Here is a 57,671-nt window from a genome sequence, read left to right on the forward strand (position 1 = left end):
CAATCTGGGATTCCGTAAACTTGATTCTTTTCATATTGCCAATTAAAATTAATAGTTTTTCTAATAGCCTCGCTGCGCTCGGTCTAGAATTCTACTTTTAAATGGTCTGAATTTTGGGAAGTGCACATCAACACCACGTCATTGCGAGGCACGAAGCAATCTCTAAGCTATCTTTAACGAAATTCAATAATGGGATTGCTTCGTGCCTCGCAATGACGAATGAGCAAGCAAAGGAAAAACAAAAAGGGCAATTTCTGATAAAGAAACTGCCCTTTTTCGTAATCATAATTATCCTGTCTACCAGAATTTTACATATATCAATGTAATCAACAATAAAGTAATTACAATTAATACCAATGTAGATGGTTCAACTTTAAACATCGATTTATCCAATTCAAAAGCTTTAGGATTTACTTTCGGACCTAATAAACTTAAGCTAACCATAACAATCATGGTAAACAAGAAAGATAAACCCATGCATATTAAAAATGGAATCTCATAAATGCCGTCTTTGTTTATATATGCGGTATACAAGAAATTCCCGTGTCCGAACCAGCTTGGTGCGTAGTTGTTAAATACTACAGAAAGCAAAAATCCGGTAACTAAACCTGCAATTGCCGCTGTACCTGTTGTACGTTTCCAAAACATACCCAAAATAAACATGGCAAAAACACCCGGACTAATAAAGCCGGTATATTTCTGGATAAAAGTGAAACCACCTTCACCACCAATGCCAAGCAAATCATCCCATGTGAGCGCAACAGATAATAATATTGCAAAGAAAATACTTAATCTACCAACTACAACTAATTTTTTATCGTCAGCATTTTTGTTAATATATTTTTTATAAATATCTAAAGTCCAGATAGTTGAAATACTATTTGCCTTACCGGCTAAAGATGCAACAATTGCTGCGGTTAATGCTGCTAATGATAAACCTTTTAATCCGTTAGGCAAGAAAGTTAATACAGCAGAATACGCATTATCTGCAATTACTTTACCATCTGGAGCCATTTCATGTTGTAGAGCCCCATTTCTGTGTAAAACATAAGCTGCAATACCCGGTAACATTACAATAATCGGCATTCCTAATTTTAAGAAACCTGCAAATAAAATACCTGTTCTGGCTGTTTTTAAATCTGCACCCAATGCTCTCTGTGTAATGTATTGATTACAACCCCAATAGTTAAGGTTAACAATCCACTGACCTGCAAAATACATAGCGATACCAGGTAAAGCCAGGTATTTATTAACGTATTCCTGAGATGAATTAGCTGTTGGCTTATCTAAAATCATTTTAAAATGATCAGGAGAATCCTTCATCAACATTTTAAAACCTGCAATTGCATCTTTACCTAAACCAAAGTGGTCACTCACCATGGTAAGCGCAATATATGTGGTAACTAAACCTCCGGCAATTAGTACAACTACTTGAATTACATCTGTAAAGCCAATTACCTTCATTCCGCCTAAAGTAATAATTAACGAAAAGGCAGCTAAACCAACTACGATGTATTTAAAATACATTGGATCTACCATGCTACTAATAGCAATAGAACCTAAATATAATATAGAAGTTAGGTTTACAAAAATGTACAAGAACAACCAGAAAATGGCCATTATTAAACTTACCGTTTCATTATACCTCGTTTGCAGAAACTGAGGCATGGTATAAATTTTATTCTTCAGATATACCGGAATAAACCAAACGGCCACAATAATTAAGGCAATTGCAGCTACCCATTCGTACGCAGCTACAGCCATTCCCACCTGGAAACCTTGCCCGCTCATTCCAATAAATTGCTCTGCAGAAATGTTTGATGCAATAAGCGAGGCGCCAATTGCCCACCATGTTAACGAACCCTCAGCAAGAAAGAAGTCGTGACTCCCTGATGTAGCTTTATTTTTCTTACTACTGTAAATCCAATAGCCATAGGCAGAAATTAGGATGAAGTAGAAGATAAAAACGGTGTAATCAACCGTCGAAAATCTGTTCATAATTTAGTTTATTTTGGTTATTTGGTTTATTTATAAAAAACTTCGTTCCACTGAAGCTCGTTTCTGAATTGGTTTATTTTGGTTTCTGCACCAATATTTACGTATTCTAATCCGGCAATATTAGCAAAATCTGCCAAATGTTCGGTTGTTAAATTCTGACTGTAAGCCGTATGGTGTGCTCCACCTGCGTAAATCCATGCCGCACAACCTGTTTTCATATCCGGAAGCGGTTTCCACAATACACGAGCTACAGGTAAATTTGGTAACTCATTTTCAGTTTCAACGGCTTTAACCTCGTTAACTAATAAACGAAAACGGTTGCCCATATCAATTAATGATGCATTTAAAGCATCGCCGCTACCAACATTAAATACCAAACGAGCCGGGTCTGCTTTACCACCAATACCTAATGGATGAACCTCTAAACTTGCTTTTCCTTTTGCCAAAGAAGCATCAACTTCTAACATGTGCGAACCCAAAACCATTGCATTTGCCGGGTCGAAATGATAGGTATAATCTTCCATAAAGGCATTACCACCTGGCAAACCAGCACCCATCACTTTGCAGGCACGTACCAAAGCGGCAGTTTTCCAATCACCTTCGCCTGCAAAGCCATAGCCATCGGCCATTAATCTTTGCGCAGCAATTCCTGGTAATTGAACCATACCGTGCAGGTCTTCAAATGTATCAGAAAAACCTTTAAAATTTCCATCCTCTAAAAATTTTCTTAAACCTAATTCAATTTTAGCTGCTTCATAAACCGAAGCATGTCTTTCGCCACCAGTTTTTAAGTCAGCACTCATTTCATAAGTTTCCTCGTATTCTTTCAATAAGTTTTGAATTGCATCTTCACTTATCGAATTAATAACCGCTACTAAATCGCCAATGCCATAAGTATTAACAGCAAAACCAAATTTCATTTCAGCTTCTACTTTATCGCCATCTGTTACCGCAACATAACGCATATTATCGCCAAAGCGAGCAAATTTTGCGCCTTGCCAATCGTGCCAACCAGCAGCAGCTCTTGCCCAAACATCAATTTGTTTGGCAACATCTTCATCTTGCCAATGCCCAACCACAACCTTACGGTCTTTACGCATACGCGATACCATAAACCCAAATTCTCTGTCGCCATGCGCACTTTGGTTAAGGTTCATAAAATCCATGTCAATCGTATTCCATGGAATATCGCGGTTAAACTGAGTGTGTAAATGCAACAAAGGTTTTTGCAAAACATTTAAACCTCTAATCCACATTTTTGCAGGCGAAAATGTGTGCATCCAGGTAACTACACCAATACAATTTTCGTCGATATTGGCTTGCTGCAAAGTCTCAAAAATCTCTTCGGTAGTTTTAACTATTGGTTTGTAAACTACTGTTACCGAAATTTCTTTATTTGCACTTAACGATTTTGCAACTTCTTCTGCATGTTCTGCAACTTGTTTTAAGGTTTCCTCACCATATAAATGTTGCGTACCGGTAATAAACCAAACTTGTAACTTTTTTAAATCAATCATTGCTGTTATATTATTTTTTGTTTCTCTTCTATGGTTTGTATTTCCACAGATAATTTTTATTTTTTTTGAAAAGCAGGCTTCGGTTTTATTGGTTCCGATAGCCCTGCCTGCGGTAGGCAGGCTTTCCGTTTTACTCAGCCGATGAAAAATCGGCTTTCGAGCTCACTGCAATCAGGTTTATTTTACTTAGGTAAACCGTTCAACCTTAAACCCGACATCTAAAACTGTCAGTCTGAGCTTGTCGAAGACCTTTATTTAAATGCTTCGACAAGCTCAGACTGACAACTTTAAGCTTCATGTCTTTAAAGAGCGATGATTTAGTACGGTTCTAATTTCATCTTTTCAATTTGGTTATTTTATTTAGGTTAACCATTCAACCCTAAACCCGACAGTAGCGGAAATCCTTTTTGTAGATCCTTCGACAAGCTCAGGATGACAGTAACAAAAAGATTGTAGCAAATGGCGGGACTGCTTTTCCCTAAGTATTACTGCAATTGCATTTCAAATTATTTTATTGTTTCATTTGTTTTTTTCGTTGGGTGAGAAGACTAACCAATAGGACAAATTTATCTTTATACTTGCCGCAACCCAGGAATTTGCTGTCATACTGAGGAACGAAGTATCTGCAACCTATAAAACAGATGCTTCGTGCCTCAGCATGACAAAAAATTATTCTTGCCCATAATATGCATCAGTTCCGTGTTTGCGGTCGTAATGCTTTTTAATAAGCGAATCTTTCAGTTTTGGTGCTTGGTGGTTGATTTGCTGCGTAAGCAAAGCCATTTGAGCAACCGCTTCCAACACGGCACTGTTGTAAACCGCTTTGTCGGCAGTTTTGCCCCAGGTAAAAGGAGCGTGGTTGCCAACCAGAATCATCTCTACTTCTTTGTGGCTTAAGCGCAAATTTTTAAAGTGGTTCATAATCTGGAAACCGGTTTCGTACTCGTAATTACCTTTAATCATTTCATCGTCCATAGGTGGTGCACATGGAATATCGACTGTTAAATGGTCTGCATGTGTAGTTCCAAAAATCGGAATTGCCTTTTGCGCCTGTGCCCAAGCCGTACCGTAGGTAGAATGTGTATGTACAATTCCACCAACATCTTCCCAGTGTTTATATAAAACTGCGTGGGTTTTGGTGTCAGATGATGGTCTTAAACTTCCTTCAACTGTTTTACCATCAAAATCTACAATCACCATTTTTTCTGGTGATAAATCTTCGTAAGGAACACCGCTTGGTTTTATGGCGAAAACGCCTTTATTTCTATCAGCAGCGCTTACATTTCCGAAAGTAAACAGTACCAAACCTAATTTTGGCAACTGCATATTTGCGGCATAGGCCTGCTCTTTTATATCTAGATAGTTGCTCATGATATATATGGTTTTATATCCTTCTTGTTGTATTTTTCGAGGTATCTGCCTAAGCCTAAATATTGCTGATAGTGCTGACGGTAAAGCTTTTGAGTTTTGATATTTGGCTTATATTCTTTTTCAAATCCGGTTCCCATTGCATTCATAGCAGTTTCTACATCAGGGTAAAGGCCGGCCGCTACCGCTGCAAACATGGCCGCACCTAATGCACAAGTATGCTCAAAACGGTGTATACGAATTGGCATTTCTAATACGTCAGCCATCATTTGCATAATATAAGGCGATTTTTTAGCAACGCCACCAATGCCAATAATGCCTTTAACCGGAACACCTTCATCTTTAAATCTTTCTACAATGGCTTTGGCACCAAAACAAGTAGCGGCCGCTAAAGCTCTGAAAAACCTTGGCGCATCTGTACCCAAACCTAAGCCGGTTATTGCACCTTTTAACTCCTGATTTGCATCTGGCGTTCTTCTTCCGTTTAGCCAATCAATTGCTAACTCTGCGTAATCTTCGTTTGGTAATTCTGCAGCTTGTTTGCTTAGCGTAGCTATAATTTTATGTTCAAGTTCTTCTTTTAACGCAATTGCTGTTTGCTCATCAATTAAGCTAGATTCGGTTAATAAATTATCAAGTGGCCAGCTAATCAGTTTTTTAAACCATGCATAAACATCTCCAAAAGCCGATTGACCTGCCTCTAAACCTGCCATGCCCGGAATAACGGAGCCGTTAACCTGTCCGCAAATACCGTTAATTAACTTGCCTTCCATATCTGTGTTAGGTGCAACGAGAATATCGCAGGTACTTGTGCCCATAACCTTGCTAAGGTAATAAGGCTCAATTTGCCCTCCCACAGCGCCCATGTGCGCATCAAAAGCACCTACACCTATTACAACACTGGTACTTAAACCCAATTTTTCAGCCCATTCGGCACTTAAATTACCAGCTGATACATCTGATGTATAAGTATCTGTAAAAAGTTTATCGCGGAAACCTTTAAGTACAGGATCTAAAGATTGAAAGAAATTTTCAGGCGGAAGTCCATTAAATTCTTCAGCCCATAAAGCTTTATGCCCGGCAGCACATCGACTGCGTTTCATTTCCTTTACATCGGTATTTCCGCAAAGTAAAAATGGAATCCAATCGCAATGCTCAACCCATGAAACGGTACTGTTTTTAATTTGTTTATCGGTTCTTAATATGTGAAGTAATTTTGCCCAAAACCATTCTGAAGAATAAGTACCACCAACGTATTTAAGGTAGTTAACATCAAATTTTTTAGCGTGATTGTTAATTTCTGCAGCTTCTTTAACCGATGTATGGTCTTTCCATAACACGAACATTGCATTTGGATTTTCGGCAAATTCTGCCTTCAAAGCTAATGGAGTACCAGTTTCATCTACCGCAACCGGGCTTGAACCTGTAGTGTCTACAGATATTCCTTTAACAAGTGCAGCGATGGAATCTCCGCCCGCCTTCGAAATACAATCTTTAATGGTATGGGTTAATCCTTCAATATAATCCAAAGGATGTTGTCTGAATTGGTTAAGTGATGGTTTACAATATAAACCTTTCTGCCATCTTGGATAAAGAAAAACGGAAGAAGAAATTTCCTTTCCGTTGGCGGTATCAACCAAAACCGAACGGACAGAATCTGTCCCGTAATCTACACCGATTACATAGTTTGCTGTGCTCATAACAATAAATAAATGTCTAATTAACGTTTATTTATTTACAATTAAAAATTTTTAATGTGTTTTTAACATTGTTAAATTTCAACATCTGTAATGGAAGGTGTTTGAGGCTTATTCTCCCGCAGATTAAAAAGGATAAGGTTCGCAGATTTTCGCCGATGAGGAAAAAAGAAAAAAATCATTTTAAGTTGCGATAGAAATCAGACTAAATCTGCGTAATCGAAGGACGGTTTACGTGATTATTCTCCCGCAGATTTAAAAAGATAAGGTTCGCAGATTTTCACGGCTAAGGAAAAAAGAAAAAAATCATTTTAAGTTTGCTATAGAAATCAGCGTAAATCTGCGGGAAAACTTATACGCTTCTCAACAAAATCTATAACGACTTTCTCAAATTCAAATAAAAAGGAACCTGAACTTTACCTACAATATTATTTAAAATGCAATTCGCGGTTTCGGTGCCTAACATGGCAAAATCAGTAGAAATTGTGGTGATGCCATTCAATATGATTCTTTTCAAGGGTGTTTCATTGTAAGAAATTACCCCAACATCCTGGCCTACTTCCAGTTTTTGTGAAATAATCTTTTCGATAAGATAAACCAAATCATCTTCCATCAAGCTTATATAAACTTGGCCTGCATTAATTTCTTCATCAGCAATTTTATCTACTACCTTGGGTTCAAATGCATATTGCTGACAAAATCTGTAAAAGCCATCTAATATTTCTCTGGGAAAATAACTTCCCTTTGGGAAAATAATTTTTAAAGTATTGTATTTTGAAAGCGGTGTGAGCGCCTGTTCTAAAGCATTGTAAATATCAAGTGCAAAATTTTCATAAACTGCAGCGTAATCACCCGAAATTCCTGGCAGCAACTTATCTAAAATTATTAATTTTTCCCTTGGGATTGTATTAATAATATCTTGAGCCTTCTCATCGCCTTCGTTAAAATGTGGAATAATTACATAATGTGTGTAATCATCTTTTTTTGCATTTAGTAAACTTCTGAAAAGTGTAAAATCATTGTTATAAACGTATAAATCTATTGCTGCACTTTCACCAATCGCTTTGCTAAACGAATCGTAAATGATTTTTTTGTGCGTGCTAAGCTTGTTAAAAAGCAAGCAGATCTTAAGTTTTCTAGAAAAATCTGTGTTAATTACAAAATAGCCTTTTCCCGGAATCGACTCAATTACACCTAATTTACGCAGCCTTCTGTAACCTTTTTCGGCCGTATCTCTCGATATTTCTAAAGCAAAACTCAACTCATTTATCGATGGTAAAAGGTTGCCTTTTTCAATTTTTCCGATTTCTATTGCATACAAAATTGCATTAACTAACTGCTTATATTTTGGGGTTGCAGAATATTCATCAATAATAATGTGACTTAATAAATCTTCAGATTTCACGGTTTCGGCCTTATATTTCCCAAATATAGCAAACACATTCTTATTTAATCGTAACTGCCATAACAGTACATAACAGTTAAGTTTGAATCTATCTATACATTCGAAAACCAAATATAAAACCAGTTTTATGCAAGCAATTTTAGGTGTAATATTCCATTTTATCGGCGGTTTTGCCTCCGGCAGTTTTTATATCCCTTATAAAAAAGTTAAAGGCTGGGCCTGGGAAAGTTATTGGATAGTTGGCGGAATATTTTCGTGGTTAATTGTTCCGCCTTTGGCAGCATTTTTAACCATCCCAAACTTTACCGACATTATTGCCAGCACAAGCGGGAGTATTTTATGGCTAACTTATTTCTTCGGCATATTGTGGGGAATTGGCGGTTTAACATACGGTTTGGGCGTTCGGTATTTAGGCGTTTCGTTAGGTAGTAGCATCATTCTGGGCCTTTGTATGGTGCTCGGCTCAATTTTACCATCAATTTATTTCGATTTTTTCCCTCAGGAAGGTAAAGATACTTTCAGCATGTTTATCCATACAGATTGGGGAAGAATGGTTCTTCTGGGTTTGCTAGTTTGTGTTATTGGTATTATTATTTGCGGCAAAGCCGGGATGATGAAAGAGAAAGAGATAAAAGCCGATGTTACAGACCCGCATGGTATGGAGGTAAAAACCGAATTTAAGTTTGGTTTGGGTTTATTTGTTGGAATTGTGTCTGGCGTTTTAAGTGCCTGCTTTAATTTTGGTATTGAGGCCGGAAAACCAATGGCTGATGCAGCAAATGAAATCTGGAAAGCCGCAAATCCATCAGAAACAGGAAATTTTCTCTTCCAAAATAATGTAACGTATGTGGTTGTGCTTTGGGGTGGCTTAACAACTAACTTTATATGGTGTATGATTTTAAATGCCAGAAATAAAACTTTTGGCGATTATACCAAAGCAAGTACGCCACTATTAAAAAATTATATTTTTTCGGCATTAGCCGGAACAACCTGGTTTTTACAATTCTTTTTTTACGGTATGGGCGAAAGTAAAATGGGTAATGGCGCCAGCTCATGGATATTACACATGGCCTTTATCATATTAATTGCCAACGTTTGGGGCTTAATATTAAAGGAATGGAAAGGTGTATCGAAGAAAACGATGATGACTATCCTTGCCGGCATTTTAACCATTATTATATCCGTTCTGATTGTTGGCTATGGTAATTCAATTAAAGCATAAAATTTAAAAATAAATATATACTACAATGTCAGTAGATACTAAAAATTATAAACACGTTAGTTACTTATGGAACGAGGAAGAAGCCGCTAAACTGGCTGGAGATGAAGTTGCATTGCTTATTTATCGTTCAAACTTATTAGGTGCCGATTTACGTTTGACCAATTATGGCGGCGGAAATACTTCCTGCAAGTTGTTAGAAAAAGACCCACTAACAGGTTCGGAAACTGAAGTAATGTGGGTTAAAGGCTCTGGTGGAGATTTAGGAACACTTAAAAAAAGTGGTTTAGCGGCCCTTTATGTGGATAGATTAAGAAGCTTAAAAAATATTTACCGTGGAGTAGAACATGAAGATGAAATGGTGGAATTGTTTAATCACTGTATCTTCGATTTAAGCTCAAAAGCGCCATCTATCGATACACCTTTACATGGTTTTTTACCATTTGCACATATCGACCACTTACATCCGGATGCTGCAATTGCAATTGCTGCTGCAAAAGATGGTAAAAAAATTACTGAAGAATTATTTGGGGGCACAATTGGTTGGGTAGAGTGGAAAAAACCAGGATTTGAGTTAGGCTTAACATTGAAAAAATGTTTAGACGAAAATCCGGGCATTCGTGGTATTATGTTGGGTTCTCATGGTTTATTTACCTGGGGCGATACCGCTTACGAAAGTTATGTAAATACTTTAGATGTTATCGAAATTTGCTCAGCTTATCTTGAAGAAAACTACGGCAAAAAAGCTCCGGTCTTTGGCGGACAGAAAATGGCTAGTGCTGAGGCCGATAAGCGCAAGAAACAAGCTGCAACTTTAGCACCGATTTTACGTGGTTTATGTTCTTCTAAACAATACATGATTGGTCATTTTACTGATGATGTTCGGGTATTGGAATTTATAAATTCCAATGATTTATCCCGACTTGCGCCAATGGGTACAAGTTGTCCGGATCACTTTTTAAGAACTAAAATCAGTCCTTTGGTTTTAACTTTAGCACCTGATGCAGATTTATCGGATACAAAAGCTTTAAAAGAAACTTTGGAGCCTGCTTTTGAGGCTTATAGAAAAATGTATACCGATTATTATGAAAACTGCAAGCATTCAAATAGTCCGGCGATTCGTGATACCAATCCGGTCGTAATTTTATATCCAGGTATTGGCATGTTTACTTTTTCGAAAGATAAACAAACCGCCCGCGTTGCTGCCGAATTTTACACCAATGCAATTAACGTAATGAAAGGTGCGGAAGCGGTTTCTGAATACACTTCGTTACCACATCAAGAAGCTTTCAACATAGAATACTGGTTGCTGGAAGAAGCAAAACTTCAGCGTATGCCGAAACCAAAACCGTTAACCGGTAAAATTGCCTTAATTACAGGTAGTGCAGGTGGTATTGGTAAAGCTATCGCGAAAAAGTTTGTTGCTGAAGGTGGTGTAGTGATTTTAAACGACATGAACGCCGAACGTTTGGAAGCAGCCGGAGAGGAGTTTAAAGCGCAGTTTGGTAAAGACTCTTACGCAACAGCGATTTTAAATGTAACCAGCGAAGAGGATATTAAAGCTGCTTTTGATGCTGCAGCATTGGCTTTTGGTGGTGTAGATATTATTGTAAACAATGCAGGTTTATCCATTTCAAAAACCATTGCCGACCATACCGAAAAAGACTGGGATTTGCTTTATGATGTTTTAGTTAAAGGCCAGTTCTTTATAACGCAGGCGGCTACAAACACCATGCAAAAACAGGCAATTGGTGGCGATATCATTAACATTGTTAGTAAAAACGCATTGGTTAGCGGACCGAATAATGCAGGTTACGGAAGTGCTAAAGCTGCACAACTTCATTTAAGCAGATTAAATGCAGCAGAACTTGGTGCAGATAACATCCGTGTTAATGTGGTAAATCCTGATGCTGTAATTAGTGATAGTAACATTTGGGCAGGCGGCTGGGCTGAAGGCCGTGCAAAAGCTTATGGTATAACTGTTGCTGAATTGCCCGCTTATTATGCAAAACGTACTTTGTTAAATCAAATTATTTTGCCTGATGATATTGCAAATGCATGTTTCGCTTTTGTTGGTGGCTTATTGCATAAATCAACAGGAAACGTTTTAAATGTTGATGGCGGTGTTGCTATGGCATTTGTAAGATAGATTATAAGCCATTAGCCTTGGTCTGTGTCTTCACAGACCAAAACATGGAAAATATAATCGGCTTGTGTCATCACAGACTGATAAAGTTCTTTAAATTTAGTTTTAGTAAGTTGTTTCAAGTGCCCGTAGCTCATTGCGGGCCGAAATAACTTTTAAAATGATTAATTTTCACCACGGGTGAAATAAAATAATACATTAACCTAACCTCAGTTTTTTAAAACTGTATAACCGAATAAATAATGAATATTGAGCAGAACCATATAGAAAAACACAATGATGCCCTTTTAACCTCGCATCAGCGTAAGCTTAATTTTTTAAAAGAAGAATGGAGTCATGTTGATTTAGAAAGCGTCATCCAGAAATTGGTCGATTTTCAAATTGCCATACCGAGTTGGGCATTAGGTACCGGTGGAACTCGTTTTGGTCGTTTCGCAATAACGGGCGGTGAGCCAAGAACAATAGAAGAAAAGATTGAAGATGTTGGTTTGCTACATGCCTTAAATGGTGCAAGTGGCGCAATATCTTTACACATACCCTGGGATATTCCTCAAAATGCAGAGGCATTAAAAAGCCTTGCAAGTAGCTATGGCTTAACTTTCGATGCAATGAATTCGAACACCTTTCAAGACCAGGCCGGAAGTGCGCATAGTTACAAATTTGGTTCACTTCAAAATGTAAACAAGGCTGTTCGTAAACAGGCAATTGAACATAATATTGAAGTAATTAAGCAGGGCGTTGCATTAGGTTCAAATGCTTTAACGGTTTGGCTTGCAGATGGTTCTTGCTTTCCTGGTCAGCTCAATTTTCGTAAGGCATTCGAAAATACCCTCGAAAGTTTAGAAGAAATTTATTCGGCTTTGCCAGATGATTGGAAAATGTTTGTTGAATATAAAGCTTTCGAGCCTAATTTTTATTCAACAACTGTTGGAGATTGGGGTCAATCGTTACTTTACGCTAACAAATTAGGCAATAAAGCATATACTTTAGTCGATTTAGGGCACCATTTACCCAATGCAAATATTGAGCAAATTGTTGCTTTACTTTTAATGGAAGGCAAGTTGGGTGGTTTCCACTTTAATGATTCGAAATATGGTGATGACGATTTAACTGCAGGAAGCATTAAACCATATCAATTGTTCTTAATTTTTAACGAACTGGTTGAAGGTATGGATGCGAAGGGAATGAATCATGCAAAAGATTTAGGATGGATGATTGATGCTTCGCATAACGTTAAAGATCCTCTGGAAGATTTATTGCAATCTGTTGAAGCCATTACGATTGCCTACGCACAGGCATTGTTGGTGGATAGAAAAAGCCTGAATGCTGCGCAAGATAACAACGATGTTGCTGCTGCGCAGGAAATTCTTCAGCATACTTTCCGTAGCGATTTAAGGGCTTTGGTTGCCGAAGCAAGGTTGAGAACCAATGCAGCGCTATCGCCAATTGGTTTATATCGCGACCTAAAAGTTAGAGAAAATTTAGTTAAACATCGTGGTTTAGGAACGGTGGCAACAGGTTTATAAGAGGAGAATAAAAAATGCCAAAAACTGTTGCAGCCATATTTGATGTAGGAAAAACCAATAAAAAATTGTTTCTAATCGATGAAAAATATAACATCGTTTATGAGCGTTCGGCTCGTTTTGTAGAAACAAAAGATGAAGATGGAGAGGTTTGCGAAAATCTTGAAAGTCTGCGTTCGTCGGTATTTGATTCGCTAAATCAGGTTATGCAATTAAAGGAATACGATATTAAAGCGATTAACTTTTCATCTTATGGAGCAAGTTTTGTTTACCTGGATGAAAATGGAGAGCCTTTAACTCCACTTTACAATTATCTAAAAGAATATCCTGAAGCTTTAAAGCAAGAGTTTTATGCCAAATATGGCGGTGAGGCAAAAATTTCATTAGAAACCGCTTCCCCGATTTTAGGAAGTTTAAATTCGGGATTGCAACTGTATCGCCTGAAAAAGGAAAAACCAGAGGTATTTGCTAAAATAAAGTATGCGCTTCATTTACCTCAGTATTTAAGTTATCTAATCTCAAAACAAGCAGTTGCAGATATTACCAGTATTGGTTGCCATACCCATCTGTGGGATTTTGCTAAAAATGAATACCACCAATGGGTTTTTGAAGAAGGTTTAGAAGAAAAATTTGGTACTTTTACAGCTGCGGATGCTGTTCTTGATGCCAAATTTGAAAGTCTTGATGTTAAGGTTGGTGTTGGTTTGCACGATAGTTCGGCAGCCTTAATTCCATATTTGGCAAATTTTTCGGTGCCCTTTATTCTACTTTCTACCGGAACCTGGTGCATTAGTTTAAATCCATTTAATCAGGAAGTTTTAACAGAAGAGGAATTGAAACAGGATTGCCTTTGTTACATGCATTTTAAAGGCAAGGCAGTAAAGGCTTCGCGTATTTTTGCCGGTTACGAACATGAAGTACAACTGAAAAGAATTGCCGAACATTTCGACCGAGCCGCTTATTTATTTAAGCACCTACAATTTAATCCGGGTATGATTTTAAAACTGGCAAATAAGGTTCCTGAAAATCAAATACCTCAAACAGCGTTTTCTGAAAAGTCAGCCTTTGCTGAACGTGATTTAAATCTTTTCCAAACGGCCGAAGAAGCTTATCATCAATTAATATTCGACCTGGTTAAACAACAGCTTTATTCTTTAAAACTTGTACTAAACTCAGGCGTAAAAAGAATTTTTGTTGATGGCGGTTTCGGTAAAAATGCCATTTACATGCACTTGCTTGCAACTTCTATTCCAGATATTGAAGTTTATGCTTCATCTGTATCTCAGGCAACTGCCATTGGTACAGCATTGGCCATTCACGATTCCTGGAATTCAAATCCGCCACCAAGTGATATCATTCAATTAAAATATTATTCTGCCATACAACGCAGCATGCAATTCTAAAATATAAATACAAATGAGCTGGAAATATAATGCAGATTATCCATCTATTGATGATTTAAGAAACAAAGCAAAATCTAAAATCCCAAGGTTTGCTTTTGAATATCTTGATGGAGGCTGTAACGAAGATGTAAACCTTTTTCGTAATACTGATGACATCAGAGCTTTAGAACTTTTGCCTTTTTACATCAGAGATTTTAAAGAAGCATCATTAAAAACAAATTTATTCGGGCATACTTATGATGCACCTTTTGGCATCGCACCTGTAGGCTTACAAGGATTAATTTGGCCAAATGCACCCGAAATATTAGCTAAAGCAGCTTTTGAGCATAATGTTCCTTTTATTCTGAGTACGGTAAGTACCTCATCAATAGAAAGAATTTTAGAAATCACCGAAGGAAATGCATGGTATCAACTCTATCATCCGGCAGAAGAACTAATTAAAGACGATATTATAAACAGGGCAGAAGCTTCTGGTTGCAAAGTTCTGGTTATTCTTTGTGATGTACCGAGTTTTGGTTTCAGACCAAGAGATATTCGCAATGGATTGGCAATGCCGCCAAAAATGTCGGTAAGAAATATGCTTCAAATCATGGGCAGGCCAGAATGGGCATTAAGAACACTATTCCATGGTCAGCCGGCTTTTGAAACCATGAAACCTTATATGCCGAAAGGTTTAAATATGAAGCAGCTTGGTTTATATATGAATCGTACCTTTTCTGGTCGATTAAATACCGACAGAATTTCATCCATTAGAGATAAATGGAAAGGTAAATTAGTTTTAAAGGGTGTTGCAACCGAAGAAGATGCACAAATGGCCGTAAATTTAGGGCTTGATGGAATTATTGTTTCAAACCATGGTGGCAGACAGCTCGATGCGGGTCAATCAGCCATTAAACCTCTAATTCAGATTGCACCTAAGTTTAAAGATAAGCTGACGGTGATGATGGATAGTGGAGTTCGCTCTGGTCCTGATATTGCCAGAAGTATTGCTGCCGGTGCAGATTTTACGTTTCTAGGTAGAAGCTTTATGTATGGTGTTGGCGCTTTAGGTAGTGAAGGTGGAAACCACACAATAGGTATGCTGAAAACGCAACTGAAACAAGTGATGGACCAGCTGGGCTGCGAGCGTGTTGAAGATTTGCCTCAACATTTATCATAGTTATTTAAATCATAACATTTTTTGAGATGCCTGTTTGTAAAAGAGCAGGCATCTTTTTTTATCCCTAAAACGTAAAGAAAATCTGATTGACCAACAATTTCGTTAATTTACTGTTCAAAAAAGGAAAAGCTTCAATATGCTCAAGAAATTGTTATTTATAATGCTCTTATTTCAAACCCTAATATCATCCGCTCAGGTAAAAACAGTAAAAAACATTAGCTATGCTAATAACTCTGACGAAAGTAATACACTTAACATCTTCTACAAAAATGACGATGTGAAAAATAAGCCTGTTTTAGTTTTTATACATGGCGGTTCATGGAGTAGTGGCAAAAAGGAAACGTATTGGTGGCTAGGCAGAAATTTTGCAAGAAAAGGCATTGTTACCGTAATTATAAATTATCCATTAGCGCCAGCAGCGCAATACGAAAAAATGGCTGGCGATTGTGCTTTGGCCGTAAAATGGGTACAAAAAAATATTGCGGACTATCAAGCCAGTGGCGATAAAATTTATGTGATGGGGCATTCTGCCGGTGCGCATTTAGGCGAGTTAATTAATGCTGATCCAAAATATTTTCAGCAGGTTGGGATTAAAAATCCAATTAAAGGCATGATATTAAATGACCCTTTTGGTCTGGATATTTTTGAATACTTAACATCAGCAGAAAAAGACCATTATTACTATGATTTTTTAAGAACTTTTACCGATAAACAATCGGTTTGGAAATCGGCATCGCCATTAAATTACACCAAAAATATTCACAATCCACACTTACTTTTTTACGGTGCTAAAACCTATCCGGCGATAAAATTACAAACACCGCGTTTGTACGAAATATTAAAAGCAAACAATGTTCCTGCAGAGATGAAAGAAATAAAAGGTAAAAGTCATGTACCGATGATTAGTCAGATGATATTTGGTGGAAATGATCTGTATCAAGAGATTGTAGGTTTTCTTAATAAGTTTAATTAATCCTATAAGGTTTTCAAAACCTTATAGGATTGAAATAAATCGCTTTTCAATCAGCAATCATATTCTCTGTTTTATCAAACAGGCTATAATCCATAACCATTTTGCCGTCTTCATTATGGTAATGCATAATTTTAAACTTCGCATTCCACTCAATATCTTCATCCTGATAGCTTGTACGGCTATGAATGGTTTGGGCAAAAGTATCATCAAACGCTTTTAAAACTACAAAAATTTCTACCTCGGCATTGCTTAGCTCTGCAAGGCTTTTCTCAAAAATGGGGCTATCTTCATTAATCGGATGAACCAATGTCCAGTTTAAAGAGAGCATGCTTATTTTACTTCGCTCCAATTCAAGCGGATAAAAACTGCGTTTTAGTTTACCATCAACCGTTTCGTTAAAGGTCATGTACATCTGCGCTTCAACATCAATTAAAGAATTTTTTCGAAGATTTACCAAACGGCACATTAAACCGGTATGGTTTTGATAAGGCGCAACAACCATCTTTTTGCTAAATGATACTTTTGATGTTGGTCTGCTGAAACGACCATAAAGTAAACCTGTAGCCAATGCAAAGGCAAGTAAGCCCAACATACTTTCAAAAGCGGCTAAAACACTTGTTATAAAACCTTGCGGCGATATATGTCCGTAACCAACGGTAGAAATGGTTTGAGCAGAGAAAAAGAAAGCATCAAAAAACTGGTCTCGCAGGGTTAAGCCTTTTGCACCATTTAAATTTTCAATGCCTATTAAATTGTAAGCAATGGCAAAAATCGTGTTAACAATAAGATAGGCGGTTAAAATCACTATGAAAAATCTGGTCCAACTCATGGTAACCAGGCGGGTGTAAGTATCATCAAATTTGAACCAGGGCAAGCCTGTACGTTCAATATTTGGAGAACCATCTGTATTTAAAACGCGTTGATTTTTGATAACGGGAACAGAGCCGAAACCTAAATCGTCATTAAACTGAACTTTTCTTTTGAAAAAGGCCATATATTTTAGAAAGATTTTGGATTTATAAAAATTATATCAATATTTGTTTTTACAAACATGATAATTAAAAACTTAAATAACAATTGGTGGTGGCATAACGATATTCGTTAGGCAAATTCTGTTGTTATATATTTTAAAATATTTTATAAACGATGAAAAGGATTGCCCAAAAAGCAATCCTTTTTTTATGGGCTATAGTCATGCTGAATTTATTTCAGCATCTGATAGAATAGATTCTGAAACAGTTCAGAATGACGGAAAAGGAAAGCATAAACATGAAAAAAATATTAAATCATTTATTTGAAAATAAGAGCTTTAGTAGGGAAGAGGCAAAAAATATCCTGATATCTATTACGCAGGGCGAATTCAATTCATCGCAAATTGCCGCATTTATTACGGCTTATGCCATGCGCAATATTACGGTTGATGAGTTGCAGGGTTTTCGCGATGCTATGCTTGATTTAGGGATAAAAACAGACTTTTCTGATTTCGAATTAATCGACCTTTGCGGAACCGGAGGTGATGGAAAAGATACTTTTAATATTTCTACGCTATCTTCTTTTGTGGTTGCCGGCGCCGGTCATAAAGTGGCTAAACATGGTAACTACGGCGTTTCTTCGGGTTGTGGTTCATCAAATGTTATGGAATATTTAGGTTATACTTTTACAAACGACCAAAGTATTTTAAAACGTAATCTTGATGATGCAGGAATTTGCTTTTTGCATGCGCCATTGTTTAATCCGGCAATGAAAATTGTAGCACCAATTCGTAAAGATTTAGGTATAAAAACCTTTTTTAATATGTTAGGCCCTATGGTTAATCCATCGCAACCTAAATACCAGATGGTTGGTGTTTTTAGTTTAGAATTGGCTCGTTTATACAACTATTTATACCAGGATACAACAAAAAGTTATACCATTGTGCATGCGCTTGAAGGTTATGATGAAATCTCCTTAACCTGTGATGTGAAAACATTCAACAATAAAGGAGAAAGCATTTTAACCTTGGACGATATGGGTTTTGAAAAGGTTTCTACAAGTGATATAAAAGGTGGTGATACCATAGAATCGTCGGCAAAAATATTTATGGATGTACTTAATGGTGGGGCTACAGACGTGCAAAACAATGTTGTGCTTTGTAACTCGGCATTAGCGATTAAAACCATAAAACCAGCAGCCTCATTTGCCGATTGTTTTTACGAAGCTGAAGAAGCTTTAGTTAGTAAAAAGGCTTTAGAAAGCTTTAAAAAACTTGTAGCCTAATGAGTGGTTTGAAACTTAAGGTTTGCGGAATGAAGTTCGCGGCGAACATTGCTGCGGTTGCGGCTTTGCAACCAGATTATTTGGGGTTTATATTTTACGATAAGTCGCCACGTTTTATAAATGATGTTTCGGCAGAACTGATAAAATATATTCCATCAGAAATTAAAACGGTTGGCGTATTTGTAAATGAAGATTTAGAAACGGTTAAGCAAAAGGTAAAATTACATCAGTTAAAAGCTGTTCAATTGCATGGAGCCGAAACTCCTGAATATTGCCAAGAACTAAAAGACAGTTTTAACGGTTTAGAAATTATAAAAGCCTTTGGCATTGATGAGGATTTTGATTTTAACACACTAAATACTTATGTAGATCAGGTTGATTATTTTCTGTTCGATACTAAAACAAAAGTGCATGGTGGTTCCGGAAAAACCTTCGACTGGAAGATATTGGCTAACTATAAATTAGATAAGCCTTACTTTTTAAGTGGTGGTATTGATATGGAACACGTTTCGCAAATAGTTGAAATAGACGATTCAAGATTATTTGCTCTAGACATAAACAGCAGGTTTGAGACTGAACCGGGTTTTAAGTATGCAGAAAAGATTGAGGCTTTTTTCGCAAAGCTCGAAAATTAGTTTCTGCATGATGTTATCCCCCTTTGGAGGGGGCAGGGGGAGGAGTTTAGGTATTTCTCCTAACCGAACGGGCTCTTCTCTTTTGATAGTTAAGGTTTAGTTAGATGGAATGACAAATTTTGAAGTTGAAAAATAACCCAAGATTTCAATCATGGGCAATAAATAGAATAGAATTCATTGCCGTTGGTTTCTGCCGACGGAATATTGATTAAGGATATGAAATACAAAGTAAACGAAAAAGGATACTACGGAGATTTTGGAGGAGCATACATCCCAGAGATGCTTTATCCAAATGTAGAAGAACTGCGTCAGAATTATTTGAAGATTATTGATGATGCTGACTTTCAGAAAGAATTTCATCAGCTGTTAAAAGATTATGTAGGTCGCCCTTCGCCTTTGTATTTAGCGAATCGGCTATCTGAAAAGTATGGTGCAAATATCTTCCTGAAAAGAGAAGACTTAAATCATACCGGAGCACATAAAATTAACAATACCATTGGTCAGATTTTACTGGCCGAAAAGTTGGGTAAAAAGAGAATTATTGCAGAAACAGGCGCCGGACAACATGGCGTGGCCACAGCTACCGTTTGTGCTTTGCGTAATCTTGAATGCGTAATCTACATGGGCGAGGTTGATATTGAGCGTCAGGCTCCGAATGTTGCCCGCATGAAAATGCTGGGTGCAAAGGTTGTGCCGGCAAGTTCTGGTAGTAAAACTTTAAAAGATGCTACAAATGAAGCCATGCGTGATTGGATTAATAACCCGGTTGATACGCATTACATCATTGGTTCAGTTGTTGGTCCGCACCCTTACCCCGATATGGTTGCTATTTTTCAATCCATCATTTCAGAAGAAACTAAAAAACAGTTGATAGAACAAACCGGAAACGACCAACCAGATTATGTGTTGGCTTGCGTAGGTGGTGGCAGTAATGCAATGGGCATGTTTTATCATTTTATGGATGATGAAGATGTTAAACTGATTGCGGTTGAAGCTGCAGGTAAAGGCGTATCGAGTGGTTTTTCTGCTGCAACAACTTATTTGGGTAAGGAAGGTGTTTTACACGGAAGCCGAAGTATTTTGATGCAAACAGAAGATGGACAGGTCGTTGAACCACATTCGGTTTCAGCTGGTTTAGATTATCCTGGTATTGGTCCGCAACATGCACATTTATTTAAAACCGGACGCGGAAAGTATGTATCTATTACAGATGAGGAAAGCCTTGATGCGGGTTTATTGCTCACCCAATTAGAAGGCATAATTCCGGCGATTGAAAGCGCACATGCATTGGCTTATCTGGAAAAAATGGAATTTAAAGGCGGCGAAAATGTCGTGATTTGTTTATCCGGCAGGGGAGACAAAGATTTAGATACTTACATTAAATATTTTAATTTATAGAGATAAGTCGTCGTTGCGAGGCACGGTTTATCCCGACTCTCCTGGATAAACCGTACCTCGCAATGAGGGAAAGATTAAGGGTATGAACAGAATCAAAGAACTCTTCGCAAAGAAGAAAAATATATTATCAATTTATTATACAGCTGGTTATCCAAATTTAGACGATACCATTCAAATTGCTGAAGCTTTACAAAAATCTGGTGCAGATATGCTGGAGATTGGTTTCCCGTATTCCGATCCGGTTGCTGATGGTCCGGTTATACAGGCAAGTAGTAAAAAATCATTAGACCAGGGCATGAATTTAAAATTGCTTTTTGAGCAATTGAAAGATTTAAGAAAGAATGTAACCATTCCGGTTTTATTGATGGGTTATGTTAATCCGGTTTTGCAATTTGGGGTAGAGAATTTTTGTAAAGCTTGTGCAGAAGTAGGTGTAGATGGCTGTATCGTGCCTGATTTGCCGATGGTAGAATATGAAGAGTTTTACCAGACTTGCTTCGAGGAACATAATTTGAGCAATGTGTTTTTAATTACACCTCAAACAGCTGAGGAGCGTATCCATAAAATTGATGGCTTAACTAACGGATTTATTTATCTGCTTTCATCATCTGCAACCACAGGTAAAAACCTGGAAGTTGGCGATACTACAGAAAATTATTTCAGCCGCATTAAAAGCATGAATCTTAAAAATCCAACAATGATTGGCTTTGGTATTAGTGATAAGCTAACCTTTGATAAAGCTTGTTCGTATGCAAACGGTGCTATTATTGGAACTGCTTTCGTTAAGGCAATTGAAAGTGGAAATATTGAAGAAAGTGTAAGTGATTTTATGAAGAATTTTAAGGGGTAGTTAAAAACCCGTCATTGCGAGGCACGAAGCAATCTATAAACAAGAATTGCTTTGTGCTTTGAATATTAATATATTTTGAAGCGCAAAACCTGTGTCTTTTGGCTTACAGCAGTCCCGCCGCCGCTTCAAGTCCTCATTCCGCCTGCGCTACATTGTGGGCTTTCCGCTTTGTCGGGGCTATTTAACTTAATTCTGAGCAAGAAAAAGCGGTCGTCATTGCGAATTACGGTTTTAAACGACAGTTCGGGTAAGCAACTCTATTGTAAAAGATTGCTTCGTGCCTCGCAATGACGAATTATGTTATTTTACCCAATCATTATAACACATTTCAAATTTTACTTCGCCTTTGTCAACCATTCCAACATTTTTCCAGCCCTGTAATTCGTAAAACTTTTGTGCTCTGGTATCTGGTGCCGTTCCTAACCAAACTGTTTTTTTTGTTTGATTGAAGTACCAATCTACCATAAGCCTATGTAATTCTTTTCCAATGCCTTTTCCTTCAAACTCCGGTCTTAAGAAAAGTGCCCAAATGTTATTTTCTTTCAAATCGACAACAGAGAAGCCAACAATTTCATTATCAATTTCACAAACCCATCCTTTGCCACGTACAGTAATAAATTCTTCACAATCGGCATCCGTTACAAGTGCCGGGTTGGATAAGGTGTTTTCTTTAACAGCATGTCTAACGATTTGAATTTGCGGGATGTCGGTTGTTTTGGCTTCACGATAAATCATAATCTAAGATAAAGTTTTGCGCTAGATTTTATTTATGTGTGTGAGTAGTAACATTAGAGGGAAAACTTCCTCCTTATTCTCAAATAGTGTTTATCCCGACAGTTCTGGAGGTTGGGGGTGGATTTTCAATTAATTTATTCAACACCCCGCCCTGCGGGCACCCCTCTTGCAGAGGGGAATTGCAATATGCCTAAATTTAAAGGTAAACTCCCGTCATTATTTTTATAGAGTATTTGTCCTAATTATTAATGAGGATTGGGGCCGGCTTATTTGTTACTTGTAGTTACCCCATTTTCTAAACCCGACCGAAATGGAAATACTTTTTGTAGCTCTAGTTAAGAGATTGCTTCTTCATTCCTTCTCGCAATGACGGCAATTGATGCAGTAATGTGCCAAAAAGATTAAAGTAAAGGGCGGGACTGCTGTTCCAAAAGAACTACAGACATTGCTTTCCAAATACAAAAAAAATAGGCTTGTCAGGAAATTTGAGTAATAGCAAAAATATATTTAAAAAATATTTCATATTAGATCTTTGTTAGAATGCCTTTAAAAGGACTTTTTATGGAGGTGAAATCTATTTGACAATTGCATGATTGTTGATTTCTGAATTGGTTATACATTTGCTTAACGGTGTTAGATTATTTACACTTAATAAATTCCGTCATGGGAAGTAAAGAAAGAATTTTACGATTGAAAGAAGAAACCAGAACCAGTATTCTGGATGCAGCCCTGAACATTGTTCAAAATGAAGGGTGGCAGGCTTTAAGTATGCGTAAAATTGCCGACCAGATTGAATACACCGCACCGATTATTTACGAATACTTTCCAAATAAAGAAGGCATTTTACTAGAATTAACCAGGCGAGGTTATTTAATCCTTTCAAAAGATATTAAGGAAGCCCGCGATAAATACGAAAACCCGGAAGATAAAATGGAAGCCATGTGGGTTGCCTATTGGAACTTCGCTTTTTCGCATAAGGAGTTTTATCAGTTGATGTATGGTGTAGATATGGTGTGTTGTAACGTTAAAAGCGCTATGCCAGAAGCAGAACATGTTAGCACTATGCTGGGCGATGTAATTGAATCTTTATTTACTAAAAAACCAGTATCAGATGATGATATTTGCATGAAGTACTATACCTATTGGTCGATTATTCATGGCTTGATTTCTATTAACCTGGTAAGGCCAAACGGAAGAACTACAGACGAACTAAACCAACAAATTTTAAAAGACGCTATTAAGGGTATTACCTTATCTATTAATAGTTAATATTTTTTTAACTTCTATTTAACGGTGTTAAATAGTTTATAACCTATAAATCCATTATAATTTTTAATCATATGAATGCTATCCATCGTTTATTCATTTTACTTAACAGTGTTAAACCATTTAATCAGGTTAAGTCTCTATTCGTTCTATCATTATTTTCAATCGTTCTTATTAGTTGTAAATCCTCTCCAGACCAAACAGCAGCTGCACCACCACCGCCGGTATTGCCTGTAAGCCAGATACATGAAAGTACCGAAACTACTTTTATTGAATATCCGGCTGCTATACAGGGAGCCGTGGATATTGATGTTCGTCCGCAGGTTAGCGGTTATTTGCAAAAGGTATTAGTTAATGAAGGCGCTTATGTATCTGCCGGGCAAACACTTTTTAAAATTAATGAAAATCCTTATAGAGAAGCTTTAAATAATGCTAAAGCAAGCTTACATGCAGCTGAAGCTGCTATACTTAATGCACAATTGGAAGTTGATAAGTTAACACCTCTTGTTCAAAATAAGGTAGTTTCTGAGTTTCAGTTGAAAACGGCAAAAACAGCCTATAAAATAGCTCAGGCAAATGCCGAACAGGCCAGAGCAAGTGTTGCATCAGCTCAAATTAATTTAGGTTATACCAATGTTAAAGCTACTGTAAGTGGTTATATCGGTCGTATTCCTAAAAAACAAGGAAGTTTGGTTGCACCAACAGACCAGGAAGCTTTAACTCAATTGTCAGACATACATGAAGTACATGTTTATTTCTCTTTGGCTGAAAATGATTTCAACAGTTTCAACGCAAATTATCCGGGTAAATCTCCTGCTGATAGGATTAAACATTTGCCTGCCGTAGAGTTGCTTTTATCGGATAACACTAAATATCCGATTAAAGGCAAAATTGATATGATAGATGGTCAGTTTGATAAAAATACTGGTGCGATAACACTAAGAGCTAGTTTTCCGAATGCCAGCGGGACTTTACGTTCCGGTAATACCGGTAAACTTCGCTTAGGTTTAAAACATGATGATGCCATATTAATTCCTCAATCGGCTACAGTTGAAATGCAGGATAAAGTTTTCGTATTCGCACTAAATAAAGGCAATAAAGTTAGCAAAATGCCTATCACGGTAATCGGTAAAAGCGGTAACAATTATCTGGTTAAAGATGGTGTAAAATCAGGCGACCAAATTGTACTAAGCGGCTTAGACCGTTTGCAGGAAGGGCAAGTGATTACACCAGAGCAAGCAAGTGATAAAGCAGCGAGTTTGAAGTAGAAAGTCAAAAGTCAAAAGTTGAAAGTAAAAAGTCAAAAGTAGAAAGTAGAAATTCAAAAGTAGAAAGTTAAAAGCTTGGATGCTAAACTAAAAGCTTAGATGACCTTAGATGCCTTAGATGGTGAAATACTTGGGAGTCAGAAGTTGAAAGTAAAAAAGTTGAAAGTCACAGGTTAAAAGTTGAAAGTCAAAAGCTTGGATGCTAAACTAAAGGCTTAAAAGTTAAAAGGCTGATACTGAAAATACAAAAAGAAAACAAAAATTAGTTCTCAATAATATACGCTTCATACTCGCTCCCTTCCGGGGAGGGCTGGGGCTTAAATAATAGAAAAAATGTTTAAGATATTTATACAAAGGCCTGTACTGGCAACTGTTATCTCCATTTTGTTGGTGATACTCGGTGTACTTGGTCTAACGAAATTGCCTTTACAACAGTTTCCTGATATTGCACCACCCTCAGTTTTGGTAACTGCGGTTTATCCTGGTGCAAATGCCGAAACGGTTCTACGTTCAGTAGCGCCATCGCTCGAAGAATCTATAAATGGTGTAGAAAACATGACTTACATGAGTTCTACGGCTAGTAATGATGGTTCTTTGGCCATCACTGTTTTCTTCAAATTAGGTACAAATGCCGACCAGGCTGCCGTAAATGTTCAAAACCGTGTTGCTCAGGCCACTAGTCAGCTACCGGCTGAAGTTGTACAACAAGGGGTTACTACTGCGAAACAGCAGAACAGTTTCATCATGGCAATTGGTATGTACACAGATGATGAATCTAAATACGACCAGACTTTTGTAGCCAACTATGCACAAATTAACATCATTCCCGAAATTAAACGTATTCCCGGTGTAGGTTCTGCAGCTATTTTTGGTGGCGTAAAAGATTATTCTATGCGTGTCTGGTTAAATCCAACGCAAATGTCTACTTATAAAGTTACGCCTAATGAGGTAATGAAAGGCATTCAGGATAAAAGTCTGGAAGCTGCCCCAGGAAAATTTGGTGAGAAAAGTAAGGAAGTTTTCGAATACGTAATTAAGTATAAAGGGAAATTAACCAAACCAGAAGAATATGAAAATATAGCTATACGTGCCAATGCAGATGGCTCTATACTACACCTTAAAGATGTAGCTAGGGTAGAATTAGGTGCTTATTCTTATAACAGTATTACCCGTATTAACGGGAAAAAAGCAATTGTAATCGGTATTATTCAATTGGCGGGCTCAAACTCAAATGATATACAAGTCGCGATTAATAAACTGATGGAGAAATCTGAAAAAAGTTTTCCGGCAGGGATAAAAAAGAATATTTTCTACAGCACAAAAGTGGCCTTAGATCAATCTATAGAGCAGGTAGAGCATACTTTGGTTGAGGCCTTTATCCTGGTGTTTATCGTGGTGTTCTTATTCCTTCAGGATTTCAGGTCGACCTTAATTCCGGCGATTGCCGTTCCGGTTGCTATTTTAGGTACATTCTTCTTCATGCAGTTGTTTGGATTTTCGATTAACTTATTGACATTGTTCGCATTGATTTTAGCCATTGGTATTGTAGTGGATGATGCCATCGTGGTCGTTGAAGCGGTACACGCAAAGATGGAGCACAAAGGTTTAGGTCCGAAAGCGGCTACCCATGAAGCGATGCACGAAATTACCGGAGCCATTATATCCATTACATTGGTTATGGCAGCGGTGTTCTTGCCGGTAGGTTTTATGGAAGGCTCTACAGGTGTTTTTTATCGCCAGTTCGCCTTTACAATGGCTATTGCAATTGTGATATCAGCGGTTAACGCTTTAACTTTAAGTCCGGCTTTGGCTGCCTTATTCTTAAAAGATAATCATTCTTCACATAGTGATAAACCGGAAGTGAAGCCAAACTTTAAGCAAAGGTTTTTTAACGGATTTAACCACAGTTTCAATTCCCTTACCAATCGGTATGTTGGCGGTTTGAAGTTTTTAGTTCGCCACAAATGGTTAAGCATGGGCGGTTTGGCCTTGATTGCCTTGGCTACAGTTTTTATGGTGAAAACGACTCCTGCAGGATTTATCCCTACTGAAGACCAGGGATTTATCGCCATTGCTGTTAATACACCGTCCGGAACATCGTTAGAAGGCACACAGAAAGTAATGACTGAAGCCGAAAATGTATTGAGTAAACTCGATGCCTCGAGAGATGTAACAGCAATATCAGGTTTTAACTTGTTAACCAACTCAACAAGTCCGTCATCAGCTGTAGTTTTTGTACTCTTAAAACCGAATGAAGAACGTGGCGCAGTTAAAAATATCGAAGAAATCATGAACCAGGTTCGTGGTACATTAGGCGCCATTTCTGGTGGCAGTTTCTTTGTGTTTAGTTTTCCAACTGTTCCGGGTTTTAGTAATGTTGAAGCTTTGGATATGGTATTGCAGGATAAAACCGGCGGTAAACTTGATAAATTCAGCGGCATCTCCCAACAATTTATTGGCGAGCTGATGAAACGTCCGGAAATTGCAGTGGCCTTCACGAGTTTCAAAGCAGATTATCCACAATTACAATTGGATATTAATGATGAAAAAGCCGACCAATTGGGTGTAAATGTGAAAGATATTCTGCAAACCATGCAAACTTACTTCGGTAGCGCACAGGCATCAGATTTTAACCGTTTTGGTAAATATTACCGTGTGGTTGTTCAGGCAGATGTTCAGGATAGGGCAGACCCATCATCCATCGACCGTGTTTTTGTGAAAAGTAATCGCGGCGAAATGGTGCCAATTAATACTTTAGTAAAACTGAGCCGCATTTATGGTTCAGAAACGGCTTCAAGATACAATCTGTTCAATTCGATTTCAATTAATGCCATTCCAAAACCGGGCTTTAGTTCTGGTCAGGCCATTAAAGCCATTGAAGAGGTAGCGGAGCAACATTTACCATCAGGTTATAGTTACGAATTCTCCGGACAAACACGGGAAGAAATCTCTTCAGGCGGGCAATCGACCGTGATATTTTTACTGTGTCTGGTTTTTATTTACTTCCTGCTTTCTGCACAGTATGAGAGTTATATTTTGCCGCTATCGGTAATTTTATCTATCCCTGCCGGAATATTCGGTGTGTTTGTAGCAATAGGTTTAACCGGCATTCAGAATAATATTTATGTGCAAGTTGCCCTGATTATGCTTATCGGTTTACTCGCTAAAAATGCCATTCTAATTGTAGAGTTTGCAGTTCAACGAAGAAGAAGCGGACAGCCATTGGCTGCCTCAGCATTAGAAGCTGCTAAATCAAGATTACGCCCGATTATCATGACTTCCCTTGCTTTTATTGTTGGTTTAATTCCAATGATGGGGGCAACTGGTCCGTCGGCACAAGGTAACCACTCCATCAGTATTGGTGCAGCAGGAGGGATGGTTTCAGGAGTAATTTTAGGATTGTTCATTATTCCGGTACTCTTTGTCATCTTCCAGGCATTACAAGAAAAAATTTCAAGAAAATCAAATGAGGTTGTTCATCATCACAATGAAGAACCTGTAAATCATGTAGTTTATGAAACGGTGTAATATTTTAAGCATCCTGCTCCTTGCCTTAATCTGGAGCGGATGTTCAATCTCTAAAGATTTAGCTTTACCACAAAGTTTAGCGCCAAAGATGTTTAGAAATTCGGCACCAGCAGATTCTTCAAGTGTAGGCGATTTGCCTTTGAAGAACTTTATCAGCGACCTCACTGTACAGAATTTAATCGATACAGCGCTGGTTAAAAATTACGACATGCAAATTGCATTAAAAAATATTGATGCGGCTGAAGTGTTGTTCAAACAATCAAAATTAGGTTATTTACCTGAGTTGAAATTACAGGTAGCGGCAAGTTCGAGCCGCCCCTCTGATAATAGTTTAAACGGATTGAGCTTAAATCAATTTACGGGTTCTACCCACATTGAAGATTACAATGCCAATCTGGGTGTGTTTTGGGAAGCTGATATCTGGGGAAAAATCCGCAATCAAAAAGCTGGTGCTTTAGCCAGTTTTTTACAAACCGAAGAAGCTCGTAAAGCGGTTCAAACCCGTTTGGTCGCCAATGTTGCACAAGGTTATTATAATCTTTTGATGCTGGATGCACAATTGGAAATCGCGAGGAAAAACTTAAAACTGAATGATAGCACGCTAAGAATCATTAATTTACAGTTCGATGCCGGACAGGTAACTTCTTTAGCCATTCAACAGGCAGAGGCACAGCAGCTTAATGCAGCACAGCTTATCCCACGTTTAGAACAAAATGTTACCTTACAGGAAAACGCTTTAAGTGTTTTAATCGGTACTTTGCCAAAGGCGATAAACCGTTCCAGCCGTTTAGATAAAATGGCCATCCCTCAGGATTTGAGCGCTGGTTTTCCATCAGCTTTGCTAAGCCGCAGACCAGATATTAAATCTGCTGAATTAGCACTCAATGTGGCAAATGCGAAGGTTGGCGTTGCAAAAGCGAGTTTATATCCTTCTCTTGTGATTACGGCAAGCGGAGGCATCAATTCTTTTAAAGCCAGTAACTGGTTTAGTGTGCCTGCATCTTTATTTGGTTTAGTTTCAGGTGGTATTACACAACCCATTTTTCAGAGAGGTCAACTGAAATCAAATCTGGAATTGGCAAAAATCGACAGGGAGAAAACCGTTATTCAATTCCGCCAATCTGTAATTAACGCAGTAGGAGAGGTTTCTGACGAATTAACTAAGGTAGAGAAGTTGAAGAGTCAATACAGCATTGCAGAGAAAAGAGCGCAGACTTTACAACAAGCTTCGCGAAATGCAAGTTTGTTATTTAAGAGTGGTATGGCCAATTATTTAGAGGTGATTACCGCTCAAGGCAATTTGTTGCAAAGCGAACTGGAATTAACCACTATTAAAACCGAGCAGTTAAATGCGGTTGTTGGTTTGTATCGTTCTTTAGGCGGGGGTTGGAATTAAAGCCCCAACCTTTTAAAGAAAGCAGGGTAGGGATGCACAATCGTCATTTCGACCGTAGTGGAGAAATCTTTTTAATTGGGTTTTAATTATTAGATTTTTAAGATGGAAGGGGTGGTTGGGTTGTGATTTTATAAAATACCTCACCCCCCGCTCCCCCCGGATTGCCGGGATAATATCTCTTTGAAGAGAGGGAGCTGCATAGTTGGTGAAGAATGGTTTCCTCTTGTTCACATAAAATTGCATGTTACTGCGCAAATTTCAATGCTCAATTCTACGAATATCTGCTATGCCGGAGAGCAGGGTGCAGAGCCCCTCGGTTTTCTAAAATGAGCGGAGTGAGTGGAGTGTGCTAATGTTTAATCATCTGTCATGCTGATTTCTATAGCACTCGCTATCCCCCTTTGAGGGAGGTGAAGGGTTTAAGATGGAAGTCCTTCGACAAGCTCAGGATGACAGGGGAGGTTATGTTGAAAGTTTAGGATTTGGTACTTGGAACTTTCGGCATGAGGCCATACGTAACATTCCCATTAAAAGCCTTTAACTTACATAGATTTTAACGTAGATAATATACATTTGCGAAGACCATAATTATCCTGAACCAATTATATGAACCGCAGAAAATTATTGAAGAGCTTGGCAATAGGCTTACCTACCTTATTGTTTACAGATCGTTTATCAGCACTTACTTTACAAAATAAACATGCTGAAGATTTTGTAGCAAAAGTTTTTGAAGGTCCATTTTCTCCCACATGGGAATCTTTGGCTACTTATAAAACACCTGAGTGGTTTAGGGATGCTAAGTTTGGCATGTGGGCACACTGGGGGCCGCAATGCCAGCCCGAAGCAGGCGATTGGTATGCCCGGGAAATGTATATGGAGGGCAACAGAAAATACAAATACCACGTCGAAAAGTATGGTCACCCTTCACAATTTGGTTTTAAAGATGTAATTAATACCTGGAAAGCGGAGCAATGGAATCCTGAGGCGCTGGTTTCATTATATAAAAAAGTTGGTGCCAAATATTTTATGGCGCTGGCCAATCATCATGATAATTTAGATTTGTATGATAGCAAATATCAAAAAAACTGGAATTCGCTTAAGGTAGGGCCTAAAAAAGATATTATAAAAGGTTGGGCTGCGGCAGCGAAGAAAAATGATTTACCATTTGCGGTGAGTGTGCATGCAGCACATACCTGGAGTTGGATGGAAACGGCTCAACGCTCCGATAAACAGGGTGCTTTTGCAGGCATCCCATACGATGGTAAGTTAACCAGGCAAGATGGAAAAGGTAAATGGTGGGATGGGTTAGACCCTCAGGAGCTTTATGAGCAAAACCATGCACTAAGTAAAAATAGTGAGAACAACGGAGCAATTCATAGCCAGTGGAATTGGGGAAATGGTGTAACGCCCCCTACGCAGGCATATATCGATAAGTTTTTTAACCGGACAATCGATTTGATTGACAAGTATAAACCGGATATGATTTACTTTGACGATTCACAGTTTCCTTTATGGCCGGTAAGTGACGCCGGATTAAAGATAGCTTCGCATTTTTATAATAAAAGCATTAAGGATAATGGCAAACTGAAAGCCGTTATTACCGGTAAAATATTGAATGAGCAAGAACGTAAAGCGATGGTTTGGGATATTGAAAGGGGACAAAGTAATGATATTGAACCGCTTCCGTGGCAAACCGATACCTGCATTGGCGACTGGCATTACGACCGAAGTATATACGAGCGAAAGGGCTACAAAACGCCTAAAATGATAATCCATACACTGGTGGATGTAGTGAGCAAAAACGGGAACCTGATGCTCAATATTCCGCTAAGAGGAGATGGCACTATGGATGAATTGGAGCGTGAAATTGTGGAGCAAATTGGCGTCTGGATAAATGCAAATGGCGAAAGTGTTTTTGGTACAAGGCCATGGAAGATTTTTGGCGAAGGTCCGGCGCAACAACAGGCTGCAGCCCTAACCGCTCAGGGTTTTAATGAGGGTAAGGGTAAAGCTTTCACCAGCGAAGATGTACGTTTTTGTACTAAGGGTGATGTACTGTTTGCAACTGTAATGGCGTGGCCGGCAAATGGTTCGAGCCTGATAAAAAGTTTGGGAACCAATAGCGAACATTACCAAAAGAAAGTGCGTAGTGTTAAGCTGGTGGCTACCGGAGCTGAGCTAAAGTTTGAACAAAAGGCTGATGGTTTAGAAGTCTTCTTTCCGGCGCAAGCGCCTGAAGCTTCTTATGCCAACGCCTTAAAGATAGTTTAGCATATTGTGATATTATAATGCTTAGCTACAGATTCGCCTTAAAATTAATTTTCTACCTTGATGTTTTTCAAAATATAAATCGTTTAAAATGAGCCATAAATTTACACTTAAAATAGCATTTGTGCTGCTGTTTTCCTTCATCAGCATTTCTACCTTACAAGCACAGCAGCCAAAGTTAAATGTTGCTGTTGCCGGACTGAATCATGATCACATTTATTTGATTATGAACAGTTTTCAAAAGGGTGAAGTGAACATTATCGGCATTGCAGAAAATAATCCGGATTTAATACAAAGGTTTAAAAAGCGCTACCAATTAGCAGATAGTTTGTTCTTTAGCGATTTACCTGCCTTATTAAAAAAACGCAAACCTGATGCAGTATTAGCTTATAATGCAATAAGTGATCATTTAGCCGTTGTAGAAGCAGCAGCGCCTCTGGGTATCTCTGTAATGGTAGAGAAACCCCTGGCTACAACAGTTAAGGATGCCGAAAAAATGGCTCAGCTGGCGCTGAAGTATAATAGTCATTTGTTAACCAATTACGAAACCACCTGGTATCCGAGTAACCAGGAAGCTTACCTGAATATCAAACAGCAAAAAATGATAGGAACGGTGCGTAAAATGATTGTTCATGATGGGCATGAAGGGCCAAAAGAAATTGGCGTAAGTAAGGAGTTTTTGAGCTGGTTAACCGACCCTAAAAAAAATGGTGCCGGTGCATTAAATGATTTTGGTTGTTATGGCGCAAACCTCATGACCTGGTTAATGGATGGTAAGGCCCCGATTTCGGTATCGGCAATTACACATCAAATCAAACCAGATGTTTACCCAAATGTAGATGATGATGCCACTATCCTTTTGGAGTATCCTGATGCAACAGGCATTATCGAAGCGTCATGGAATTGGCCTTTCAGCATTAAGGATATGGAGGTATTTGGTAAAACTGGCTATATACAGGCGGTAAACGAGCATCAACTTCGTTTAAAAGAAAATGGCAATGCCGATTATAAAGTGTATAAAGCAAAAGCTTTAGCACCCGCTTACGCAAACAGTTTAACTTACCTTGCTGCGGTTTTGAGAAATGAAATCCAACCTGAGCATGATTTATCTTCTTTAGAAAATAACCTGATTGTAGTTAAGATTTTAGAAGCGGCTAAAACTTCTGCTAAAACCGGTAAAAAGGTGCTAATCAAATAATTTCAAGGTAACCAGGATATACAAGAATATAAATAACAAAGGCCGATTTTGTTAATTACCGGCCTTTGTTTATAATACAATTTTTTGCTAAGCCCTTTCTTTGCCGCTATATTTTAAGGTTAATTCAGGGTTTTTAGCATATTCTGCCCAAAGCTCATCTATCGTTTTTCCTGTAAGTTTTACCCATGTATCTTGCGTATAGTTTTTGTTTCGCAGTTCTTTATCTATATCGATAATTACACCGGGCTTAATTTTTTGGTCTATCCATTCAAAAAAACGAGCAGTAATTCTGTAGCTGTTTTCATATTTTTTCTCGTTATGTTTTTCTGTTAAATCCGGCAATTTCCATTTCGAACCGATATTATCTACACCGTATCTGTAACGGATAAAATCTGCGATACCTTCGGTTAGCCAAACGGGTCCTGAGCCATAACCATAACCCTGAACAAGGTGCATACCTTCATGCGTTACTATGTCGATATCGGTAGGGTGGGCATTCATGTAATTTGTGCTAAACAGAATACGATTTCCGCTGGCTTCTGCAACACCTTTGTAAGCGGTATCGGTTACAAAAATTACCTGGTGCGTGGTTTTATCATTAAAAGTGCTCACTAAGGTAGGGAACACTTTAAAATAGGTTTCAATTAATTCTTTCTGTATTACTGGATTAAAAGCAGAATTTTTATTGATGAAAACCAACTGATAATCGTCCTTTATTATGGTATCTACCGATGACCAGTTTTTGTGAAGTGCCTCCTGTAAACTTGCCTGAAAATTATCAAAATTCTTTTTCTTTTTAATCCATTTGCTATTCACTACAATCTCGCCGGGTACTGCTTTTAAAGTAAATTTGCCGGCCGTATCTATAACCCGCATGTTTACTTCACGTTTGGTTCGGTAGCCATCTGCGGTTGCAAAAGCAGGGTAAGCTGCCCTAAAGGCTGCATTTACTTTTGCAGTATCCAGACTAACTTTAGTCTTATTATCAATTGTAATGGCATAAGGTCGCGGTGCGTTGCGGCGTTGTGGTTGCTGAGCTGCAGCAGGCTTAGGTGAGGTTTGCGCTATTGCTGCTGTGGAAAATAAGGCAAACAGTGCAATGCTGGATATTTTATTAATCATAGGATATTTTTTTGCTAAAAATAAGCCATGTGAAAAAGATATCCTGTAAAAATGAGGCTACATATTATCGTTATAAATAACTTGGCGGATTATTTTACTAAAGATAGCTGGAAATAAAATGTTGTTCCAGTGTTCCATTCGCTGTTTAGCCAAATATTGCCGCCGTGTCTTTCTATAATCTCTTTGCATAAGTACAAGCCAATTCCAAAACCTGCAATAGAGCCCATTTGCTGATTTTTTACACGATAATATCTTTCGAAAATATGCTCCTGATCTTCTTCGGCAATGCCCATTCCCTTATCCTCAACAGAGAAAACCACTTTGTCATCTTTTACAGCATAGCCAATTGTAATGGTCGAACTCATAGGCGAGTACTTTACCGCATTGCCTACTAAATTTTGAACCACCTGGGCGATTTTATCTCTATCTGCATTAAGGTATACGTCGTCAGCCGTTATAAATTCAAGATGGTGTGTATGAATAGTGGCCGAAAGTTCGGATTCTAATTCATCAAAAAGTCCTTTCACATCAAATGTTGTAGCATCAATAGACATTTTACCAGATTCTAATCTCGAAACGTTCAGAAAACCATTAATCATAGAAGTCATGCTTCTTATTTGCTTCAATGCTTTCTGTAAAACACCCTCCAGGTCTTTATCTTTCTGCTTAATTGCTGTTCGTTGCAAAAGCTGAATATATGCATTCAGGGATGTTAAAGGTGTTTTTAGTTCGTGGCTAACCATGCTAATAAAATCATCCTTACGCTGTTCATCTTTCTTTTGTTCGGTAATGTCTCGTACGGTTCCATTTAAACTTAAAGCCTTGCCATTCGTATCAAAAGTTGTTCTGCCAATGGCCTGAACGGTTCTGAATTCAGCATCGGGATTAGCCCTGATTCGGTAATCAATCGCATAGCGGCCACCAGATTCCTGCATTAATGCTTCGCTGATGGATTTGCTCACCAATTCTCTGTCTTCTTCGTGGATGGCGGAAAGTGCGATACCTAAATCCAGTTTGTCATCTGATGAGAGTCCGAACCAGCTTTTTAATAAATCATTGCCAGAGAAGAGATTATTTTCGGGTTCATAAAAAAAGGTTCCAAGTTCACCGGCATCAATAGCCATTGCAAGCATTAGCTGGTCTTTTTCATGTGCTCTGGATGCATGTATTTGATTGGTAATTTCCTCCAGTATCACTAATACGCCGGTTATCTGGCCAGAAGATGATTTTATTGGTTGATAGATAGAATTTACAAATGCCTCTCTCAAACCATTTTCCTGATAAAGCATCACCCTGAAAACATTATTAACCTTTGCTATTCCGGTTTCATAAACGTCTCTAAGCCATTTGTTAACAGGCTGGCCCTTAAGTTCCGGACGAGCAAGTTCATGTGGTTTTCCAATAACCTCACTTTCTTTTCGTCCCCAGATGTTTAAGATGACTTTGTTGGCAATGTCGATAACCAAATCATCACCTTCTAAAACACAAATACCAACAGGAGCCTGTTCTATAATTGTTCTGATGTGTTCCCTGCTATCGGCGAGCAACACCATCGATTTATTTAATTCCTCGTTTGTTGATAATAATTCTTCAACCGTAGCAGCCATTTCTTCATTAATTGCCTGCTCTTCTTCCTCCTTTTCGCCTATTAAAATTAATGATGCTCTTCTTTGAGATACATCCCGGCTGGTGTGGATAATACAGTAAGTTTTCTGATTTTCATCCAGCATTGCCCGGTATTCAAAATCGAAATAGAAGGTTTGTCGTTCGCCGTTTACAATAAGCTCTGCAGCAGTATCTGATGCATAATAACTTACCCCGGTTCTCCAAACGTTTTTTAGGATATTTATAAAAGGCTGACCAACAATTTCTGGTAAAGCATCTTCGAGATTTTTACCTACAATAGTTCGTTCTTTACCCCATATATTGAGCATTGCATTGTTTGCAAAGCGGATAAAGAGGTTTTCATTTGTATATATTGCTGTAGCTTCCTGAGTGTTTTGAAGAACTTCGAGAAGCGTTTCATTGCTAAATGTCGTAGTAGAACTATTTGTAAAGTCTGTCATAAACTAATACAAATATAACGAATGAATATATAATTGCTACTATACAGCCAGATTTAGGCGATGCTTATTTATACTCAATCCAGGCTAATCTTTTGTTAATCAATACTTGTATTTCTTGCAGGAGTGGAGATTTAATATTAAATTAATCTATTACTTTAATATTAAATGTACATTTGCGTAAAGTCAAACCCGATGAAAGCTACAGCCATAGAAATAGAATCAAAGATTACTCCAGGTTTTAAAGCTAAACTTTCAAACAGCATGTTCTTTACCGATGCAAAAATGGATAACAGCACTCAGATAAAAAACGATTTGGGCAGTGTAGATTATCTCTTGAAATGCAAAAACAACTTAAAAAATGCGCTTTCGCTCGCATCAGCATTAGTGGTTTAATCTTTTAAGCAACAAAATTTATTTCTTTGGATGCTAGTTGCCTAAATCATGTTTATTGTTGTATCGAATATTTGTTGTAAAAATTAATTACAATAACATTTTTCCAGTTGTTTTTAGCTGTTGATTTTAAGAATTATGTGCATCTCCAATTTGGGTTTCAATATCATCAATAAATTTTCTTTTACCCGAATGCCAGGTTCTTGGTGAAGAAAAAGCATCCACTATTTTATTTAGCTTAATCTCCGAAACGTTTGCAAATTTTTTATACTCTTGCGCCAGTGCATAAGAATTCATATCGCCATAGCCTTGAAGCAGTTGTATTTTCTTCAAAAACGATTTTAATTTATTAATTTTTATCAGCGACTCCATATACACAAAGGTAGTATAATGTAGTTTTAATTCTACCGTAAATATACCCGATTATGGATTATTTAGATTTATAATTTTGTTACCATCAGGATTTATAAATTTTATTCATTTAGGTGATGATAAAAGTCAAAAGCTATTTGTCCATTTCTCTTCGCTAAATCTGTTTTACTATCTGGTGATGTTATATTTGCTGATAATCCTGTTAAAGCCATGCTCAGATTGATAGAAAGACATAATACCCATGCATTTATCGATAAAATAAAATTGGAATGGCCGGGTTTTATTGATGTAGTTCGCTTTATGAATAACAGTTTGGTTTTTATTCAATTGCTACAGAATGTTGATGAGCATGCTTTTACGTCTAGCCTAATGCCTAAACTTGGTGCGCTGGTAGATTTTCCCCATCCGCTGCAGTTATTTATTTTGAATCATGACGGTGAATTTTTAGATCAATTGCAATTTAATTGTGCAGAGCGCAACACAGCGCTTTCAGTTAGCGCCATGTAATTGATGATTACTCCATTTGCAATTGGCAATCATCATTTCTAAAATTCAGGAAGTTTTACCGCTATGCCTTTTTTCTTGATTTTTTATTTTCGGCCGCTTCGCCTACGAGTAAGGTAGCAATAAGCTCAAATTTATCGGGTTGTGCGTTATATTCATCAGCCATGCTTTCCCATTTTTTTAATTCTAACTGCGCATTTTCTACTTCAATTTTTAATAACTCTATTTTGTTCTGCAATAATTTGCTGATGTTTTGATTTGCCATAGTGCAAAATTAAAGGCTTTTAGCTTTTTATTTATTGCTGATTTGTTAAGAAATTGTAACTGCTTAAGCTACAGCGTAAAAAAATATTGGTGTGTTTAGATTCATATTTTCATAGAAGTAAATTCTGATGACAGAGGGAGATTATAAATCAAAATATTTTGCTTGATAATCATAGTCTTATAAAAATTCTATGGTTAATCTGTTTTTTTATTGTGCAGATATCAATTAGATGATTACTTTTGCAGCGGAAAGCTGGCAGAGTGGTCGAATGCGGCAGTCTTGAAAACTGTTGACTGTCATAGGTCCGGGGGTTCGAATCCCTCGCTTTCCGCATCAGCAAAAAGGAGATTTTTTAATCTCCTTTTTTGTTTTGTTCCAATCTTGAAATCTCTTTCAAATCGCGTATTTCATCTCAAAATTGTCTTTATCATGTAAATAGGCTATATCTATTTGTTTAACGTTTTGGCACTGCGTACCTTCATCATAAATATAATATTATGGATACTGAGAAAGCAATATTAGCCGGTGGCTGTTTTTGGGGCGTTGAAGAACTTATCAGGCATTTGCCTGGTGTAAAATCTACAGTGGTTGGTTACACTGGTGGTGATGTGCCAAACGCAACTTACAGAAATCACGGAACGCATGCAGAAGCGATTGAGATTGAATTTGATCCATCCATATTATCTTACAGAAAACTTCTGGAGTATTTTTTTCAGATACATGACCCGAGTACCAAGAATAGGCAAGGTAATGATGTTGGAACTTCTTACCGTTCGGCTATTTTCTATTTATCACCAGAACAAGAAAGCATTGCAAAAGAATTAATTTCGGAAATGGATGCTTCGGGTATTTGGCCTGGCAAAGTGGTAACCGAAGTTGTACCCGCTACTGATTTTTGGATTGCGGAAGAAGATCATCAGGATTATTTGCAAAAAATTCCTTACGGTTATACCTGCCATTTTGAAAGGCCAGACTGGAAACTCGCTTAGCAGACCTCAAGAGATTTTACTGCTTAAATGGCTGGCATAATCATTTATGGTTATGCTATTTTGTAAGCTGTATTATCGTAATTATTAATAAAATACAAGTAATTGCTTTTAATAATAACAGGGGTTTAATTTTCATCATAATTGTTTTTGAATAAAACGTTCAAATTTGAAATTACGCTACAGCTGATTACTTGTTTTGGTGTATTATTTAGTTAAAGCTATCGCGAAATTGCAAGGGGCTGTTATTGGTTTTGCTTTTAAATAATTTGCTGAAACTTTGAGAATGTTCAAATCCTAATTGGTAGGCAATTTCGCTAACAGATAAATTGGTTGTCGATAATTTTTCTTTTGCTTTTTCAATCAATTTATCGTGAATATGTTGCTGTGTTGTCTGGCCAGTTAGCTGTTTTAATAAGCTGCTTAAATATTTGCCCGACATGTTTAAATTTTCGGCTATATATTGTACGCTTGGTAAACCTTTCAAAATTAAGTTCTCATCTTTCAAATGCTTGTCTAACAAGGCTTCCAGCCGGTCTAATACCTGATGATTGGTTATTTTTCGGGTGATAAATTGCCTTTGATAGAATCTTTCGGCATAATTTAACAAAGTTTCCAAATGAGAAACAATAATATCCTGACTAAATTTATCGATGTTAGATTCGTACTCATTTCTAATATTTTCCAAAACACCACTAATTATAAGCTCTTCTTTAGGCGATAGAAATAAAGCTTCATTTACTGAATATTCAAAATATTCGTATTTTTTTATCGTTTTAGCGAGTTGCGTGTTCCATAAGAAATCGGGGTGAATAAAAAGCATCCAACCTTCTAAATTTGGCGGTAGTCCACCTTCTTCTCCACGTAAAACTTGTCCGGGCGACATAAAAGCCATTAAGCCATTATCAAAATCATACTTCTGTTGTCCATACAATAAATTGTTACAGCCACGTTTTACAGATATTGCATACACATCAAAAACTACAGCATTAACCTCGCTCTCGTTGCTGAATTTTGATACATCAACGATGCTAATTAATGGATGGTTTGGTTTTGCTAAGCCTGTTAGCTGATGGATTTGGGTTATAGATTTTATGCGAACTGGTATCATTCTTAAATCGAATTTTTTAGAAATGGATATTTTAACCAAATCATTATCAATGGCAATATTAAGAATGGAATTTCCATCAGTACCATTTTAAAATTTCCTGCTTTTACAGCCAGCGCCATTATTATTACAATTGATATTGCGTTTAGCAGGTTACCCAAAAAAAACGTTTTTGGAATCAGCAAAAGTGTGCCGATTAGAATGGTTAATACACCAAAGAAAGGAATCATTCCTTCAGAAATCCCCAATTCATTCATCATTTTTAATGATTCGGGATGTTTCTTGTAATTCAGCGTGTCCCATCCGTGTTTGAATGAAAGCCCTGCTGAAACCAATAGTAGCAGCAGAGAAATTATACTTTTAATCATTTGTTGGTTTTAATTTGTATATCAATTTACAGAATTCTTTTAAACTTCATCGTTTTGCCTAAAATAGAAATGCCTAAATAACCGCGGAAATGAAGTTCTTTATCATTTTTCAACTTTGCATTCAGGCTGTAAGTATTGCCATCACCAGGATTGTAAAGTTTGCCGCCACTGTATTCGCCATTTTCAAATTTTAGATTAGTAATATTTACAATGCCTTTTCTCGAACGGTTTATTAGAGATTTATCGGGGTTATTATCATCTTTCTTCGGCGTTATTCCATCAGCTTCATACATGTTTGATGCCCACAGAAGTTTTCCGGAATACTTTCCATTTTCTTTAAAAATATCGAATTTCAATTTTACATCACCATCTATACTTTCCCATTGTCCGATAATTTTATCAGCTGGCTGCTGCGCAAAACCAGTTAAAGTGCCAAGCATTATTAAGCCTGCAAAAAGCATCATTTTCATATCTGTTTTTCAATTTTTATTTTCTTAATCTCTTTAAATTCCCGATGTCCATATTTTAATAAAGCATTGGGCATTAGTCTGTTTGCAAATTTAATGATGCGAATCATGAAGGGTTTCAGTTCTTTTTTATCTTTTATAAGTCCATCAATAGCTACTTTAACCATCTTTTCTGCAGTCATCATCATGCTTTGATTAGGTTGTTTCTCCCAATCGTTTTGTAAATTGGTTTTTACTCCCGGCGGAATCATTTCAAAAACTTTAACATTTGTGTCTTCCACTTGCAAACGTAATGCCTGTGTATAGGCCCTAACACCAGCTTTTGCAGCACTGTAAATCGGCGCAGCCGAATAACTCAATAAAGCTATGCCTGAAGAAACATTTACGATTGCCGAAGATTGCTGTTTTAGTAAATGTGGCAGAAACTGATGGACCATTTGGATGGTGCCGGTTAGATTGGTAGAAATTTCCTGATTAATGTTTTCTAAATCTATAGATGTGTCTTGCAAATCAATTAAGCGCATTAATCCTGCGTTATTGATGATGATGTTTAGGTTTGGAAAAAGTGTGGTAACCATCTCAAACAAATCTTTTATGTCATTTGGCTTACTCACATCGCTTTGAAATGTATGTACGTTAGGGAATTGCGCTTTTGTTTCGTTTAGGGCATCAAGCTTGCGGCCTGTTAGCAAAATTGTTGCACCTAGTTCAGTCAATTGTTTTACTAACTCCAAACCAATACCGCTTGTTCCGCCGGTAATTAACACTGTACTATTTCTTAAATCCATATTTCGAATATTTTGATACTCAAAGTTCGGTTTTAAGCAATTGCGGGTTGTAGCCAAAAGTCGTTTTGTTGTAGCTAAAATTTATTGATTTAAATCCCAGATAAGATTATAATCTATAAATTAGTGAAATGAAAATTGCTACCTATAACGTTAATGGTATAAATGGCCGTTTGCCGGTTTTGTTGCGCTGGCTGGCAGAAACCCAGCCAGATGTTGCCTGCCTGCAGGAGCTTAAAGCGCCCGATGAGAAATTTCCTTTAGAGGCTATCAATAATGCGGGTTATCATGCCATCTGGCACGGACAAAAAAGCTGGAATGGTGTTGCGATTCTTGCTAAAAACGAAATTAAAGAACTGCGTAAAGGTTTACCTGGCGATGATGAGGATTTGCAAAGCAGATATATCGAAGCAATGGTTGATGATGTGGTTATTGGCTGTTTGTACCTCCCAAACGGAAACCCGGCTCCGGGCGCCAAGTTAGATTATAAAATGGCATGGATGGAACGTTTATCCAAGCATACTCAAAAACTTTTAAGCTTTGATTTGCCAACAGTAATTTGTGGCGACTTTAACGTTATCCCAACAGATTTTGATGTTTACAAACCAGAAAGGTGGGTTGATGATGCGTTGTTTCGCACAGAAGTTAAAGATGCGTTTCATAATTTAATTGCGCAAGGCTGGACAGATGCTTTAAGAAAACTGTATCCGGAAGATAAAATTTATACTTTTTGGGATTATATTAGAAATGCTTACGGGAGAGATGCCGGTTTAAGAATTGACCATTTCTTATTAAATGACCAACTTTTGGAAAGGTTAAAATCTGGTGGTGTAGACAGGCAGGTTAGAGGTTGGGAGAAAACCAGCGACCATGGTCCGGTTTGGATAGAGCTTTCATAATTATCTGCTAGTGATGAATTTATGTGACGATTTTTTTACTCTGTAATTTTTATAACGAGCATTGCTTTAAAATATTTTTTAGGTTAAATATTGATTAATTTAAGGTTGTTAAAACCTTAAGCTATGGATGTGCTAAAAAATCAAAAGAAAATTTCGGCTTTCTTAAATAAGATAAAAGCTGAATGGCCTGGTCTTGTAGAACGCTTTGAATTTAAAACGGCCACGGTAATTTATGTACACCTTAAAGAAGGTATTTCGAGTATGGATTTTTTGGGGAAGCTTTCGAAAAAAATTGAACGTTTGGTTGATTTTTCTGAACCTATCATATTATATCACATAGAAAGTGATGGAATGAATCTTCGCTCGCATCCAATCAATTGGTATTCATCAATTAAATAAAATAGCTTAAAGCCATTAAATAAACCAACTATCATTGTAATTTAATTGAGAAAAAAATATTTTCAAAAAAAAATGGAGGACAGTAATATCCTCCATTTAACAAACAATTAATCAGTGCTTATCAAAACAATAATTAATGATATGTAAGGATAAGTGTTTTTTCTAATACATGCAAAGTATTTTTAATTCTATTTTAGAGTAAAAAATAAAAACGCCCGTGGTGGCCATATTTGCTAAGAGAATTGTAACTATTTAATCGGCCTTCTGGCGATAAATTTCTTTACAACCTTAGGTGATTTTGCTGGTTCATCTTCAGAAATCTTAATATTTAAAACATTTCCTTTGTACGATTCGCCATTTAAGATGGAGATAACTTTTTGTGCATCATCAATTTTTAACATCTCTACAAATGCATAACCTTTACATTTATTTGTAGCTCTATCCCTAACAACTTTTATGGTTTCTATATTTCCATAAAGACCAATAAGCATGGCCAAATCCATTTCACTAATATCAGGTCGTAACCCGCCTACAAAGAGCTTTGTCATAGATAATCGGTCTTATTTTCTTTTTATGGATGCAAGATAATTTTTTTAGGTTGAACAATCAAACAATAATCATCATCTAAATCAATTGAACCACATATTTAACGTAAATAACATATTTTATGTGAATATGTTAGAAGTTTTAATTCAGAATAATAATAAATGACAAAAAGCACAACAATTAGTAAGGGAATAAAGGCCTGATTAAAAGTTAATAATGCTTAAAATTCAAGAGAAAACTTTAAAAGGGAACGGTTGTTGTAATTGATTATAAAATTTATAATTTAAAACAAGAGTTATGAAACTTTACAAATCAATCCCATTATTGGCGCTTTCCATTATCCTCGTTTCCGGATGTGTTAGTAATAAGAAATACGCCGAATTGCAAACCACTTTCGATAAATTAAGAGAAAGAAATCAGGAGCTAAGTAATAAATATCAGGATAGTCAGCGAGAGCTTACGGGCGCTACAAGCCGGGTTAAAAGTTTAGAAGAACAAATTGCTTCAGAAAAAAAGAACACCGCAGCTTTACAAGATGCATTAACGAAATGTTTAAATTCGAGCAACCAGGGAAATGTTAACATTTCGAAATTGGTAGATGAAATTAACAGTTCGAACAAGTACATCAAACAATTAATAAACGCAAAAAACAAAAGTGATTCGCTTAATATGGTGCTTACAAACAATTTAACACGTTCATTAAGCAGAGAAGAGTTGGGCGATGTTGATGTTCAGGTTTTGAAAGGAGTAGTTTATATTTCACTAGCGGATAATATGTTGTATAAATCTGGTAGTTACGAAATTTCAGATAAGGCTGCTGAAACCCTTAGTAAGATTGCTAAAATCATAAAAGATTATGATAGCTATGATGTATTAATTGAAGGTAATACTGATAATGTGCCAATTGCACAAACCAACATTAGAAACAACTGGGATTTAAGTGCTTTAAGGGCATCATCAGTTGTGCAAACATTGCAAACTAAATTCGGTGTTGATCCTTAACGCTTAACCGCAGGCGGTAGGGGTGAATATAATCCTATTGCAGATAACAACACGCCTGCAGGTAAAATGAAAAACAGAAGAACTCAGATTATCATCACACCAAAATTAGATCAGTTTATGGAACTGATAGGCAAAGCGCCCGAGCAACCAGCTGCAACAGCGCCTAAGCAATAATTATTAAGAAAAAAACCTCCTGAGCCATCAGGAGGTTTTTTTGTTTATTGCCTAAATTGAATTTATTTAAATTAATTTTTTCATATAAAAAACTAACAACCATTGCTTCAAAATCAAACATTAATTTCTAAATGGCTTGTACTACGTATTATTTGTTAGTGTTTGCGTAATAATACGGTGTACAATTTTGACTTACTTAGTGTAGAATGCACACTTTTTTTAGTCAATTGTTTTGATAATTATCAAAAATAATTAACTGAAAATCAGTAACTTGAGTTGTTGTTTGATAAATAATTGTGTTTTTTATTCATTTTAACGCCTTGCCATTATCTTTTTTTAAAATAATATATATATTTGTTCTTACCCTTTCGAGGGTATGTTTTTCATAGGTAGATGTAGGGTCAGAACTTTGTTCTGGCCCTTTTTTGTTAGGTCTGTTTAATAAATCTTATTTTTGCGTGGAGATGAATAAAAAGAAAGTAATAGTAGCTGTAACCGGAGCAAGTGGTTCTGTATATGCAAAAGTGCTATTTGATAAATTGGTAGAACTCCAAAGTCAGATTGAAGCTGTAGGTGTAGTGATGAGTGACAATGCAAAAGAAGTTTGGCAGTTTGAACTTGGAAATAAGGATTACGAAAATTATGATTTCAATTTCTATCACAAAAATGATTTTAATGCCCCATTTGCATCTGGCTCGGCTAAATATGATACTATGATAATCGTACCTTGTTCGATGGGAACACTTGGCAGGATTGCGCATGGAATCTCTAACGATTTAATTTCCAGAGCTGCCGATGTTGTTTTAAAAGAACGCCGCAAATTAATTGCTGTAGTAAGAGATACACCTTTTAGTTTGATACACATTAACAATATGAAAACCGTAACCGAGGCTGGAGGAATCATTTGCCCGGCAAACCCTTCCTATTATAGTTTACCAAAAACCATTGAAGAAGTTGCCGGAACAGTTGTGAGCAGGATTTTGGACTTAGCCGGATTTGAGCAAAAAAGCTACAGATGGAATGAGGACTAAGTTACTTGTCGATATTATTTTACCCTAAGCTTACGCAAAGCTAAAATCGCGGGTTACCTTTCTTAAATCAAAATTGTATCTTTGCAGGCTAAATGAAAAAGGTCGCATTTTATACATTAGGTTGTAAACTTAATTTCTCTGAAACTTCTACAATTGGTCGTTTATTTACCGATGCAGGTTATGCTGTTGTCGAATTTCAGGATTCGGCTGATGTTTATGTAATTAATACCTGTTCGGTTACCGAAAATGCCGACAAAAAATGCCGTAAAGTAGTTAAGGAAGCTTTAAAGCATTCTCCAAATGCTTACGTAACTATTGTTGGTTGTTATGCACAATTAAAACCTCAGGAAATTGCCGAAATTGAAGGCGTTGACATGGTATTAGGTGCTGCCGAAAAATTTAGAATTGTAGAATTTATTTCTGATTTAACCAAACAGCCGAAGGCTGTTGTTCATCAGCAAAGTATAGAAAAAGTTAACCATAATTTTATCGCTTCGTATTCTATAGGCGATAGAACCCGGACATTTTTAAAAGTTCAGGATGGTTGCGATTACCCTTGTACCTACTGTACCATTCCCTTGGCTCGTGGCGCCAGTCGTAGCGATACCATTGAAAATGTGGTAAACCGAGCTAAAATAATTGCAGAAAGTGGTGTTAAAGAAATTGTACTTACAGGTGTTAATCTGGGCGATTTTGGCATTCGCAATGGCGAGCGAGAAGATAAGTTTTTTGATTTGGTAAAAGCCCTGGATGAAGTTGAGGGGATCGAACGGATACGTATTTCTTCAATTGAACCTAATCTTTTGAGCAATGAAATTATCGAATTTGTAGCCACTTCAAAAAGATTTGTTCCGCATTTTCATATTCCTTTGCAATCAGGTTCTGATAAAATTCTGGGTTTAATGCGTCGTCGTTACCGTAGAGATTTGTACGTAGAACGTGTAGCTAAAATAAAAGAAGTAATGCCAGATTGCTGCATCGGTGTTGATGTTATTGTAGGTTTTCCTGGTGAAACGAAGGCAGACTTTTTAGATACCTATCAGTTTTTAAATGAGCTTGATGTGTCTTACCTTCACGTTTTTACTTACTCTGAACGCGAATTAACCGTTGCCGCAGAAATGAAGGGCGTTGTTTCGGGCAGTGAACGTAACGAGCGTAGCAAAATGCTTCATATTTTATCAGATAAAAAACGCCGTGCTTTTTACCAATCGCAAATTGGTACAGCAGGAGAGGTGCTATTTGAGGCCGACCAGAAAATGGGTTACATGCATGGTTTTACCAAAAACTATGTAAAGGTTAGGGCTAAATACGATCCGGTTATGGTTAATGAGCTTAAGGCGGTTAAGCTTTTGGAAATTACCGCCGATGGCGATGTTGATGTTGCAGAGCTGGATACGGTTTACGCACATCATTAAAATCTAAATATTTAATAGAAAATCAATTTACAAGTATTTTTAAGGTTAGCCGGGCTATTCGCTTAATCTTTTTGGCTTGAAAAAGCTACAAAGATTAACGGAACGCTGGGTTTTAAACTTCCTAAGTTTGGTTGTAGCCAAAATGGATATCGCTGCTATCCCGTTTATTTAACGCTGGTTTATGCCAATCACTTCGGCCTGCTCCATGCAATTTGCCATAGAAAACTGCAGAAGTAAATTAAACCTGATCGAAGCAGAAATCCTTTTTTATTTTTCATAAAAAAGATTGGAGCGTAGCGCAGGACTATCGTAACCCATGATAACAGAAACCTGCTTTTCAAATTAAAATTTTAGCATTTACAGCTTTAATGTTTCAGCTTTAGTCTTTCATCTTTCTTTCCTATCTTCGCAACAAATTATTTGTATGTTTCCTACCGTTTCACACTTTTTAGAATATCTTTTAGGCATAAATCTGCCGCTACCGTTTAATACTTTTGGTGTTTTTGTGGCGCTGGCTTTTGTTGCAGGTTATTGGGCTTTTACGCAGGAATTAAGGCGCAAAGAAGCGTTAGGGATTTTACATCCGATAAGAAAAACGATTATAATTGGTGAGCCGGCAACAACCACAGATTTAATAATGAACGGCTTGTTCGGTTTCATTATTGGCTATAAATTATTGTACGCTTTACTTAATTACAGCCTGTTTGTAAGCGATGCGCAATCTATCTTAATGTCGACCAAAGGAAATATTTTTGGCGGCTTGTTTTTAGGCGTTTTGTTTGCCTATTGGGATTATAAAGAGAAAGAAAAGCACAAACTTGCTAATCCGAAAGAAACGGTTGTAAAGATTCGTCCGTATCAGTTAATGAGCAATTTAATTGTTTGGGCTGCTGTTTGGGGATTCTTAGGTGCAAAGTTCTTTGATAATTTAGAATATTGGGATGATTTTGTAAAAAATCCAATCGAAAGATTATTATCCTTTAGCGGTTTAACTTTTTACGGTGGATTAATTTGCGGTGGCGCTGCAGTTTTGTACATCGCCAAAAAGAATGGTATAAAACCTTTGCACATGCTTGATGTTGGCGGACCGGGTATGATGTTGGCTTATGCTGTAGGCAGGATTGGTTGTCATTTATCTGGCGATGGCGATTGGGGTATTGTTAATCCAGATCCAAAGCCATTTTCATGGTTGCCAGATTGGTTATGGTCTTATAAATATCCTAACAATGTTGTAGGCGAAGGTATACCGATACCTGGCTGTGGACCGGGTAAATTTTGTAATGAGCTTGCTCAGGGTGTTTACCCAACACCAATTTACGAGGTTATTATATGTTTAATTTTGTTTGCTTTTTTATGGAGCATTAGGGATAAAATAAAAGCGCCGGGTTTAATGTTTGGTATTTACATGATTTTAAACGGTGTTGAGCGTTTTATGATAGAGTTAATCCGCGTTAACTCTAAATATAATGTATTTGGTTTGCGCTTTACACAAGCCGAAATGATTTCTACTTTCTTAGTTGTTGGCGGAATCGCTTTATGTATTTATTCATTAAGAAATAAAAACAAGCTTGCCTAAAATGCTTTATTTCATTTAAAACCAACAACATTTAAAACCAACAACATTTAAAATTGCTTGTTAAATCATTATGAATTACGAATTACTATGCAATAAAGTGATATCAATTGTTAGGCTTACGGGAAATTTTATCCGTAAAGAAGCCATGCAATTTGATTCGCAAATGATTGAATATAAGGGTTTAAACGACATGGTTTCTTATGTTGATAAAGCCGCTGAGCAGAAGCTTGTTCAAAATCTGGAAAAACTTATACCAGATGCGGGCTTTTTAACAGAAGAAAAAACCATTAATAGGGAAGGGAAAACTTATAAATGGATTATCGATCCGCTTGATGGTACAACAAACTTTATTCATGGTTTGCCAACTTATGCGGTTAGTGTTGCTTTGTACGAGGATGATAAGGCCGTTTTAGGTGTTGTATATGAATTGAACCGTGGTGAAATGTTTTACTCCTATAAAAATGCAGCCGCATTTATGAATAAGAAGGAGATAAAAGTATCATCAAATCCCGATTTAAAATCCAGCTTATTGGCAACCGGTTTTCCTTATTATCAGTTTGATAAGCAGCCGCAATATTTAAAGTTATTAGAAGAGATGATGCAGAAAACGCATGGCTTAAGGCGTATGGGTTCTGCCGCTACAGATTTAATTTACGTGGCTTTTGGTCGCTTTGATGCTTTTTTTGAATATAATTTACAACCCTGGGATTTTGCTGCAGGCTGCTTTATTGTTCAGCAGGCCGGTGGTGAGGTTTTTGATTTTGCCGGCGGCGATGATTTTTTCGGTAAAAGAGAAATTTTGGCTACAAATGGAAAAATAACAAATGAGATGTTAGTGGCAATTAAAAAATATTTCGGGTAGATATTTTAATACTTAATAATAATTTATTTTTAAAAGATTGCTTCGTGCCTCGCAATGACGAATCTATATTTATTAAGCCCCAAAAAATGAGCACAAACGAAAAAAGCTTATCGGTTGATAAGCTTTTTTTGTGGATATGATTGAAATCTCTAAAGTGCTTCTGAAACTACATCAGTAACTTCCGGAACCATTCTTTGTAGTAAATTCTGGATACCAGATTTTAATGTAATTGTTGAAGAAGGGCAACCACTGCAAGAACCGCGAAGTTCTACCGTTACAACACCATCATCAAAAGATTTATAAGTAATTGCGCCACCATCTTGTTCTACCGCAGGGCGAACGTAATCGTGCAAAATCTGCTGAATTTTAATTTCAGTTTCAGAACCTTCAAAATTAGGTGCTTCATCAGCCGTAGCTTCTTTTATTTTTAATTCAGATTCTACTGCACCTTTTACAAACTCTTTTAAAATAGCTTCAATATCTGCCCATTCAGCATCGTCAGCTTTTGTTATGGTAACGAAATTACTCGCGAAAAATACACCCGATACAAAGTTGAATTTGAATAACTCTTTTGCAAAAGGAGAATTTTCCGCACTTTCTTTTGTTGCAAAATCTTCACTTCCGTTAATTAACAGCTTATTCACCATGAATTTCATGGTTGCCGGGTTAGGAGTTTGTTCTGTATATACGTTAATGGTCATGTCTAATCAATTTGATACACAAAATTAGCAATAAAGATTAATAAAGCTTTTTTCTGCTGTCTGTTTAGCGTCAATTTAATCGCCTAAAAAACGCCGGTATAGTTAAATGGTGTAATGGTTCTTAAAGTTGCTTTAACATCTTCAGAAACTGATAATCCTTCAATAAACTGTGCAATGCTTTCTGCATTTATTTTTGAATTTGTTCTGGTTAATTCTTTTAAAGCTTCGTATGGATTTGGATAGTTTTCCCTTCTTAAAACCGTTTGAATGGCTTCGGCAACAACCGCCCAGTTATCTTCCAGGTCGGCGTTTAAGGCAGCTTCATTTAGTAATATCTTATTTAACCCTCTAAGCGTAGCGTTTATAGCAATTAAAGTGTGCCCAAACGGAACGCCAACATTTCTTAGAACGGTAGAGTCTGTTAAATCTCTTTGTAAGCGAGAGATTGGAAGTTTAGCTGCAAAGAATTCAAATAAAGCGTTTGCAATTCCAGCATTTCCTTCTGCATTTTCAAAATCAATCGGGTTAACTTTATGCGGCATAGCCGATGAACCAATTTCACCTGCTTTAATCCTTTGCTTAAAGTAGTTTTTGGAGATGTAAGTCCAGATGTCTCTATCTAAATCGATGATGATGTTGTTTATTCTTTTTAAAGCATCACATTGTGCGGCAAATTGGTCGTAATGCTCAATTTGGGTTGTGTGTTGCGCTCTAGTTAAACCCAAAGTATCGTTAACAAATTTATTCGAAAAATCTACCCATTTTACCTGTGGATAAGCAATATGATGTGCATTGAAATTTCCGGTTGCACCACCAAATTTTGCGCTATTTGGAATTGCTTTTAGTGCTTCAAGCTGGATGTTTAATCGCTCTGCAAAAACTAAAAATTCTTTACCCAGTTTAGTTGGAGATGCAGGCTGTCCGTGTGTATGTGCAAGCATCGGGATGTCTTTCCACTCAACAGAAAGTTCTTCTATTTTTTGAATCAGGGATTTTATAGCCGGATAATAGCTATCTTTTAAGGCTAACTTGATGGAAAATGGGATTGCTGTGTTGTTTATATCCTGAGAGGTTAAGCCAAAATGTATAAACTCTTTGTAGTCTTGTAATGATAAATTGTCGAATTTACTTTTGATAAAATACTCAACAGCTTTAACATCATGATTGGTAACTTTTTCTGTTTCTTTAATTTCTAAAGCATCAGCCTCTGAAAAATTTTCGTGGATTTTTCTAAGTTGGGGATAAAGGGACTTTTCAAATTTTTCTAAACCGGGAAGGTTTATTTCGCATAATGCAATGAAATATTCAATTTCTACGAAAACACGGTATTTAATGAGCGCTTCTTCTGAAAAATAAGCGGCTAAATTTTCTGTAGTTTTTCTATAACGACCATCAACTGGTGAGATTGCTTGTAGCGAGGTTAAATTCATTATGCGGAATATATTTAAGCCGCAAATTTACTACAATTGATGGATTTTGAGGAGTTTTGTTTACTAAGAATATTGCTATAAAAACAAAAAAGGCCTTGAAATTAATCAAAGCCTTTAAATATTGTAAATATTGACTAGTGAGCTTTAGCAGCAGAGTCAACTTTAGCAGCAGCTGAATCAACTTTAGCAGCAGCAGAATCGATAGTTGCAGCAGCAGAATCAGCAGTTGCAGAAACTGAAGTATCAGCAGCAGTTGAATCAGCACCTTCAGCTTTTTTCTCTGAGTTACAAGCTACAACTGATAAAGATAAAGCTAAAGCTAAAAAGCCTAATTTGAATGCATTTTTCATTTTTGGATTTGTTTTAAGGTTTATATAAACGTTTTAATTACCAGTTAATACCTGAATATTTAAAAGGTAACCCAAAAAATTTATTTTTTTTAAAAATATTTTTCTTCTGGCGCTACAATGGCTTTTTGGTAGAGTCTATAGCAACAGTATCAACAGTATTTGTATCAACTGATGTTGTTACAGGTGGCGCAATTGTAGAAGAATCAACCAATGTTGTGTCAATTTCATCAGATTTCTTTTCTGAGCCACAAGCGGCAACCGTAAAAGAAATAACTAAAGCTAAAAAGCCAAATTTATAGGTGTTTTTCATTTTAGGATAAAATTTGGTTAAAATAAAAATGGGTTGAATTAAAAAAGGCTTTCGAGAAAACTCAAAAGCCTTTTATTCTTGTCTTTTAAATATTGACTAGTGAGCTTTAGCAGCAGAATCAACTTTAGCAGCAGCTGAATCAACTTTAGCAGCAGCAGAATCGATAGTTGCAGCAGCAGAATCAGCAGTTGCAGAAACTGAAGTATCAGCAGCAGTTGAATCAGCACCTTCAGCTTTTTTCTCTGAGTTACAAGCTACAACTGATAAAGATAAAGCTAAAGCTAAAAAGCCTAATTTGAATGCATTTTTCATTTTGAAATTTTTTTAAGTATTAATTAATTTACTGTTAATGCCGCAAAGGTAAAAAGGTAACCCGATTATTTTAAAAAAAGTGAAATTATTTTTTTTGGTATGGGTTACCGTTCAATTGTGGATAGTATTAATAACTATAGGTAGCGATAGATATTTTTTTTATCTAATATTGGGTTACTATTTATAGAAAAAAGTATTAACTAGTGAATAACGGTTTAAAGAGTTCAGTTCCAACAGATAGAGAGGTTATTTTAGGTATTCTAAATAACTCAGAAGATGCCCTTAACAAGTTATATAAAGCATATTATGCAATGGTTTTGCAGTTTATACTTAATAACAATGGGGATGAAGATGATGCGAAAGATGTTTATCAGGAAGCCATAATTGTTTTATACAATAAGATAAAACAAGGAGATTTTGAGCTAAGCAGTAAACTTAAAACATATATTTATTCGGTATGCCGGCGTATTTGGCTTAAGAAATTAGCGCAAAATAGCAAGAAGGCAGGTAATATAACCGATTATGAGGATGTGTTTGCGGTAGAGGAGGATGTAGAGCAACATGAAGAGAAGGATGCTGCTTTTGTTAAAATGCAATCTGCTCTGGGCCATTTAGGCGAACCTTGTAAAACCATTATTCAGGATTTTTATATCCACAATTTATCCATGCAGGATATTTGCGAGAAGTTTGGCTATACCAATACAGACAATGCAAAAACACAGAAATACAAGTGCCTGCAAAGGTTAAAGAAAATATTTTTTCAACATTAGTAACAGAGATGAGAAACGATTTAGAGTTAGATGCAATTATTGAAGATTATCTATTAGGTAAACTTATTGCACAGGAGGTTGAAGCTTTTGAGCAACTGCGCCGCAATGATGCAAGTGTTGATCATAAAGTGGTTTCGCATAAAGTATTCTTACATACTATGGAAGAATATGCGCAACAATTGTTGTTGAAAGAGCAGTTAGATAAAATTCATGCAGAAATTGATGTGGAAACTCTGGCCGCATCAGTTAGGCCTCATCCATCTCGCGTAATTCAATTGTGGCGTAAACATAGATCAGCAATTGCTGTAGCGGCTTCTTTCCTAGTATTATCATTTGTTTCGATATATTCTATTCAACATAATAGCCAACAGGCTGATAAATATGTTCAGTTAAGCAAACAAGTTACTAACGCGGTAAAAACGCAAAATAACTTAATCCGCAAAATTAGCAGCACTGCTGTTACGGCTAGTAAATTGCCTGCTAATCCGGGAAACTTCGGCGGAACAGGTTTTGCGGTTTCTACCAATGGTTATATCGCTACTAATTTGCATGTGATTACAGGTGCTGATTCTGTTTACATTCAAAATAACCAGGGAGAATCTTTTAAAGTGAAGGTTATTCTTAAAGACCCTGAATATGATATCGCAATTTTGAAAATCGATGATAAGAATTTCAAAAACTTATCTGCTTTGCCTTATACTATTAAAAGAAACAGCACAGGTGTTGGAGAAAATGTTTACACCTGGGGTTATCCAAAAGACGATGCCGTGCTTGGCGAAGGTTACGTAAGTTCTAAAAGCGGTTTTGTTGGCGATACAACTCAATATCAGGTGGCTATTCCTTTAAACCCAGGCAACAGTGGTGGTCCTTTGCTTGATAATAATGGTAACCTTGTTGGTATTATCAGTGGTAAAGAAACTTCGGCTGAAGGTGCATCATTTGCAATTAAATCAAAATATATTTTAGATGCTATGCGGGCGATTCCTCAAGATTCTTTAGGTAAGAAAATTTCTGCTAACCGTAAAAATGCATTATCAGGATTAAAACGTGCCAAGCAGATAGAAAAACTGCAAGATTATGTTTTCATGATTAAAGTTTATAATTAATTTACCCAAACAAATTAATATGCTTAAAACCTTGTCGGCTAAAACCTTCAAGGTTTTTTTTGTTTAACCACATATTGTTTTTTAATTATATAAAATCTATGTATTTACTATTCTATTGATTAGATTTGTTTATCAACTTTAAAAAAACAGATAATTATGAGCATAAGATTAGGCGATGTCGCACCAAATTTTCAGGCAGAAACATCGATAGGTAAAATAGATTTTTACGAGCATTTAGGTGATGGATGGGGTGTATTATTTTCGCATCCGGCAGATTACACACCGGTTTGTACTACAGAACTCGGACGTACGGCAGCTTTAAAAGGTGATTTTGAAAAACGTAATGTAAAGGTTTTAGCCATAAGCGTTGACACTGCAGAATCACATAAAGGGTGGATTAGCGACATAAATGAAACACAAAATACTTCGGTAGACTTTCCTATTATTGCCGATCCGGATAAAGTTGTAGCGAATTTATACGATATGATTCACCCTAATGCCTCCGAAACATTAACCGTTCGCTCTTTATTCGTGATTGGGCCTGATAAAAAGGTAAAACTTATCATCACTTATCCGGCTTCGACAGGTAGAAACTTCAATGAGGTTTTAAGAGTGATAGATTCTTTGCAGTTAACAGCCAATTACAGTGTGGCAACACCGGCAGACTGGCAAGATGGTGACGATGTTATTGTTGTAAATAGTATCAAAACTGAGGATATACCAGAAAAATTCCCGAAAGGACATAAAATTATCAAAACTTATTTAAGAACTACGCCTCAGCCGAACAAATAAGCTATTATTTTTAGGTGTTTAGTAATAATTAATTGCCTTTTTGCGGCTGATTAATTATATTTGATAGTTTTATTTCGGTATTAGCGCATATTCTGATTGTTTTAAGTGATTTTCTTTTCAATTGGTGGTGTAAAAATTAGAAACAAAGCAATAAGGGTTTAATTTCTATATTATTTTTTATTTTTTTTATGGCAACCGGAAAAGTTAAATGGTTTAATACGCAGAAAGGTTTTGGTTTTATTGTTCAAGAAGACAATAAAGATTTATTTGTACATTTTAAGGATGTTTTGGGTGGAATTGAGAGTTTGCAAGAAAACGATCAGGTTGAATTTGAAGTAGCAGAAGGTAGAAAAGGTTTGCAAGCAGTAAACGTTAAAAAGGTTTAACAACATATACTTTTAACATCCCTGTAAAAGTCTTTCCTAACAGTGGAAGACTTTTTATATGGTTAATAATATTGAATTATCTGTGCTGATATTACGATTAATTCATTTTGAACGTTCCTGGTGAAAATTAAAAATTCATTTTTTTCACTCTTTATTTTAAATTTCTTAACCAAGTCTTCTGCTTTCGCAGGATAATTTCTAACGATGACATTACCGCATAAATTTTTAATTTTCTTCAATTCATTACCTTTTATTATTGAAATGATTTTAAAAATTCTACCCGGAAAGGTTGATTCAATCTTTGAAGAAACATATAGTTGAGTTTGTTGGTGCAGTTTTTTTAAACCGTATTTTGAGCCAATCAGGTTAAATGCACCAGATTTTAAAAGCGCTACATCGGGCTCATGCAAGTATTCGCCACCATTTATGTGCTCAGCATAAAGTGCCTCAACATTCATTTCTGCTAAAGAAAAATTGAATTTCTTTTCAGTATCGTTTAAGGTAACCGCAATAATTTTTGCTGCTCCTGAAACAGCTTTATCTATAACCCACACCAATTCTTTGCATTCATTTTTTACGCTTACAATATGGATTTCAGACACGTATCTTAATTCAGCTAAGCCAGCAGCTATATCTAATAAGGGAGCAGTTTTTATTAATAGTCTGTTTGTTTTGGTTAAGATTTTATCAAGGTTACTAACTACATCAGGCGTACAATCTTTTAATAAAAATACCTTTCCTTTTTCTGCTCTTCTCGCCGGATCAATGTAAGCAGTATCGAATATATTTTTTGAATTCTCGAGGTATTCCAGTCCATCTACAGCTTTGAAGATGATATTTTTTATTTGTAGCTGCACTGCATTATGTTTTGCAATAGAAGATAAGCCTTCGTTGATTTCGCAATGTGTTATCTCAGAAACATATTTTGAGAAATAATAAGCATCTACACCAAAACCGGCGGTAAGGTCGATAAGGCTATTGCCTTTGGCCAACCTGGATTTGTATTTTGCCGTAATTTCTGATGAAGTTTGCTCGATAGATAGGGAAGAAGGGTAATAAATTTTTTCGGTGTGGTACCAGGAAGGTAATTTCCTCTCTGCTTTTTTTTTGGCTACAATCTGATTGGCAAGTTCTGCAGCAGAAATGTTTTTAAAAGGAGATTTAGATAATGCAATTTTATTTACATCATTGTTTAAGTTTAAATTGATATACGCTTGTACAGCATTATCTAAAATCTCAATATTCATTCTTTACAAAGCCTTATTTTTCATCACCATTTGGCAAGTATGTCTGCTTTTTACCTCTAACAAAATATCTTTACTTATGGTTACTCTATCAATGGTTTGCTGGTTATAGTATCTAATGGTTACCAGTTCTAGCTCTTTGTTGTATTTTACATTAAATTGCGTTGATAACTCTTTAATCAGCTTAGTGATTTTCTCTTCATTATCATCTACACTAACCGAAAAACTAATTGCAGAATTCAGCATGGTGTTAATCTTCACTCTGTGTTTATGAAATAAATCGAACATATTACTAAGGTTTTCTTCGATGATAAATGAATAATCTTTCGGGAAGATAGAAATCAGTGCCTGATTTACTTTAAATATAAATGAAGGAACAGGTAATGGGTTATTATCTTTTGTGATTGCCGTTCCATTGCCTTCTGGTGTGATAAACGAGCGTACAAAAAGCGGAATTCCCTTATTTTGTAGTGGTTTTATGGTTTTAGGATGAATTACTGTTGCTCCGTAATACGTAAGTTCAATCGCATCGTGGTAAGATAGCTGGTCGATTTTTTCCGTTTCATCAAACCATTTTGGGTCTGCATTTAAAACTCCTGGCACATCTTTCCAAATGGTAAGTGCCGCGGCATTTAAGCAAGAAGCAAAAATTGCAGCCGAATAATCAGAACCTTCTCTACCCAACGTTGTGGTGTAATTTTCACTTGTACCACCAATAAAACCTTGT

The 57,671-nt window shown here is 36.7% G+C and carries 52 protein-coding genes, 1 tRNA gene and 1 pseudogene (1 of these 54 running past the window's edge); 31 read left to right on the plus strand and 23 right to left on the minus strand.

Annotated elements, in window-relative coordinates:
• Window positions 1–297 precede the first annotated feature (297 nt).
• The 5 genes from LUA86_RS03750 to LUA86_RS03770 all read right to left on the minus strand — a co-directional run bounded on the left by LUA86_RS03750 (window position 298) and on the right by LUA86_RS03770 (window position 7,985).
• On the minus strand, window positions 298–1,998 hold the full coding sequence (locus LUA86_RS03750) for a sodium/solute symporter (RefSeq protein WP_231459257.1): 1,701 nt from the start codon (window positions 1,996–1,998) through the stop codon (window positions 298–300).
• Between the two features lie 26 nt (window positions 1,999–2,024).
• Window positions 2,025–3,515, minus strand: a complete 1,491-nt coding sequence (gene araA / locus LUA86_RS03755) for an L-arabinose isomerase (protein ID WP_231459258.1) — start codon at window positions 3,513–3,515, stop codon at window positions 2,025–2,027.
• A gap of 669 nt (window positions 3,516–4,184) precedes the next feature.
• On the minus strand, window positions 4,185–4,886 hold the full coding sequence (locus tag LUA86_RS03760; RefSeq protein ID WP_231459259.1) for an L-ribulose-5-phosphate 4-epimerase: 702 nt from the start codon (window positions 4,884–4,886) through the stop codon (window positions 4,185–4,187).
• The gene (locus LUA86_RS03765) at window positions 4,883–6,583 is read right to left on the minus strand and encodes a ribulokinase (protein WP_231459260.1); all 1,701 of its coding nucleotides are present in this window, start codon (window positions 6,581–6,583) and stop codon (window positions 4,883–4,885) included. Before LUA86_RS03765 ends, LUA86_RS03760 begins: the two co-directional genes overlap by 4 nt.
• A gap of 370 nt (window positions 6,584–6,953) precedes the next feature.
• Window positions 6,954–7,985, minus strand: a complete 1,032-nt coding sequence (locus LUA86_RS03770) for a winged helix-turn-helix domain-containing protein (RefSeq protein ID WP_231459261.1) — start codon at window positions 7,983–7,985, stop codon at window positions 6,954–6,956.
• Window positions 7,986–8,112: 127 nt separating this feature from the next.
• On the opposite strand from LUA86_RS03770, the gene rhaT reads away from it, so the two are divergent.
• The 6 genes from rhaT to LUA86_RS03800 all read left to right on the plus strand — a co-directional run bounded on the left by rhaT (window position 8,113) and on the right by LUA86_RS03800 (window position 16,408).
• On the plus strand, window positions 8,113–9,207 hold the full coding sequence (gene rhaT / locus LUA86_RS03775; protein WP_231459262.1) for an L-rhamnose/proton symporter RhaT: 1,095 nt from the start codon (window positions 8,113–8,115) through the stop codon (window positions 9,205–9,207).
• A gap of 25 nt (window positions 9,208–9,232) precedes the next feature.
• On the plus strand, window positions 9,233–11,353 hold the full coding sequence (locus LUA86_RS03780; RefSeq protein WP_231459263.1) for a bifunctional aldolase/short-chain dehydrogenase: 2,121 nt from the start codon (window positions 9,233–9,235) through the stop codon (window positions 11,351–11,353).
• A gap of 239 nt (window positions 11,354–11,592) precedes the next feature.
• Window positions 11,593–12,876, plus strand: coding sequence for a sugar isomerase (locus LUA86_RS03785; protein ID WP_231459264.1), 1,284 nt, complete (start codon window positions 11,593–11,595; stop codon window positions 12,874–12,876).
• A gap of 14 nt (window positions 12,877–12,890) precedes the next feature.
• A complete protein-coding gene (locus LUA86_RS03790; protein WP_231459265.1) occupies window positions 12,891–14,276 on the plus strand; it encodes an FGGY-family carbohydrate kinase in 1,386 nt (461 codons plus the stop codon).
• A gap of 13 nt (window positions 14,277–14,289) precedes the next feature.
• A complete protein-coding gene (locus tag LUA86_RS03795) occupies window positions 14,290–15,435 on the plus strand; it encodes an alpha-hydroxy acid oxidase (protein WP_231459266.1) in 1,146 nt (381 codons plus the stop codon).
• A gap of 136 nt (window positions 15,436–15,571) precedes the next feature.
• Entirely contained in the window at window positions 15,572–16,408 is an 837-nt protein-coding gene (locus LUA86_RS03800) for an alpha/beta hydrolase (protein WP_231459267.1), read from the plus strand.
• Between the two features lie 46 nt (window positions 16,409–16,454).
• On the opposite strand, the gene LUA86_RS03805 is transcribed toward LUA86_RS03800, so the two are convergent.
• The gene (locus tag LUA86_RS03805; protein WP_231459268.1) at window positions 16,455–17,402 is read right to left on the minus strand and encodes an ion channel; all 948 of its coding nucleotides are present in this window, start codon (window positions 17,400–17,402) and stop codon (window positions 16,455–16,457) included.
• A 275-nt stretch (window positions 17,403–17,677) separates the two neighbouring features.
• Here LUA86_RS03805 and trpD point away from each other — a divergent pair, with 275 nt between their 5' ends.
• From trpD to trpA, 4 genes are all read left to right on the plus strand, one after another.
• Complete coding sequence (trpD, locus tag LUA86_RS03810) at window positions 17,678–18,664, plus strand: anthranilate phosphoribosyltransferase (protein WP_231459269.1); 987 nt, start codon at window positions 17,678–17,680, stop codon at window positions 18,662–18,664.
• The gene (locus LUA86_RS03815; RefSeq protein ID WP_231459270.1) at window positions 18,664–19,299 is read left to right on the plus strand and encodes a phosphoribosylanthranilate isomerase; all 636 of its coding nucleotides are present in this window, start codon (window positions 18,664–18,666) and stop codon (window positions 19,297–19,299) included. The genes trpD and LUA86_RS03815 overlap by 1 nt, the downstream gene beginning before the upstream one ends.
• Before the next feature lie 216 nt (window positions 19,300–19,515).
• A complete protein-coding gene (gene trpB / locus LUA86_RS03820; protein WP_231459271.1) occupies window positions 19,516–20,697 on the plus strand; it encodes a tryptophan synthase subunit beta in 1,182 nt (393 codons plus the stop codon).
• An 82-nt stretch (window positions 20,698–20,779) separates the two neighbouring features.
• On the plus strand, window positions 20,780–21,547 hold the full coding sequence (gene trpA / locus LUA86_RS03825) for a tryptophan synthase subunit alpha (protein ID WP_231459272.1): 768 nt from the start codon (window positions 20,780–20,782) through the stop codon (window positions 21,545–21,547).
• A gap of 300 nt (window positions 21,548–21,847) precedes the next feature.
• Here trpA and LUA86_RS03830 read toward each other — a convergent pair whose 3' ends face one another.
• The gene (locus LUA86_RS03830) at window positions 21,848–22,282 is read right to left on the minus strand and encodes a GNAT family N-acetyltransferase (protein WP_231459273.1); all 435 of its coding nucleotides are present in this window, start codon (window positions 22,280–22,282) and stop codon (window positions 21,848–21,850) included.
• A gap of 663 nt (window positions 22,283–22,945) precedes the next feature.
• On the opposite strand from LUA86_RS03830, the gene LUA86_RS03835 reads away from it, so the two are divergent.
• From LUA86_RS03835 to LUA86_RS03860, 6 genes are all read left to right on the plus strand, one after another.
• On the plus strand, window positions 22,946–23,551 hold the full coding sequence (locus LUA86_RS03835) for a TetR/AcrR family transcriptional regulator (RefSeq protein ID WP_231459274.1): 606 nt from the start codon (window positions 22,946–22,948) through the stop codon (window positions 23,549–23,551).
• Window positions 23,552–23,622: 71 nt separating this feature from the next.
• Complete coding sequence (locus LUA86_RS03840) at window positions 23,623–24,816, plus strand: efflux RND transporter periplasmic adaptor subunit (RefSeq protein WP_231459275.1); 1,194 nt, start codon at window positions 23,623–23,625, stop codon at window positions 24,814–24,816.
• Between the two features lie 333 nt (window positions 24,817–25,149).
• Window positions 25,150–28,344: an efflux RND transporter permease subunit gene (locus tag LUA86_RS03845; protein ID WP_231459276.1), complete on the plus strand. Its 3,195-nt coding sequence runs from the start codon at window positions 25,150–25,152 to the stop codon at window positions 28,342–28,344.
• Window positions 28,331–29,740 carry a TolC family protein gene (locus LUA86_RS03850; protein WP_231459277.1) on the plus strand — a complete coding sequence of 470 codons (1,410 nt, stop codon included), beginning with the start codon at window positions 28,331–28,333 and terminating at the stop codon, window positions 29,738–29,740. The genes LUA86_RS03845 and LUA86_RS03850 overlap by 14 nt, the downstream gene beginning before the upstream one ends.
• Before the next feature lie 606 nt (window positions 29,741–30,346).
• Complete coding sequence (locus tag LUA86_RS03855) at window positions 30,347–32,011, plus strand: alpha-L-fucosidase (protein ID WP_231459278.1); 1,665 nt, start codon at window positions 30,347–30,349, stop codon at window positions 32,009–32,011.
• Between the two features lie 88 nt (window positions 32,012–32,099).
• A complete protein-coding gene (locus LUA86_RS03860; RefSeq protein WP_231459279.1) occupies window positions 32,100–33,206 on the plus strand; it encodes a Gfo/Idh/MocA family protein in 1,107 nt (368 codons plus the stop codon).
• Between the two features lie 87 nt (window positions 33,207–33,293).
• Here the strand turns inward: LUA86_RS03860 and LUA86_RS03865 are convergent, their stop codons facing one another.
• Together LUA86_RS03865 and LUA86_RS03870 are read right to left on the minus strand one after the other, a co-directional pair.
• Window positions 33,294–34,328 carry a basic secretory family protein gene (locus LUA86_RS03865; RefSeq protein WP_231459280.1) on the minus strand — a complete coding sequence of 345 codons (1,035 nt, stop codon included), beginning with the start codon at window positions 34,326–34,328 and terminating at the stop codon, window positions 33,294–33,296.
• 89 nt (window positions 34,329–34,417) lie between these two features.
• The gene (locus tag LUA86_RS03870; RefSeq protein ID WP_231459281.1) at window positions 34,418–36,394 is read right to left on the minus strand and encodes a PAS domain-containing sensor histidine kinase; all 1,977 of its coding nucleotides are present in this window, start codon (window positions 36,392–36,394) and stop codon (window positions 34,418–34,420) included.
• Between the two features lie 192 nt (window positions 36,395–36,586).
• On the opposite strand from LUA86_RS03870, the gene LUA86_RS03875 reads away from it, so the two are divergent.
• Complete coding sequence (locus LUA86_RS03875) at window positions 36,587–36,787, plus strand: hypothetical protein (RefSeq protein ID WP_231459282.1); 201 nt, start codon at window positions 36,587–36,589, stop codon at window positions 36,785–36,787.
• 126 nt (window positions 36,788–36,913) lie between these two features.
• Here LUA86_RS03875 and LUA86_RS03880 read toward each other — a convergent pair whose 3' ends face one another.
• Complete coding sequence (locus tag LUA86_RS03880; protein ID WP_231459283.1) at window positions 36,914–37,117, minus strand: hypothetical protein; 204 nt, start codon at window positions 37,115–37,117, stop codon at window positions 36,914–36,916.
• A 249-nt stretch (window positions 37,118–37,366) separates the two neighbouring features.
• Between LUA86_RS03880 and LUA86_RS03885 the strand changes: the two genes are divergently transcribed.
• The gene (locus LUA86_RS03885) at window positions 37,367–37,663 is read left to right on the plus strand and encodes a hypothetical protein (protein WP_231459284.1); all 297 of its coding nucleotides are present in this window, start codon (window positions 37,367–37,369) and stop codon (window positions 37,661–37,663) included.
• A gap of 61 nt (window positions 37,664–37,724) precedes the next feature.
• Here LUA86_RS03885 and LUA86_RS03890 read toward each other — a convergent pair whose 3' ends face one another.
• Window positions 37,725–37,925, minus strand: coding sequence for a hypothetical protein (locus LUA86_RS03890; protein WP_231459285.1), 201 nt, complete (start codon window positions 37,923–37,925; stop codon window positions 37,725–37,727).
• A gap of 246 nt (window positions 37,926–38,171) precedes the next feature.
• On the opposite strand from LUA86_RS03890, the gene LUA86_RS03895 reads away from it, so the two are divergent.
• Window positions 38,172–38,256, plus strand: a tRNA-Ser gene (locus LUA86_RS03895).
• A gap of 166 nt (window positions 38,257–38,422) precedes the next feature.
• A complete protein-coding gene (gene msrA / locus LUA86_RS03900; RefSeq protein ID WP_231459286.1) occupies window positions 38,423–38,914 on the plus strand; it encodes a peptide-methionine (S)-S-oxide reductase MsrA in 492 nt (163 codons plus the stop codon).
• 208 nt (window positions 38,915–39,122) lie between these two features.
• Here the strand turns inward: msrA and LUA86_RS03905 are convergent, their stop codons facing one another.
• From LUA86_RS03905 to LUA86_RS03920, 4 genes are read right to left on the minus strand one after another with little or no spacing between them, the layout of a single operon-like run.
• Complete coding sequence (locus LUA86_RS03905) at window positions 39,123–40,022, minus strand: AraC family transcriptional regulator (protein WP_231459287.1); 900 nt, start codon at window positions 40,020–40,022, stop codon at window positions 39,123–39,125.
• A 2-nt stretch (window positions 40,023–40,024) separates the two neighbouring features.
• Window positions 40,025–40,387, minus strand: a complete 363-nt coding sequence (locus tag LUA86_RS03910; RefSeq protein ID WP_231459288.1) for a hypothetical protein — start codon at window positions 40,385–40,387, stop codon at window positions 40,025–40,027.
• A gap of 26 nt (window positions 40,388–40,413) precedes the next feature.
• Complete coding sequence (locus tag LUA86_RS03915; protein ID WP_231459289.1) at window positions 40,414–40,851, minus strand: DUF2147 domain-containing protein; 438 nt, start codon at window positions 40,849–40,851, stop codon at window positions 40,414–40,416.
• A gap of 2 nt (window positions 40,852–40,853) precedes the next feature.
• Window positions 40,854–41,642: an SDR family oxidoreductase gene (locus LUA86_RS03920; RefSeq protein ID WP_231459290.1), complete on the minus strand. Its 789-nt coding sequence runs from the start codon at window positions 41,640–41,642 to the stop codon at window positions 40,854–40,856.
• Between the two features lie 128 nt (window positions 41,643–41,770).
• On the opposite strand from LUA86_RS03920, the gene xth reads away from it, so the two are divergent.
• Complete coding sequence (xth, locus tag LUA86_RS03925) at window positions 41,771–42,538, plus strand: exodeoxyribonuclease III (protein WP_231459291.1); 768 nt, start codon at window positions 41,771–41,773, stop codon at window positions 42,536–42,538.
• Window positions 42,539–42,661: 123 nt separating this feature from the next.
• On the plus strand, window positions 42,662–42,937 hold the full coding sequence (locus LUA86_RS03930) for a hypothetical protein (protein ID WP_231459292.1): 276 nt from the start codon (window positions 42,662–42,664) through the stop codon (window positions 42,935–42,937).
• A gap of 248 nt (window positions 42,938–43,185) precedes the next feature.
• On the opposite strand, the gene LUA86_RS03935 is transcribed toward LUA86_RS03930, so the two are convergent.
• Window positions 43,186–43,485, minus strand: coding sequence for an RNA-binding protein (locus LUA86_RS03935; protein WP_231459293.1), 300 nt, complete (start codon window positions 43,483–43,485; stop codon window positions 43,186–43,188).
• A 295-nt stretch (window positions 43,486–43,780) separates the two neighbouring features.
• On the opposite strand from LUA86_RS03935, the pseudogene LUA86_RS03940 reads away from it, so the two are divergent.
• The 5 genes and pseudogenes from LUA86_RS03940 to LUA86_RS03960 all read left to right on the plus strand — a co-directional run bounded on the left by LUA86_RS03940 (window position 43,781) and on the right by LUA86_RS03960 (window position 49,543).
• Window positions 43,781–44,659: pseudogene (locus tag LUA86_RS03940) on the plus strand (OmpA family protein).
• A gap of 464 nt (window positions 44,660–45,123) precedes the next feature.
• Window positions 45,124–45,690, plus strand: coding sequence for a UbiX family flavin prenyltransferase (locus tag LUA86_RS03945; protein WP_231459294.1), 567 nt, complete (start codon window positions 45,124–45,126; stop codon window positions 45,688–45,690).
• Window positions 45,691–45,782: 92 nt separating this feature from the next.
• Window positions 45,783–47,105: a tRNA (N(6)-L-threonylcarbamoyladenosine(37)-C(2))-methylthiotransferase MtaB gene (gene mtaB / locus LUA86_RS03950; RefSeq protein ID WP_231459295.1), complete on the plus strand. Its 1,323-nt coding sequence runs from the start codon at window positions 45,783–45,785 to the stop codon at window positions 47,103–47,105.
• A 424-nt stretch (window positions 47,106–47,529) separates the two neighbouring features.
• Window positions 47,530–48,681 (plus strand): prolipoprotein diacylglyceryl transferase, encoded by a 1,152-nt coding sequence (locus LUA86_RS03955; RefSeq protein WP_231459296.1) that lies wholly within the window; start codon window positions 47,530–47,532, stop codon window positions 48,679–48,681.
• Window positions 48,682–48,751: 70 nt separating this feature from the next.
• A complete protein-coding gene (locus LUA86_RS03960; protein ID WP_231459297.1) occupies window positions 48,752–49,543 on the plus strand; it encodes an inositol monophosphatase family protein in 792 nt (263 codons plus the stop codon).
• Between the two features lie 149 nt (window positions 49,544–49,692).
• On the opposite strand, the gene LUA86_RS03965 is transcribed toward LUA86_RS03960, so the two are convergent.
• The 5 genes from LUA86_RS03965 to LUA86_RS03985 form a co-directional block, all read right to left on the minus strand.
• Window positions 49,693–50,244: a NifU family protein gene (locus LUA86_RS03965; protein ID WP_231459298.1), complete on the minus strand. Its 552-nt coding sequence runs from the start codon at window positions 50,242–50,244 to the stop codon at window positions 49,693–49,695.
• A gap of 83 nt (window positions 50,245–50,327) precedes the next feature.
• On the minus strand, window positions 50,328–51,674 hold the full coding sequence (gene purB, locus LUA86_RS03970; protein WP_231459299.1) for an adenylosuccinate lyase: 1,347 nt from the start codon (window positions 51,672–51,674) through the stop codon (window positions 50,328–50,330).
• A gap of 134 nt (window positions 51,675–51,808) precedes the next feature.
• Window positions 51,809–52,024, minus strand: a complete 216-nt coding sequence (locus LUA86_RS03975) for a hypothetical protein (protein ID WP_231459300.1) — start codon at window positions 52,022–52,024, stop codon at window positions 51,809–51,811.
• A gap of 112 nt (window positions 52,025–52,136) precedes the next feature.
• Window positions 52,137–52,334: a hypothetical protein gene (locus LUA86_RS03980; RefSeq protein WP_231459301.1), complete on the minus strand. Its 198-nt coding sequence runs from the start codon at window positions 52,332–52,334 to the stop codon at window positions 52,137–52,139.
• Between the two features lie 96 nt (window positions 52,335–52,430).
• The gene (locus LUA86_RS03985) at window positions 52,431–52,646 is read right to left on the minus strand and encodes a hypothetical protein (protein WP_231459300.1); all 216 of its coding nucleotides are present in this window, start codon (window positions 52,644–52,646) and stop codon (window positions 52,431–52,433) included.
• A gap of 203 nt (window positions 52,647–52,849) precedes the next feature.
• Between LUA86_RS03985 and LUA86_RS03990 the strand changes: the two genes are divergently transcribed.
• The 4 genes from LUA86_RS03990 (at window position 52,850) to LUA86_RS04005 (ending at window position 55,700) form a co-directional block, all read left to right on the plus strand.
• On the plus strand, window positions 52,850–53,416 hold the full coding sequence (locus LUA86_RS03990; RefSeq protein WP_231459302.1) for an RNA polymerase sigma factor: 567 nt from the start codon (window positions 52,850–52,852) through the stop codon (window positions 53,414–53,416).
• Between the two features lie 8 nt (window positions 53,417–53,424).
• On the plus strand, window positions 53,425–54,522 hold the full coding sequence (locus tag LUA86_RS03995) for a trypsin-like peptidase domain-containing protein (protein WP_231459303.1): 1,098 nt from the start codon (window positions 53,425–53,427) through the stop codon (window positions 54,520–54,522).
• A gap of 156 nt (window positions 54,523–54,678) precedes the next feature.
• On the plus strand, window positions 54,679–55,314 hold the full coding sequence (locus tag LUA86_RS04000; protein WP_231459304.1) for a peroxiredoxin: 636 nt from the start codon (window positions 54,679–54,681) through the stop codon (window positions 55,312–55,314).
• Window positions 55,315–55,502: 188 nt separating this feature from the next.
• Window positions 55,503–55,700: a cold-shock protein gene (locus tag LUA86_RS04005; protein ID WP_231459305.1), complete on the plus strand. Its 198-nt coding sequence runs from the start codon at window positions 55,503–55,505 to the stop codon at window positions 55,698–55,700.
• Between the two features lie 62 nt (window positions 55,701–55,762).
• On the opposite strand, the gene LUA86_RS04010 is transcribed toward LUA86_RS04005, so the two are convergent.
• Window positions 55,763–56,947, minus strand: a complete 1,185-nt coding sequence (locus LUA86_RS04010) for a class I SAM-dependent methyltransferase (protein ID WP_231459306.1) — start codon at window positions 56,945–56,947, stop codon at window positions 55,763–55,765.
• A gap of 3 nt (window positions 56,948–56,950) precedes the next feature.
• On the minus strand, window positions 56,951–57,671 hold the 3' portion of the coding sequence (locus LUA86_RS04015) for an aspartate kinase (RefSeq protein ID WP_231459307.1). Its footprint extends 548 nt past the window's final position; the window shows 721 of its 1,269 coding nt (coding positions 549–1,269); its start codon lies off the right edge, out of view; its stop codon occupies window positions 56,951–56,953.

This window comes from Pedobacter sp. Leaf132 (assembly GCF_920984695.1).
Taxonomy (GTDB): domain Bacteria; phylum Bacteroidota; class Bacteroidia; order Sphingobacteriales; family Sphingobacteriaceae; genus Pedobacter.

Excerpts from the sequence above, each read along its gene's own strand:
- LUA86_RS03750 (WP_231459257.1), bottom strand. The coding sequence starts at position 1,998 with ATGAACAGATTTTCGACGGTTGATTACACCGTTTTTATCTTCTACTTC.
- araA (WP_231459258.1), bottom strand. The coding sequence starts at position 3,515 with ATGATTGATTTAAAAAAGTTACAAGTTTGGTTTATTACCGGTACGCAA.
- LUA86_RS03760 (WP_231459259.1), bottom strand. The coding sequence starts at position 4,886 with ATGAGCAACTATCTAGATATAAAAGAGCAGGCCTATGCCGCAAATATG.
- LUA86_RS03765 (WP_231459260.1), bottom strand. The coding sequence starts at position 6,583 with ATGAGCACAGCAAACTATGTAATCGGTGTAGATTACGGGACAGATTCT.
- rhaT (WP_231459262.1), top strand. The coding sequence starts at position 8,113 with ATGCAAGCAATTTTAGGTGTAATATTCCATTTTATCGGCGGTTTTGCC.
- LUA86_RS03780 (WP_231459263.1), top strand. The coding sequence starts at position 9,233 with ATGTCAGTAGATACTAAAAATTATAAACACGTTAGTTACTTATGGAAC.
- LUA86_RS03785 (WP_231459264.1), top strand. The coding sequence starts at position 11,593 with ATGAATATTGAGCAGAACCATATAGAAAAACACAATGATGCCCTTTTA.
- LUA86_RS03790 (WP_231459265.1), top strand. The coding sequence starts at position 12,891 with ATGCCAAAAACTGTTGCAGCCATATTTGATGTAGGAAAAACCAATAAA.
- LUA86_RS03795 (WP_231459266.1), top strand. The coding sequence starts at position 14,290 with ATGAGCTGGAAATATAATGCAGATTATCCATCTATTGATGATTTAAGA.
- LUA86_RS03800 (WP_231459267.1), top strand. The coding sequence starts at position 15,572 with ATGCTCAAGAAATTGTTATTTATAATGCTCTTATTTCAAACCCTAATA.
- LUA86_RS03805 (WP_231459268.1), bottom strand. The coding sequence starts at position 17,402 with ATGGCCTTTTTCAAAAGAAAAGTTCAGTTTAATGACGATTTAGGTTTC.
- trpD (WP_231459269.1), top strand. The coding sequence starts at position 17,678 with ATGAAAAAAATATTAAATCATTTATTTGAAAATAAGAGCTTTAGTAGG.
- LUA86_RS03815 (WP_231459270.1), top strand. The coding sequence starts at position 18,664 with ATGAGTGGTTTGAAACTTAAGGTTTGCGGAATGAAGTTCGCGGCGAAC.
- trpB (WP_231459271.1), top strand. The coding sequence starts at position 19,516 with ATGAAATACAAAGTAAACGAAAAAGGATACTACGGAGATTTTGGAGGA.
- trpA (WP_231459272.1), top strand. The coding sequence starts at position 20,780 with ATGAACAGAATCAAAGAACTCTTCGCAAAGAAGAAAAATATATTATCA.
- LUA86_RS03830 (WP_231459273.1), bottom strand. The coding sequence starts at position 22,282 with ATGATTTATCGTGAAGCCAAAACAACCGACATCCCGCAAATTCAAATC.
- LUA86_RS03835 (WP_231459274.1), top strand. The coding sequence starts at position 22,946 with ATGGGAAGTAAAGAAAGAATTTTACGATTGAAAGAAGAAACCAGAACC.
- LUA86_RS03840 (WP_231459275.1), top strand. The coding sequence starts at position 23,623 with ATGAATGCTATCCATCGTTTATTCATTTTACTTAACAGTGTTAAACCA.
- LUA86_RS03845 (WP_231459276.1), top strand. The coding sequence starts at position 25,150 with ATGTTTAAGATATTTATACAAAGGCCTGTACTGGCAACTGTTATCTCC.
- LUA86_RS03850 (WP_231459277.1), top strand. The coding sequence starts at position 28,331 with ATGAAACGGTGTAATATTTTAAGCATCCTGCTCCTTGCCTTAATCTGG.
- LUA86_RS03855 (WP_231459278.1), top strand. The coding sequence starts at position 30,347 with ATGAACCGCAGAAAATTATTGAAGAGCTTGGCAATAGGCTTACCTACC.
- LUA86_RS03860 (WP_231459279.1), top strand. The coding sequence starts at position 32,100 with ATGAGCCATAAATTTACACTTAAAATAGCATTTGTGCTGCTGTTTTCC.
- LUA86_RS03865 (WP_231459280.1), bottom strand. The coding sequence starts at position 34,328 with ATGATTAATAAAATATCCAGCATTGCACTGTTTGCCTTATTTTCCACA.
- LUA86_RS03870 (WP_231459281.1), bottom strand. The coding sequence starts at position 36,394 with ATGACAGACTTTACAAATAGTTCTACTACGACATTTAGCAATGAAACG.
- LUA86_RS03875 (WP_231459282.1), top strand. The coding sequence starts at position 36,587 with ATGAAAGCTACAGCCATAGAAATAGAATCAAAGATTACTCCAGGTTTT.
- LUA86_RS03885 (WP_231459284.1), top strand. The coding sequence starts at position 37,367 with ATGCTCAGATTGATAGAAAGACATAATACCCATGCATTTATCGATAAA.
- LUA86_RS03890 (WP_231459285.1), bottom strand. The coding sequence starts at position 37,925 with ATGGCAAATCAAAACATCAGCAAATTATTGCAGAACAAAATAGAGTTA.
- msrA (WP_231459286.1), top strand. The coding sequence starts at position 38,423 with ATGGATACTGAGAAAGCAATATTAGCCGGTGGCTGTTTTTGGGGCGTT.
- LUA86_RS03905 (WP_231459287.1), bottom strand. The coding sequence starts at position 40,022 with ATGATACCAGTTCGCATAAAATCTATAACCCAAATCCATCAGCTAACA.
- LUA86_RS03910 (WP_231459288.1), bottom strand. The coding sequence starts at position 40,387 with ATGATTAAAAGTATAATTTCTCTGCTGCTACTATTGGTTTCAGCAGGG.
- LUA86_RS03915 (WP_231459289.1), bottom strand. The coding sequence starts at position 40,851 with ATGATGCTTTTTGCAGGCTTAATAATGCTTGGCACTTTAACTGGTTTT.
- LUA86_RS03920 (WP_231459290.1), bottom strand. The coding sequence starts at position 41,642 with ATGGATTTAAGAAATAGTACAGTGTTAATTACCGGCGGAACAAGCGGT.
- xth (WP_231459291.1), top strand. The coding sequence starts at position 41,771 with ATGAAAATTGCTACCTATAACGTTAATGGTATAAATGGCCGTTTGCCG.
- LUA86_RS03930 (WP_231459292.1), top strand. The coding sequence starts at position 42,662 with ATGGATGTGCTAAAAAATCAAAAGAAAATTTCGGCTTTCTTAAATAAG.
- LUA86_RS03935 (WP_231459293.1), bottom strand. The coding sequence starts at position 43,485 with ATGACAAAGCTCTTTGTAGGCGGGTTACGACCTGATATTAGTGAAATG.
- LUA86_RS03945 (WP_231459294.1), top strand. The coding sequence starts at position 45,124 with ATGAATAAAAAGAAAGTAATAGTAGCTGTAACCGGAGCAAGTGGTTCT.
- mtaB (WP_231459295.1), top strand. The coding sequence starts at position 45,783 with ATGAAAAAGGTCGCATTTTATACATTAGGTTGTAAACTTAATTTCTCT.
- LUA86_RS03955 (WP_231459296.1), top strand. The coding sequence starts at position 47,530 with ATGTTTCCTACCGTTTCACACTTTTTAGAATATCTTTTAGGCATAAAT.
- LUA86_RS03960 (WP_231459297.1), top strand. The coding sequence starts at position 48,752 with ATGAATTACGAATTACTATGCAATAAAGTGATATCAATTGTTAGGCTT.
- LUA86_RS03965 (WP_231459298.1), bottom strand. The coding sequence starts at position 50,244 with ATGACCATTAACGTATATACAGAACAAACTCCTAACCCGGCAACCATG.
- purB (WP_231459299.1), bottom strand. The coding sequence starts at position 51,674 with ATGAATTTAACCTCGCTACAAGCAATCTCACCAGTTGATGGTCGTTAT.
- LUA86_RS03975 (WP_231459300.1), bottom strand. The coding sequence starts at position 52,024 with ATGAAAAATGCATTCAAATTAGGCTTTTTAGCTTTAGCTTTATCTTTA.
- LUA86_RS03980 (WP_231459301.1), bottom strand. The coding sequence starts at position 52,334 with ATGAAAAACACCTATAAATTTGGCTTTTTAGCTTTAGTTATTTCTTTT.
- LUA86_RS03985 (WP_231459300.1), bottom strand. The coding sequence starts at position 52,646 with ATGAAAAATGCATTCAAATTAGGCTTTTTAGCTTTAGCTTTATCTTTA.
- LUA86_RS03995 (WP_231459303.1), top strand. The coding sequence starts at position 53,425 with ATGAGAAACGATTTAGAGTTAGATGCAATTATTGAAGATTATCTATTA.
- LUA86_RS04000 (WP_231459304.1), top strand. The coding sequence starts at position 54,679 with ATGAGCATAAGATTAGGCGATGTCGCACCAAATTTTCAGGCAGAAACA.
- LUA86_RS04005 (WP_231459305.1), top strand. The coding sequence starts at position 55,503 with ATGGCAACCGGAAAAGTTAAATGGTTTAATACGCAGAAAGGTTTTGGT.
- LUA86_RS04010 (WP_231459306.1), bottom strand. The coding sequence starts at position 56,947 with ATGAATATTGAGATTTTAGATAATGCTGTACAAGCGTATATCAATTTA.